Origin of the sequence: Flavobacterium sp., assembly GCF_040379285.1 — a bacterium.
In the GTDB taxonomy this organism is placed as follows: domain Bacteria; phylum Bacteroidota; class Bacteroidia; order Flavobacteriales; family Flavobacteriaceae; genus Flavobacterium.
The window spans coordinates 1-57671 of record NZ_JBEILJ010000010.1; the positions used below are offsets into that span (position 1 = coordinate 1).

Genomic DNA, 57671 nt, shown 5'->3' on the forward strand with positions numbered 1-57671 from the left:
ACAATTGTGTCATTCGGTTGTTTGTTGATTTAATAATTGCTAGTTTTTATTTTAGTAGTAGATAAAAGGGGAAGTATACCAAAACGGGGAAGTTTACCAAATAAAACATTAAAAAAATTGCTTTTTTGAACCTTAGAATTAAATTTTATTTTTTTTCATATTATTACTGATATAAAAAACACTTGTAATTGTACCCAAATCGGTCACATTAATGGTGATTTTACCAAAGGAAGCGGCTGGATATTGGCATAATGATGATGGAAATCCACAATACAACCCACTATTTTCTACAAAACCAGAGATATTAGATCCTAAATTAGATAAAAAATTATCTCTTACTGGTGAAGGGAAGGCTACAACTGGTGTACTGTTTTGTGTTCGTTTTCTTGAATTATTTCGAGTGCAAAATACTTAATTTTTTTGAAAAAAATATTTTAATGGAAAATAGTCTTAAAAAAAATAATTTTACTGGAAAATTGCAATTGATTTTCTAATTAAATGTGATTTTAATAGAAAATACCAATTCCTTTCAAACTGCTATAATGGAAAAAATTTGATAAAAATATGTTTTTAATGGAAAATAAAGGCTATTTTTGATAAATAAAGGTAATTATAATGGAAAATAACATCCCAATTCATCTTCAAGAAGTTATATTTAGATCAAATGATGTAGCATTAAACAAGCAGTTAGCAAAACTAGAGAGCGCAGGACAAATAAAAAAAATTGCGCCTCGTATCTATACTTCAAATTTCAATGAGCCAGAGGAGACTATTATTAGAAGAAATATTTTTACCATTTTAGGGAAATTATATCCGGGCGCAGTACTAAGCCATCGTTCAGCATTAGAGTTCAAACCAACTACTGCAAATCAAATATTTGTGACCTACACTTATACCAAGAAAATTGAATTGCCGGGTATTACAATTCGATTTATGGAAGGAATGCCTGCAATTGAGGGAGATAATCTATTTTCAGGCGAATTATTTGTATCACAACAAGAAAGAGCCTTTTTAGAAAATTTGCAATCATCACGCCAAATAGGAGCGACTTCCAAGACAATTACTTTGCCTGAAATACAAAGTAAACTGGAACAAATTGTACAAGTAAAAGGAGAAGAAGGATTAAATCAATTCAGAGATAAAGCCCGAGAAATTGCAGATAAATTATCAATGCAAACGGAGTTTGGGAAACTAAACAAATTAATAAGCGCATTATTAACAACAAAACCTTCCAAAATACTAACATCACCATTGGCAGTAGCTAGAGCATTAGGTAATCCTTATGATAAACACCGTTTAGAATTATTTGAAAAATTGTTCATCGAGCTACAACAGCAACCTTTTAAAGACTCTAAAGATATTAACAGGGAAATCAATGCCTTTAGAAACTTTGCATTCTTTGAAGCTTATTTTTCAAACTACATTGAAGGAACCATTTTTGAAATTGAAGAAGCTAAAAACATTATTCAAACTGAAACTCCAATGCCTAATCGAGATGAAGATTCACACGATATATTAGGAACATATAGGCTAGTGAGTAATCAAAAAGAAATGAGTACAACTCCATCAAATCCTAATGAATTACTCAACATATTACAATACAGACATCAAATATTGTTAAGTGCTAGAACCACAAAAAAACCAGGTCAATTCAAGGATAAAAATAACAGAGCAGGCGAAACACATTTTGTTGACTATACCTTGGTAAGAGGTACGCTTATTAAAGGATTTGATTACTATCAAGCATTAAAAGAACCATTTGCAAAAGCGGCTTACATCATGTTTATGATAAGCGAAATACACCCTTTTTTAGACGGAAATGGAAGAATTGCTAGGGTAATGATGAATGCTGAATTAGTAAAAAAAAATCAAACACGTATCATTATTCCAACAGTTTACAGAGATGATTATTTGGGAGCATTAAGAAGATTAACTAGAAACGATGACCCGAAAGTCTATATCAGAATGCTTCAAAGAGCACAGGAGTTTAGTGCTAGTTTGGTAGCAAACGATATGCAAGAATTAGAAAACCATCTAACTTTAAGCAATGCTTTTAAGGAGCACGATGAAGCAAAATTGAAAATTATTTCAGCTAACTAAAAAGTGCTGAACAATTTGGTTTAGCCATCGACAATTAACAATCAAATCTCTATTTTATAATGCAGTAAAGAAATTATTTAGAAAAGGCTTTTCAATTTTTTGAGAGCCTTTTTTTATGTTTTTTCACTAGTGTCCACTATAGATTAAAAAAAGTTCTTTGAAATTATTGTAAATCTGTAATTTAAGTCTCATTTTGGAGCGTGACGATTTGAAATGAATCCATTATGTTCGTGAATTAACTTTACGAATATGAATCACGGAAAATATGTCTTTTCTCAATTGGTTGAATTTCTACCCCAGCGTGTTTTTGATAGACTTGTAACAAAGTATGATGGCAATAAAAAAGTCAGGCATTTTACTTGTTGGAATCAACTTTTATGTATGATTTTCGGTCAATTATCTTCTCGTGATAGCTTGCGAGATTTGATAATTGTCATCGAAGCACATCAATCAAAATCGTATCATTTAGGATTTGGGAAAAGTGTGTTGTTAAAATATAATTATTGATAATCAAATAGTTACAAAAATATAATTTCGGTTTTTGACCTTTTTTAACAGTTTTACCCGACACCAAATCGGACACCAGACATAAAAAAAGCCTTTACTAAAATGTAAAGGCTTGATTTTTAAGTAGCGAGAGGGAGATTTGAACTCCCGACCTCAGGGTTATGAAAATATCTTTAATATTTTTTAGAGTCGTAAACCCCTTTAAAATATAGGGGTTTGAAAATCTCTAACTAAAAAATCTATCATTTCCTCACTTAAATTCCTCACTTGGAGAATCTCTTGATATTATTGAGTTTATCAGTTGAATTTAATGGGTATGAATCCAAATTTCATGATATTTATTATTAAAGATATCTTATGAAAAATTCTAAAACTTCTAACCTAGTCTTCACAATTGATGTTGAAGATTTTAAAAACAATGAACAAATTTTGGATGCTTTACTTTCAACTTTAGATTTAAGCAATCAAACTAAGTTAATGAGATTAGATTTAACAGGAAACAATATTGCCAGTTTAGATTTAAGTAATTCACTAAATCTGGAGACTTTAAATATTTCTAATAATAATATTGCAACCTTAAATATTGATAATGTTAAATATGTTCGTCAGTTTTTTTGCGATAACAATTTACTTACTAGTTTAGATGTAAGTGAAATGTTTAATTTAATTAACTTTAGTTGTAAAAATAATAATCTAACTACTTTGGCAACCCAAAATGGAATTATTGAAGAATATATTGATTTTTCAGGAAATCCAGGTTTAACTTCGGTATTTTGTGACGCCAATGAAGTAGTTTATATGCAAAATTTATGCAATCAATACGATAATGACACTGCTGTGGTAAACGGTAATTGCAATAATCAAGCTAACAGAATTTCAATGTATCCTAACCCTGTTGGAGATAGATTGCATCTTTCTGCTAATTTTGACATTTAACGTGTTGAGGTTTTCAACGCGAATGGAATGATGGTTATGAGCAGCGAATCAGGTGCTGATGTTATCGAAATGGACAGTTTAAATTCAGGTTTGTATTTTTTAAAGGTATTTAGCAGCCAAGAAGTTAATACCATGAAATTTGTAAAAATATAAGCACTATTTGAATTAGAAATTACTGAATTTCTTATTTAAAGCTAACTTGTCTCAATATTGTTTTTCCAAAAGGAATTAATGTAATTTCTTCCACTTCATTAGTGTTGCTGTTTTTTGCATTTACTTTTATCTGATTATTTTCAAATGCTGCTTTGTTGTTTTCTATGTATTGGTAGCGTATGTTGTTTTTTGGCTTGTATGAAAAATCATCAAAACCTTCGAAATAGTTTCTTCCTATTAGCTCTTCTGCTTCAATAGCTTTTGCATAAAAAAGTGCTCCATAAGTGAAATAGTTTTCCTGATTTGCATCTTGTTTAATACGAACCTCAGTTTTAAATTCAATTTGAATTTTATCGCTTTTAGAAAATTTTCGCGCTACAGTAATAAAATCACCTTCAATTTTATAATTTTCAGTTGTAACAATTTCAGTTACCCAAGATGGTTTTCTTATTTTGATCGTAAAACTGGCTTGATTGGAATTAGTAATCAAATAATTAAATTTATTTTCATACGGATATTCGGTCACCACTTCAATCGCAATAGGCTTGTTTTTTACTTTAGTTTCTAATTTAGTTGGTCCTAATAGTGCGTTCACTAAAGTAGTTTCGTTTTCTAATAACCACGAATTTTCAATAAAATAGGGTGTAATTCTACCAGCATTTGGATTACAACAAACGGCCACTTCTTGGTGAGCAGGGGAATATTTATATCGAATTTGCTTTCTATCGGGTTCTATTTCTCCATTTTTTGTACCTTCCATTTCATACGAATTATCGGTTTTTAAATAAGCAATACAGGAATGATTTGGATTTCTAGCACCTTGTGCTGCATTATAGAATATAGTTTCAATTGCTTCTGCGGTTTTAGATTTTCCTTGCTTTTGAAATAACATCGAATAGCTGTTTAGTAATTCTTGTAACGAACAATATTCATAACCGGTGTTAGTTGCATCTGCAGTTCTTTGTGCAATCCATTCATCGCCAATCGCACCTCCAGTAAGCGTAGTTGTTTTTTCAATTCTTTGGGTATAAATGTCTAATGCTTTTTGCAATTCAGCATTATCTGTAGCATAAGCTGCAACAGTTAGTGGTCTTAAATGTTCAAAGGTGTGTACTCCGTGGGATTGTAATTTGTAATCCGGATTAAAGATATTTTCTAATTGGGCATCTTTTTCTGACTGATAGGTTTTGCAAAAATCAAGGTATAAAAATCGAGCATATTCAACGTATTTTTTATCTCCCGTAATTTGATACATTTTATCCAATACATCGGTGAAGGTAAGTCCGTGGGAAACTCCTGCATTGAAATTTTCACCCGAATAAAACGGACTTGATTTTCCTATTGGGTAATTAACCATTACATTATTGATTGCTTTTTCAATAACCTCAAATAATTTTTTATCCTGACTGAATTCATAATAGGCAAGTAAGCCTCTGTACATGGTAGTTTTTGCCCACAATTCCCCGTTTTCTGACTTGAAATTGTAGCGCAAGTCTTTGGCGTAAATTCCGATGTAGCCATCTTCATCTTGGCTCTTAATCACTTCAGTAATGTGTTTTTGAACTTTCTTCAGGCCTTCTTTATCATTTAATAATAATACATTTCTAATGTATCCATCCCACCAATTTGATTGGGTTTCACTGTTCCACCACTTGTATTGTTCGCTTCCTTCGGCATCGCCATCTTTTAAATTACCAAGATCTTTGGAAACACTATTTTTGTGTAATCTACCGCTGCTGTATATTGGATCATTAATTAAATCGGGTACGAGTTTGTCAAGTTTTCCCACAAAACCATTGACATCGTATTGCATTTGGGTTTGAATCCAACCTGAAGGTTTTACAGTCCCAAAAGGAAATGATTTGTATTTTTCAACGGGTTTATTTTGAGCACTTAATTGAATTGAAGCCGCTAGTGCAATAAGTAAAATGTATTTTTTCATGTTAAAATTAATTGATGGTCATTTTAAAATTTAGCGTTCCGCCTTTCATTATATCAGTATAATGAAGTAGTGGCTTTTCTAACGGAATGCCATTGAGTTTCGAATTATTTTGAAAAATAGTCTGGTTTGAGAATCCTTCTGCGGTTATGGTAAATTGTTTGTTATTGCTTATGCGAAGCGTAGCTTTTTTAACTTGTGGGGCTCCAATTATAAATTCTCCATTTGTAGGATTCACAGGGTAAAATCCCAAAGTTGATAAAATATACCAAGCCGACATTTGTCCGCAATCATCGTTGCCAATCATGCCGTTAGGAGTATTGTCGTGAAATTCACTCATGATTTTATTAATGTACCTCTGACCTGTTTTTGGGGTGTCCGAAAATGCATATAAATAAGCAATGTGATGGCTTGGTTCATTTCCATGTGCATATTGACCAATCATAGCCTCTTGACCTAAAAATTTATTTGGATTGGTACTTTGTAATGTGAAAAATTGATCCAGTTTTTTTGTGAATTCAGTTGTTCCGCCAAGTAATTCTTTCATTCCGTCAATGTCATATTGAGCTGGTGTCCAAAAATACTGCCACGCATTGGCTTCAGTATAATCACCTGGATTATTCATCGGTGAAGTTGCAGTTATCGGATCAAAAGGAGTTCTCCAATTTCCATTAGTGTCTTTTCCTCGAAAGAGTTGGGTATCCGAATCAAATAAATTTTTATAATAATTGGCTCTTTTCTTATAAACTAGTTCTTCGTTTTTTTGATTCAAATTAAAAGCCATTTGACTCACGCACCAATCGTCAAATCCACTTTCTAAAGTTCTTGAAACTGCCTCATTATCTAATTTGTCAAAAGGATAAAAGCAGTATTTATTATATAATTCCCAATCGGAATTAATATGGCTTTTGGTTGAAGTTTCTAGCATCGTTTTAAAGGCTTCGTTTTTATCAAATCCTGTAAAACCATTTGTGTATGCCGACAGCAACATGGGAATCGCATGGTTGCCAATCATGCAATAATTATCTTGGCCCCAAGCAGTCCAAATAGGAAGAAAGCCTGCTGCTTTATGATGCAGAAGCAAAGTATTTGCAATTCCATTTATTTTTTCGGGCGCAACTATTTGAAGCAATGGAAATGCCCCTCGGTAAATATCCCAAATAGACAAAGTTGAATAATATTCTTTGTTTGGCGCTAAGCCAATTGCATCATTTGCTCCTCTGTATTTGCCATCTACATCGGCAATATTGGAAGGTTGAAGCAACAAATGATACATCGAAGTATAAAATAATTCCTTTTGTTTTTGAGGTGCTTCAATAGTGATTCTATTTAAGTAAGTATCCCAAACTTGTTTGGCATTTTTCTTTACTTTATTAAAATCCCAATGTGGAATTTCCGCTGTTAAATTGGCTTTTGCGCCATCACTATTTACGGTAGATAAAGCTATTTTTATTTGTAATTGTTTGTTTTTTGCTAAATCAAAATCTAAAATATATTTCGGTGCGTTTTGATTCTTTTCTTTAGCAAGTTCTTTGATTGTGCTGTAGGGTGTTTCAAATTCTACTGTAAAGAAGTATTTTTTTGTCACCCAGCCTTTGGTTTTGCAATACCCAGAAATTGTTGTTGCATTTTCTATTTTGATGTCGCTTTCCAATACCAAACTGTCATTTAAAAAATGAAATCCGTGTTGAAAATCGAGTAGTAATTTTGCTTTTTGAGTGGGGTAGGTGTATTTGTGAAAGGCTACTCTTTCGGAGCAAGTCAGCTCAACTTTAATGCCGTCTTTTTTGGTAAGTGTGTAATAGCCAACTGAGGATTTTTCACTGTTTTTATAATAACTATTTTTAAGTTTTGAATTTTCGTCATGGAATGGAAGCAACAAAATGGTACCCATTTCTCCAATACCCGTTCCGCTAAATCGCGTTTGCGAAAAGCCTAGAAGCAGCGTATCCTTATATTGATAACCACTGGTGTGATTCCAGCCTTCAATGTTATTATCGGGTCCAGGTTGTACCATGCCAAAGGGTAGAGAAGGCCCTGGGAATGTGTGACCTGTGCCATCGGTTCCTATAAAGGTGTTTACAAACTTGGAATTGTTTTGAGCATTTATTTGTAATAGGAAAAGCAAAAACAATACACCAAATAGTTTTCTTTTTATTTCCATAAACTATCCATTTGTTCAAGGGTTTTATTTTTGGTTTCAGGTACTTTTTTCCAAACAAAAAGCAATGAAAATAGGCAAATAGCAGAAAACAAATAAAAAGGAAATGCCCCGTTAAAGTTATCTTTTAGCCACTGATTATCTACTAAACTTGGGAAAACTTGTGTAACAGCAAAATTAGCTACCCATTGAATAAAAACACTTATTGCAAGTGCTAAACTTCTAATATTATTTGGGAAAATTTCAGACAATAAAACCCAAACGATGGGTCCCCAAGAAATACTAAAGGAAGCCATAAACAAGAGTAAGAAAGGCAACACCCAATTGCCAAGCGCATCGAAATAAATGAATAATCCAACAGCTGCTAATGCAATAGTCATCCCGAAAGAACCTATATATAACAACGGTTTTCTACCCATTTTATCTACCCATTTTATAGCAAGTAATGTAAAAATTAAATTTACTACGCCTAATGTACTTGTTTCTAAAAGCGATACATCTGTTGAACTTCCTAGGCTTTTGAATATTTCTGGAGCATAATACAAAATTGCATTAATTCCGGTTAACTGTTGTAAAATAGAAAGTCCGACACCTACAAAAAGGGCTTTTTTATAAATTGGATTTCCTAAATGTTTCCATTGATTTTTATCTTCTTGGTTTAATGAATTTTCTATTTCAGATTGTACTTGAACCACATCTTCATCTGAATTTAATTTTTGTAGCACTGCAATCGCTTTATCCTTTTCGCCTTTTTGAAACAGCCATCTTGGACTTTCTGGGATAAGAAAAATAAAGAAAAGAAATAGAACCGAAGGAATAATTTCTGAACCAAACATCCAACGCCAACCTATATTTAGATTCCAAGAGTCATCTCCTTGAAGTGCGATAAAATAATTCACGAAATAGACAACCACTATACCAATAACAATTGCTAATTGATAGTTTCCTACAAGTGCTCCACGTCTTTTGGGCGGTGCTATTTCAGCTATATACATCGGTACAACCATCGAGGCAATTCCAACCCCAATTCCACCTACAATTCGAAATAAAACAAACATTGTAAATGAAATAGGCAGCGCGGTTCCTACAGAATTCAGAATAAATAAAACCGCGGTAATAAACATGGTTGCTTTGCGCCCGAATTTTTCACTTAAATAATCAGAGAAAAAAGCACCCACTAAACAGCCCACTAAAGCACTCGAAATTGCCCAACCTGTTTCAACAGGGGTTAATTGAAAATACTCGGTTAAATTCCCTATGGCTCCAGATATTCCAGCTGTGTCATAGCCAAATAATAATCCGCCAAGTGCGGCGCTTAGCGCAATAAATAAAATGTAGTTTTTGTTGTTTTTTGGCATCATATCTATAAGTTTTGTTGTAAATAATTTTTCATTTCTAAATTGACTTCCCATTGATTGGATAAAGGCTTCAAAGTAAATGGCTCTTGTGGCATGTAGGGGAAAGGACCAAATTCGGGTGTAATTGAAATGTATTCGGCGTTTTGATTGCTTTTAATTTCGATAATTCTCTTCCACCAATTCATGTATCGATTCAAATGATTTTCCCACTCGGGTGCAAATGGGTTGTTCACCTGTGGACTTTGTTCAAATCCAACACGCGCATGAATGTGCTTTATGTTTGGAAGTACTCGTTCTAGCAATTCTTTTTGGTCTTCCAAATTACTTTCGGAGACCACACAAAAATGAGAAAAATCAGCAATTAATTTCATTTTCGGAAAAATATCCAAGTAGTTGTGAAGGGTTTTTAAATGAAACGAAAATCGGCCTCGGTGAATTTCATGCCAAATTGGGATCCCCGATTCTCTAGCAATTTGTTCGGTAAGTTCAATGATTTTGCAGTTTTCGCTAAATTCAAAAAAATCTTTTCCGGTATGCGAATTGATGAAATTAGGTTTCAATTTTGTTAGAAATTCCAATCGCTGTTGGAGTCTAACGCAATATTCCTCCACGGTTTCTGCTTTGTTTGGTAAAACTTGCTGAGCAATAAAAATAAAATCCGGGTTTCTGGTTTCTCTAATTATTTTTAGTTCACTTAGGAATTCTTCAATAAACGAATCCTCATCCGGAAAATTAATTTCCACACCTTCATAACCATTCTGAATAACACTGTCTAAAAATTGTTTAGCAGTTAAGTTTTCGCTTCCCCAATAGGTGCAAAGAAATTTGATTTTCATATATTATTTCGAGTATAAAAGTGGGTTAATCGGGGTGTTTATGATTTCCCCAATCTTTGCTCCTGGGCACCAGGTTTTCCAATCGTGTTCTTGATTGGAGTTTTCAGGATTTTTCAAAATCATATCTTTATCCATATAAATTATGGTCATTACTTTTCGCATTTCATTAGTGGTATTGGCCCATGCTCTATGAAAAACCCAACCCGAATGGAAGCTAATTTCACCCAAATCAAAGGCTTCAATAACATGATTGAAATCAGTTACGCGTAATTTTCTGTCTAATATTTCTTCGCTTTCATCGCTTATTTCTAGTTCGCGACCTTCAACAATAACATGGCTTCCCGCACTAAATTCTAGTGGGCCCATGTTGAGAGGCGTTTCTTGAAGTGGAATCCAAGCAGTAACTGTTTTGTCGGTTTCTAATGGCCAATAATATTGGTCTGCATGCCATGGAGTGATTCCGCCGCCACCTTCTTTAAATAAGGCTTGATCGTGATACAATCGAACGCCATTTACTTCCATTAATTCCGATGCAATTCTTGCTAATCGTTTGCTGTAAATTAACTCTTTAATTAAAGTGTTTTCTACCCATAAATTGAATAATTGCAAAAATGCTTTTCCATATGTTGTTCGATCTTCAAGCGCCGTTTGCTCCTGATTCATTACATTCACTTGATCGGAAATGACTTGATTAAAAAACGCAACCGTTTCTTGATTAAGCACTTCTTTTAATTTGATAAAACGATTCTTTTGATAGAAATCAATTTGATCTTGGTTGAGTGAATAGGGAGTGTCAAGGTACTCTTTTATTGAATTGGGAATAGTTTGCATCGTATCAAGCTTTTATTCAGTTAATTAATTTATCCAAAACTAGCAATTAGTTATTCGTTCATTTAACATTTAATTGTCAATTTATGATACTATATTGAATTATATTTGTAATAATTTTATAAAATAAGTTAATAATAAACCATGAAGGCCGTATTAGAAGATATTAAATCACAAAAAGGGACATCGAGTTTTTATGCGTACCGTTTTCAAGTTCCTTTTTTTGAATTCAAATGGCATTACCATCCCGAATATGAATTGACTTACATTGTAAAAGGAAATGGCTATCGAATTGTTGGTAATACGTATGAAAATTATAAAGACGGCGATTTGGTTTTGTTAGGTCCTAATTTGCCACATACCTGGACAGGAAAAGCCATCGATAAAGAACCATTTGAAGCGGTAGTCATTCAATTTTCAAAAGAATTTATTGGTGCTTTTTTAGGATTTGAAGAAGCAGAGCAAATTAAAACACTGTTTGAGAATTCGATTAGAGGGATCTCATTTGATGCCAATTCGAAATTGATTGATTCAATTATGACGCTGACAGAATTGGACGGAATGAATAAAATTTTGAGATTAATTTCGGTTTTGCATGAGTTGTCTCAAACCAAATACAAGTTAATTGCTCCCAATACCTTTCATACGATTGTATCAAAGAAAAGCGAAATGCGAATCAATGAAGTTTGTTTGTTTATTCAAAAGAATTTCAATACCGCAATTAGTTTAAAGCAAGTGGCCAACCAAATTTATTTGACCGAAAGTAATTTTTTAAGTTTTTCAAAAAAGCAACTGGAAAAACCTATTCCGATTATCTGAATGAAATTAGAATTAATGAAGCGGCTCGATTGTTATTGCAAACGGATAAAACGATCAGCCAAATTTCTTTTGAATGTGGATTTGAAACGCTGAGTTATTTTAATAGGGTGTTTTTAAAAAAGAAAAACAAAACCCAATCCGTATTTAGAAATGAAAAATCAATTTAAATAAAAAAGCCCAGTCGTAAAACTGGGCTTTTTGTTGTAGCGAGAGGGAGATTTGAACTCCCGACCTCAGGGTTATGAATCCTGCGCTCTAACCGACTGAGCTACCTCGCCAAGACGTGCATTAACCCGTTTATCAATGCGGGTGCAAATATATAATTAATATGAATGTCTGCAAATTATTCCTTTCAAAAAAAAATATTTTTTTTAAAGTGAAATTTCTTAAATAAATTATATATTTCGAAAAAAATAGATTATGGCACAAAAAGTACGCTACGAGATTGAGTTCCCTATAAATTCCTCACCTCAGTTACTTTATCAGTATATTTCAACCCCTTCTGGATTACAGGAATGGTTTGCCGATACCGTTAATTCTCGGGGTGAATTTTTTACGTTTCACTGGGAAGATACCGAAGAACACGCCCGTTTGGCCTCCAAAAAAACGGGAGAGAAGGTTCGCTTCAAATGGGTAGATGAACAAAAAAAAGATACGGAGTATTTTTTTGAATTACGTATCCTAGAAGATGAAATCACCAAAGATGTTTCCTTGATGGTTGTCGACTTTGCCGAAGAGGATGAGATCGATGAGTCCAAACAATTGTGGGAAAATCAAGTTTCCGATTTGAAGCATGTGATTGGTTCGGTGTAATTGTCTTTTACTTCCTATATTTGTCCCTCCAAAAAAGAGGGATTTTTTATGTTTAATTTCAACGGAACTTTAGTCGATCATACAACCGTTTTTTCTTCCACCAATCGCGCACTTTTGTACGGTGATGCATTGTTTGAAACGATTCGTGTGGTTGATGGCAGCATTTCCTTTTGGGAAGATCATTACTTTCGTTTGATGGCTTCTATGCGTATTTTACGAATGCGTATTCCTAGCACTTTTACGATGGAATATCTTGAATCACAATTGAAAAGTGTGGTAGCGTCGGAAGGGGCTTTTCGGGTACGCCTTACGGTATATCGCAATGAAGGAGGCTATTACACTCCAGCAACCAATTCCGTTTCGTTTTGGATTGAAGCGACGCCTTTAGCGATCCCTCATTTTATTCATGAGGAAACTCCATGTGCCGCCGATTTGTTTAAAGATTTTTACGTCCCCAACCACCTACTTTCCACCCTAAAAACGACCAATCGTTTGCTTAATATTGTAGGAGCAGTTTACGCAAAAGAGAATGACTTAGATACGTGTATAGTACTCAACGAACAAAAGCGGGTGGCTGAGGTACTTAACGGTAACTTGTTTATGATCCAAGGGAAAAAACTAATTACTCCGCCACTTAGTGAAGGCTGCTTAAATGGTGTTCTGCGAAAACAAATGCTCAAAATGGTAACGGCCCAACCCGAATGGGAAGTTGAAGAAGCCCCAATATCTCCTTTTGAATTGCAAAATGCCAACGAATTATTCTATACCAACGCCATTCAAGGCATCCGTTCCATAACCCATTTCCGTAAAAAAGAGTTTGCCACCAGGCAAGCACAAGTTTGGACTGTACAACTAAATCAATTAGTTTAGAATAGGATTTTCAGGCGCATTAGACCATAAAACGTAGTCGCCTCCGAGTTCCAAAATTTTTTCTTTCCAAAAATCATTGGATGATTTACTAAAAATAGTTTGCTTGTAACTATTGGCACAAACTATCCATGACTGCGATTCGAGTTCTTGCTCCAATTGTTGCGCACTCCAACCGGTATACCCTAAGAAAAAGCGAATGTTGTCTTTTTGGATGGTACCATCATTAAGCAATGTCTTGGTACGTTCAAAATCACCACCCCAATATATCCCCTCAGAAATTTCAATGCTATTGGGTAACAAATCGGGAATATTGTGAATAAAATAAAGATTGTCCTGCTCTACAGGTCCGCCATTATATATCGTGAAAGAAGCCGAAATATCAGGGATTAAATCGTGTAAGGCGTAGGTAAGAGGCTTGTTAAGAATAAAACCTACCGATCCTTCAGGATTATGATCTGCCAACAAAATAACCGATCGATTGAAGGAAAGATCCCCAATTATGGAAGGTTCTGCAATTAATAACTGTCCTTTTTGTAGGTTGTCGGTTGACATTACTAAGCAATTTTAACTAAAGGTACAAAAAATATTTAAACTCAATGTTTATGCAAAAAAAAATCACGGTCGAAACCGTGATTTTCCATGATATCGGGTAACAGAAATTAGTTTACAGAACCTTCTAATTCAGCACCTGCTTTAAACTTCACTACATTTTTAGCAGCAATTTTGATTGTTTTACCGGTTTGTGGGTTTCTTCCTTCACGAGCTGCTCTTTTAGATACAGACCAAGAACCGAAACCTACCAATGAAACTCTTCCACCTTTTTTCAAAGTAGCCCCTACATTTCCTAAAAATGACTCTAAAGCTAATTTAGCAGCTGCTTTGGAAATTCCAGCATCAGCAGCAATTGCATCGATTAATTCTGACTTGTTCATAATAATAGTTATTAATTGTTGGTTAAACTTAATTGTTATTCAAAACAAATTTAATAGAAAATCTACAGCAAGCAACTGATTGTACGTATTTTCGGCTAATTTGTTGATAACTCAATTTATTTGTTGATAAACAGCCCCCAAAAGTGTCCGAATATAGTATTTATAGGGTCTCCCAATTACTCCACACGGCATTGTGAACTAAATTGCATGCCGTTCAATACCTCTTGGGCGGTCATTTTTTTCTTGCCTGGAAATTGCAGGACTTTTATTTTCAAGTATCCATCGGGTACTACAATGTTAATTTCCTTTTTAGTCGTTTTCCATTGCCCAACCCTTTCCGTATGTGGTGTTTCTACAAAAATCGCTTCATAAATTTTAATGGCCCAACACGTTTCCCCATCAATAACATAACACCAAGCGGTAGGGAAGGGCGATAACCCTCGGATTTGGTTGTACACCTCTTTTCCATTTTTATGAAAATTCAATTGGCAGTTTTCTTTGTTCAACTTGTAAGCGGTCTTTAGTTCACTCGTTTCAATCTGGGGAACTGTGGCCACTTCGCCTTGAGCAATGCGCTCCAATGTTTCAAGCACCGCCTCTTTTCCCAATTCCATCAAGCGGTCGTGTAAACTTCCTGTGTTCTCCTCGGGGCCAATCGCCGTTTTTTTTGACAAAATCATGGCCCCCGTATCTATTTTATCATCAATAAAAAAGGTAGTTACTCCAGTTTCGGTTTCACCATTAATAATGGCCCAATGGATCGGCGCCGCTCCCCGGTATTGAGGTAACAACGACGCATGTAAATTAAAGGTGCCCCACTTCGGCAAACGCCAAACAACTTCAGGCAACATGCGAAACGCCACCACAACTTGCACATTAGCATTCCAAGCTTCCAAAGCCATAATAAAATCGGGGTCTTTTAAGTTGGTGGGTTGCAACAAAGGCAGCCCTTGTGCCATGGCATATTCTTTGACCGCCGAAAATTTAAGCTGTTGTCCACGACCTGCAGGTTTGTCGGCGGCAGTAACCACCCCCACAACGTGCAATCCGTGTTGTACGATAGCTTCCAAGATCCCGACCGCAAATTCGGGCGTTCCCATAAATACAACTCGTAATGATTCCATTAGTAGTGCAATGAATAAGTGTTGTCGGGAAGTAAACGAATGCGCTCGGCTTCCAACAACGATTGAAGTGCAAAGATAAGCGCCTCTTCGGGTTGTGAAAGTATTTCTTGTAATTCTCTTGAACTATACGGACGTTGTTGCAACAATCGCAATAAGGCCTCAGGAAGATCGCCCAATTCCATGGTCTTTTTTCGGGGCGCAATGCAGGTCGAACAGTGTCCACAATCGGCCGCATCTTTTTCACCAAAGTAGGCCAATAATATACGTTGGTTGCATTGGCTCGTGTTTTCTGCATAGGCCAACACCGATTTTAATTGGGATGCCTTTAATTCGTTTTGCGCAATTAAATATTTACTCACGCGATTTACCGTGTGCGCATCCTCTCGAATGGTCGTAAAGGTAAGTTGGGCATCGTTGGTTTTCGAATGCACAGTCGCCAATCCTTGCGACTGAAGCTGCTGCAATACCGCCAATACGTTGGTTTCTGTAACCCCCGATTTTCGAGCCACCACCGATAAGTTGACAGCCGTCATTTGGTCATAAATGCCAGGATGGGTACGTAAAAGTGTAACTAAAACCGGCTCCTGCTCGGGATGCAAACTGATGAAGCGTATCACCTCTTTGGAAGGAACGATAAATTGTAGGGTTAGCTTCTCTGAAAATTCCTGGGAAAGACTCAAAATACCCTGCCGATCCAAAAATTGTAATGCTTGATACGTGCGCGCCACGGGTAAACTGTATTTGACACAAAAACGGTGCAAATTAAAACCAAACGTTTCGTCCAAGCCTTCTCCGTAGGCAATTTGCAAGTCAGCACACAACTTTTGGTAGACTTGCGATAAAAACGGTTTGTCGGGTAAGACGCCCAAAAATTGTTGCGCTGCCTGCAATCGATCGGAGGCACTGGCCAACAAAATGGCATAGGCTTTTGATCCATTGCGCCCCGCACGCCCCGCTTCTTGGTAATAATTCTCCAAATTGGGCGGTAAATGAAAATGGAAAACAGTACAAACATTTGCTTTATCAATGCCCATCCCAAAGGCATTCGTTGCCACCATGACCTGTTTTTTTTCCTCCATCCACCAACCCATTTGCCGTTCTTTTTCGGCTGGCGATAATCCCCCGTGGTAAAACGTCGACGTTATGCCCATAGCTTCCAAATGTTGCGATGTATGCAAACACGATTTTCGGTTGGAAACATACACCAATGAAGGTCCTGGATATTTTAGCAATATGTTTTTGGCAAACTGTAATTTGTCCTCAGGCGCATAGACCATGTAGGCCAGATTCTCTCGGGCAAAGGACTTTGAAAAGACATTCGGTTGCTCCAAAGCCAATTGCGCTATGATATCGGCTTGTACCCGCTCCGTTGCGGTTGCCGTTAGCGCCAAAAATGGAACTTTGGGAAAATGAATCCGCAATTCCGCAATCTTTAAATACGCTGGACGAAAATCATGACCCCATTGCGATACACAATGCGCCTCATCAATGGCAATCAGGTGAATAGGTAAGGTTTTTAGCCGCGAAAGGACTATTTCATTTTGCAGGCGCTCGGGCGATAGATACACTAGTTTGTATCCTCCAAATTGTGCATTGTCCAGCACATCAATAAGTTCTTCTGTAGGAATGCCCCCCGTTAACGCCATCGCTTTGATGTTGCGCATTTGTAACTGCTGTACCTGGTCTTTCATCAACGCAACCAAAGGCGAAATCACCAAGACAATCCCCTCACGGACCAAAGCGGGCAGTTGGTAACACAACGATTTCCCACCGCCCGTAGGCAATAACGCAAACGTGTCTCGACCCGCCAAAACCGACTCAATAATCGCCTCTTGCGGCTCGCGAAACGCATCGTAATTCCAATATTGTTTTAGAATATCATGTAGGTTACTCATGGGTCATTTTGCAAACGAGCAACACAAAGATACAGGAATATTACAACTCATTCAGGATAAATGCCACCCGATCGGCTACAGGACCCAAGGGAACCTCAATCGGACTGTATCCAAAATGGCGATAGGTTTCTTGTAAATGACGGTAAATCAACTGCGCTTGTTCAAAATTCTCGTAACGCGCTTCATCACTCACATAAATGGCTTCCCATGGGGGTAAAATAAAAACTTTATCATACCGGTGTCCCGCACAAGCTTCCTCAAAAAAAACAGGATAGCTGTCGCCAATGTAGTGCATGTACGCCAAAATATCAGGAATCCCACGGTCTAAAAAAATAGGGGTTTGGATTTCCTCCTGAGCCGAAAAGTATTGCTTTTTTCTCCCTTCAAGCAACAATTCACTAAACAACAAGGGTTGCTCCAAAAACAGTTGCTCAATCCCTTGTTTACGCGCCTCTAAAGTAATTTGACGCGATATTTCAGGGTAACAACAATGCTCATCCGCTACCATATGCTCAATAATGGTTGTTTTTCCAGTGCCCGGACCACCCGTGATGACGATAAGTTGAGGTTTCATTTTTTTAAACAAAATAAACCGCAAATGTATCGAATTGTCATCGCATTTGTATACGAAAAACATCAATTTTTCGTTGTACATAGGCTTGTTTTGGGCGTGTCCCGAAAGAAAGTTTTGTGCGATTTTAGGGTGTGCCTACCGTCGGGACCGGGCTGTCGGGAGTCGCTTCCCTCGTCCCTCGGGCGAGCTTCAACAATCCCTCCATCCCTCACGCGGCGAGAACAAAGGCGAAAAAAAGATTTTTTTGGCCATAAATCAAGAGGTATAATTCCCTTGAAAAGCATTGAAAAACTAACCTCAAATAGCGTATATTTGCCCTTATTTAATGATGATGGATAAAAAAACGGAAGCTTTTTACATTCGCCTCAAAGAGGAATTGCAAACCACTTCTTCTTGGCCGGGTGTTTATTTATACAAATTTATTGTCCCTACCGATACGCAAAAAATTCAGGCGGTAGAGAACGCCTTCGACAACCTCGGAGCCGTCATTAAAACCCAACAGTCTAAAAACGGTAATTTTACCAGTATTTCGGTCAATGTCGTCATGGAATCCCCCGACGCAGTTATTGCGAAATATCTAGAAGTATCAACCGTTGAAGGCATTATATCCCTTTAGTATGGTACCAAAATACATCAAAGAAAATGCACACGATACCGTGCAACACCTCGAATACAACGCCGAACGATCGCCTTTATTCATCCCCGAATACGGCCGTCATTTGCAAAAATTAATCGATCACGTAGTCGCTATTCAAGACCGTGACGAACGAAACCGCGCCGCACGTTATGTGATTAACGTAATGGGGACCTTGAATCCGCATTTACGCGATGTGCCCGATTTTCAACACAAATTGTGGGATCAAATTTTTATCATGTCCGATTTTCAATTGGATGTCGATTCACCCTATCCCATCCCCACACGCGAAGTCATTAACCTCAAGCCCGACCCGCTGCCGTATCCGCAGAAGAATCCTAAGTACCGCTTTTATGGCAATAACATCACCTCCATGATTGATGTAGCCAATTCGTGGGAAGAGGGCGAACTCAAAAGTGCTTTAATCATGGTCATCGCCAACCACATGAAAAAATCGTATTTGAGTTGGAACAAAGATACCGTCACCGATCAAGTGATTTTTGAGCATTTGTATGAACTCTCCGGCGGACGCATCAATTTGTCGCAAAGTGCCGAAGAGTTGTCGACCACCACCGATTTGATTCGCACCAACAAAAAAATGTCCAATAAGGCCCAACAGCCGATGCAAAAACACAAAGGTGGATTCAAAAAGAATTTGAACAACGGAAAAAAATTCATCAAAAAAAACAATAATAAAAACTAATAGAAAACGGCCAACAGGCTTTTTACTTCACCATGGGAACATTCAAAATTGAAGGCGGTATCCGCTTGAAAGGAGACGTTACGCCACAAGGCGCAAAAAACGAAGCACTACAAATTTTATGTGCCGTTTTACTCACCCCCGAAAAAGTAACTATCAATAACATCCCCGATATTATTGACGTCAATAAATTAATCACCCTTCTGGGAAATTTAGGGGTAAAAATCCAAAAAAACGGCCCCGGTTCGATTACCTTTCAAGCCGATGAGGTCAATGTGGGCTACCTCGAAACTGAAGCTTTCAAAAAAGAAGGCGGGTCGTTGCGCGGTTCCATTATGATTGTCGGACCTTTATTGGCGCGTTTTGGCAAAGGATATATTCCCAAACCAGGTGGCGATAAAATCGGACGGCGCCGTTTAGATACACACTTTGAAGGCTTTATCAACTTGGGCGCCAAGTTCCGTTACGAGCGTGAGGACCATTTCTATGGGGTTGAAACGCAAGAGCGTTTGAAAGGAACCTATATGTTACTCGACGAAGCCTCTGTTACAGGAACCGCTAATATCGTGATGGCAGCAGTACTCGCCGAGGGAATCACTACCATCTACAACGCTGCCTGTGAACCGTATTTACAACAATTGTGTAAAATGTTGAATTCCATGGGCGCCAAAATAACGGGTGTTGGTTCCAATCTATTAACAATTGAAGGCGTAGAAAGTTTAGGCGGATGCGAACACCGTATTCTTCCCGATATGATTGAAATTGGAAGTTGGATCGGCCTTGCTGCGATGACCCGCAGTGAAATCACTATCAAAAACGTAAGCTGGGATAATTTAGGCGTCATTCCCAACGTGTTCCGCAAATTGGGGATTACCTTAGAACGACGTGGCGATGATATTTATATTCCTACCCATGAAAATGGCTATGAAATCAAAACCGATATCGACGGTTCTATCCTTACCATTGCCGATGCGCCTTGGCCTGGATTTACTCCCGACTTGCTAAGTATTGTTTTGGTTGTGGCGACCCAAGCCAATGGCGATGTGCTTATTCACCAAAAAATGTTTGAAAGCCGTTTGTTCTTTGTCGATAAATTAATTGACATGGGAGCCAAAATTATGTTATGCGATCCACACCGCGCTGTGGTTATGGGGCATAACTTCAAGTCGCAATTGAAAGCAACCACAATGTCATCGCCCGATATTCGTGCGGGGATTTCCTTGTTGATTGCGGCTTTATCGGCCAAAGGAACGTCAACAATTCAAAATATTGAGCAAATTGATCGCGGGTACGAACGTATTGACGAACGTTTACGCGCTTTAGGAGCCAATATTGTACGTGTATAAATTCATAAATTCCAATCTTTATAATTCCAAATTCCACTATTTGAATCTCCAAATTCCAAAACGACTAGTTACCGTTTGGAATTTGGATTTTGGAATTTGGAATTTTTGTATAAATGGAAATCTATACAATCATAATTCTTTGTATTGCAGCTTTCTTCGCAGGATTTGTCGATGCGGTGGTGGGCGGCGGCGGGTTGATTCAAACCCCCGTAGGATTAATTTTGTTGCCCAATGAATCTGTAGCCACCGTGGTTGGAACACTCAAAGTCCCTGCATTTAGTGGAACCTTCATGGCCGCACGCCAATACATGCAACAAGTTACTTTACGTTTGAAGTTGCTTATTCCCATGGCTATCGTAGCTTTTTCGGCCTCTTGCATCGGGTCATGGTTGTTGACGCGAGTTCATAATGCCTTTATGAAACCCGTGTTGCTATTTGTGCTTATCGGGATTGCTGGATATACGTGGGTGAAAAAAGATTTTGGGCAGCGCAGCACACCGTCCCTTTCACCGTTTAAACTAAAAATCATCGGACTTGTATTGGCGTTGGTAGTGGGTTTTTATGACGGATTTATCGGCCCAGGTACGGGAAGTTTTTTGGTGCTGGGTTGCATCGTTTTACTCGGTTTCGATTTTTTACACGCTTCCGCCCATGCCAAAGTGGTTAACTTGGCGACCAATTTGGGGTCGATTATCCTTTTTATCGCCAAAGGGAAAATTATCTGGAGTATCGCAATTCCTATGGCTTTTGCCAATGCGCTAGGCGGATGGATCGGTGCCAAAACCGCCGTGGCTCGCGGAAATCAATTCATACGTCGCGTGTTTATGCTTGTGGTAGTGGCTACCTTATTTCGTTTTGCGTGTGATGTTTTTTAGTTATTCTACGATATTCAATAATTTCAATCCGAAAATAACCGCGTCACTCACAAAGCCACTTTGGTACGAACGAACATAATCGATGCGTAGGATTTTAAATTTTTTGAATCCCAAATTATCCAAACCAATCGTAAACTCATGATAAGGAGCGCGATTTGGGACCGATAAATTATGATAGCCCAATACCAATTGCGTATTTAGCTTTTGGAGTAATGGAATTTTATTCATTAAATAGCCTTGGTCGTTGTGCTCCATGTGCAATTCAATAAAAGCATCGTTGGTACTAGCACTATAATAAGGTAAATTATTAAAAACATTGGTATAGCGTCCACCGCCGGCCACGTGCGTTTGATTCCCATTGAAATGCTTGAAATCGGGAAACGCTATGTTTTCGGCATTGAAAAATTTACCCGATTTAAGGTTGTAAACCAATTCGCCTTTGTTTCCCAGACTTAACTCTTGGTAAATTCGTGCCGATATAAAGTCAAATTCGTATTGTTTTTCACTCGCTGCAAATCCTTTTTCATAGGTTACAAAAAGGGTAGGATAGTCGTCGTTCCCTATATTGAATTTTCCATCGGGTCGGGTCCAATATTTTTGCCCAAAATTGAAACGCCCTGTAAACGATGCTTTCATCAATTGATGACGGGTAAACGCCGGCGTTAATTCATCAAAGGGTAATAAAGGATTGTTGGACGTGTACACGTCGTCTGATTTAACAGAAGCTTGAAAAGTGGTATTGAACAGCGGCTTTCGATCGGCGTATTCCACATTGGCATTCAATCGGAAACCGTTCACAATTTCACCACTATAGCCCACCGCCAGCGTATTTTTTTCATAAAGTTTCATGAAATTGTTTTTGAAAAACAAGGAGCTGATTGAGTTGATATTATCAGTTATCGGATTGGCAGGGTTGAATTGATTGACGGTTGAGCCACCGCTTATAAATAAAAAGGAGTTTTGTATGTTGTCTAGCTTTTGGGTGTACGAAGCCGAAAAACGCAAACGATCTTCCGAAAATCCATAATCCAAACGGGTGCCTATGCGATAAAAGGTTCGTTTCTCTTCATTTCGTTGTGTAAAGTTGAAACCAATTTGGGTTTTCCATCCTTGAACCGTATTGAAGGCGGTATTGAAGGCCGGACCTTCGTACGAAAACGAGCGATCTTTGAATGAATTCGAATAGGTGTACCCCATCAACACATCCATCCATTTGAATTTATTTCGTTTACGATCAATGGAATCCAAATAGGGTTGCGACTTGCGTTTGGTTTGCAGCATTTCTTTTTTGACATAGTCGGTGCTTTCCTCCGACGTCAAAGGAACCGGGCGAATGGTATTCCAAAATGTATCGTCTTTTTTGTTGGCATTCTCTTCAAACTTGAGTACTTCGGCGGTAAAGGTGCGTCGTTCTAATTGTTTGGGGAAATCAAAATTAGAATACACATAGGTAAAGCGGCCGTTGAAATTAAACCCTAGCATCCCCGCATCAAAATCCAAGGTTTGCGTGTTTTTGGTCCACACCTTGGTTTTGTTGTTGTAGCTAAAACTTTGTTTAAAATGCAGTGTATTTAGAGCTGGATTTTGAGATTGACTTCCTTTAATACTGAGGTCAATCGCATAGATGGCATAGTCTTGGTCTTCGATATAAATGTACCCTTCAAACGCAGGTTCACTCATCCGTTTTGGGGTCACTTTAATCTTATTAATCAGGTGATTGTTTTCATCGGCAAACGATCCTTCAAAAGTATAGCGGTAGTAATTGAAGGCGTTGTCGGCAATAGGGGAGATGGCTTTGGCATTGATTTCAATATAGTTTTCATAAAAATCAAAGTTGGCTTGCGCCGCATTATTAAAGCTGAATCCATTATCTTGACCACTTACTTTCGAAGCGACAATGACTTCCTTCAATTTATCAGGCTTTTGAAAAGTGAGTTTAGACACCGTTTCCGAAAGGTATAAAATACCACTACGTGTGGAGTCGATGACTTCATCCAAGAAATCAATTTTTTGTCCCATAAATTTTTTGGGGAGATTTTTCACTCGAAAAATACCTCTGGAATAAAAATCGCAGGTGAATTGTCCCGTCTTGGCGCCGTTGGCTTTGCGGTTGGCGATGGCTTGTTTGATAATGGCGATGGCGGGATTTACTTTTGTATCGATAACTACTTCGTTCAATTGAATGTCTTCCGTTTGCAAAACAACATCTAAGGTTTCTCTTTTTCCTGTATATTCAACAACACGCTTTTCGGTTTTATATCCTAAAAATTGAAACAGGATGACATAAGTCCCATTTTGCTTGGGATAAATTTCATAGTGACCGTTGTCGTTGGAAGTAGTACCTATATAGGTGTCTTGTACATAGATATTGGCAAAAGCAATGGGTTGCCCTTTTTGGTCGGAAACTCTTCCTTTGATTTGGCTAAAGGTTAATGTACTCCAAAGTACAGCGAGTGTAAAAATGATGTTTTTCATAGGGTTAATGCAATAAACTTTGAACGGCTAAGGTGTAACTTTTTAACCCAAAACCCACGATAACTCCTGCGGCATGTGGCGCAATAAAGGATTGATGCCGGAAGCTTTCGCGCGCATAGGTATTGGATATATGTACTTCAATGACCGGAGTTGTTACACCTTTAACGGCATCTCCTAGACCGATGGACGTGTGCGTATAGGCACCCGCGTTAAGAATAATGGCGTCAAACGTAAAGCCGCATTCATGGATGCAATTAATGAGTTCTCCCTCGATATTGCTTTGGAAATAGTGAAATGCAACCGATGGGAATTGTACTTTAAGGGAAGCTAAAAAAGACTCAAAATCTTGATTTCCATATACTTCAGGCTCTCTCTTGCCCAATAAGTTCAGGTTGGGTCCGTTGATAATCATTACTTGCAAAGGCTTGTTCATAGTTGTAAAAGGGTAAATTAACATCAATTTTACCAACTAAATGTACGGTAAATCTGCATTTTGAGAGGTGTTTTTCGATTTTTTCTAATTTTTTGAATTCCGTAAAAATGACTAAAAAACGTTTAACAAATTGTTTTTGAATGCTTTAAACGGATGTTAATGTTAACAACTATGTTGATAACTCCATTTTTAAGTTAAAAACTTTCCGCTAAGAATCGTTTTAAATTTGTCTCAATAATTTTAAACAAAATAGAACATGAAAAAAATTATTCTTTCTCTAGCTGCAGTACTTGCATTTTCTGCTGCTAATGCTCAAGACAAAAAAGAATCTAAAGGGTTTGGTTTTTCTGAAGGAAACATCTTTGTAGGTGGTTTAGTTTCTTACTCAAGTGAGAAAAATGACAACGGAACTACATCTGTTACAACTTCAGGTTACGAAATTTCTCCTGAAGTAGGTTATTTTTTAACTGACAACTTTGCATTGACTGCAGGTTTGTCTTTAGGTAATACTGATAACGGAACAACTAAGACTAATACTTTTGGTTTAAACGTTGGTGGTCGTTACTATTTCTTAAACATGGGTGAGCGTTTCAAAACCTACACTAACTTTGGTTTTGGAATTGGTTCAGACGACAATGGTGGTTCACCTGCTGATAAAACTAACACTTTCGAAATTGGTGGTGGTTTAGGTATTAACTACTTTGTTACTCCTAACTTAGCTATTGATTTTAGATTAGCTAATGTAATCAGCTATTCTACTGAAAAAACTGGTGATGCAAAAACAAATACATTAGAATTAGAAGCTAACGTATTTAAAAACTTTTTTGATACACCTTCATTTGGTTTAATCTACAAATTCTAATTTGTAAAAGTTAACTGATATTAAATAAAGCCATCCTTCGGGGTGGCTTTTTTGTTTTGTATCTTTAACCCATGCAATGGAAAGCCTACCTTAAATCTTATAACGATTACCTGCGTTTGGAGCGTGGGATGTCGCCCAATACGTTGGCAAGTTATCGTTTTGATTTGGAACGGCTGTGTGCTTTTTTGGCAGAACACCACCCTGAAGTTTCTCCTTTAACCATAACTTCCCAACATATTCAGGCCTTTGTCTATGCCGTTTCCAAAGAATTGAATGCGCGTTCACAGGCCCGATTGATCAGTGGACTTAAGTCGTTTTTTAATTATCTACTCGTCGAAAACCTCCGCGGTGACAGTCCAATGGAATTGATTGAAACGCCGCGTTTGGGTCGTAAACTTCCCGATACATTGAGTACGGTTGAAATTGATCGTTTGATAGCGGCTATCGATTTGTCCAAACCCGAAGGCGAACGCAACCAGACCATGCTGGAAGTACTCTACGGCTGCGGATTACGCGTATCCGAACTAGTATCGCTAAAAATTTCGGACATCTTTGCCGAAGAAGGTTTTTTAAAAGTAACGGGAAAAGGGAATAAACAACGTTTTGTGCCGTTGGCAACCTTCACCTTACAATGCATCGAACGGTATCGACGAGAGGTTCGTGTTCATGTTCCCATTCAGAAAGGATTTGAAGATACCTTGTTTTTAAATCGTCGAGGGAAAGCCCTTACCCGTGCTATGATTTTTACCATTATTAAAGACTTAGCACAGGCCATACATTTACAAAAAAAGATTAGCCCACACACCTTTCGGCACTCCTTTGCCACACATTTGCTGGAAAATGGCGCCGATTTACGGGCTATACAAATGATGTTGGGACATGAATCAATTACCACCACCGAAGTATATGTGCACTTGGATCGTAGACATTTAACCCAAATTATGCATCAATTTCATCCGCGCAAAAAAATAAAGTAAAATAAATCTTACAAAACAAGTTGCTTTTCGATAGTTATATGCATTTTGTCGATAAAAATGTACTTTATATCGTATGTTTTGTTAGATTTGGTTTCCTTCTTTTACCCCTCAAGTAGAAAAATGAAACCAAACGCCCCAAAACCTACAACTATGACCACAAACTTAGCCGCCAACCCACGGTTTAGTGCTATACAGTACAATTACCACAAGCGGATATTAAATCTGATACCCGATTTAATATTTCAAATATCCGTAACTGTTCAGCAAGAGTTTTTCTTTACGTATCTCAACAAAAGCATCATTACTTTTTTTGAAGTCAATCGATTTGAAATTGCCTCCAATCCTTTTGAGGTGATAAAAAGTCGAATTCATCCAGAAGATTGGACTCTTTTTTTACAATCAATTTTAGCGGCCAAAGACACAAGTGAAAATTGGAATCATGAATTTCGCGTAGTATTTCGATCCCGCGGTGTTTTATGGTTTAAAGCCAAAGCAACCATTGATATTGATGAAAACGGCGATGCTATATTTATAGGAAGTTTAACTGACATTACCGATATAAAGCAACGCGAGTTTCGTATTGTCGAATCGGAAGCGCGCTATCAATTTGCATTGGAAGCCTCTAATTACGGGGTTTGGGATTATAATGTGGCTACCGATCGGATTTACTTTTCCAAAGAATCGCTGGCCATTTTGGATTTTGATGTTAGCGATGATTTGGTAACCAATTCCAAGTGGGATGAGCGCATTCACCCCGACGATTATCCGCTATACAAGCAAGAAATTGGAAACCATAGTAATGGGCAAACGTCTTATTTTGAGAATACCAAGCGTGTACTCACTAAACATGGCGTTTACCGCTGGATTCGAAGTAAAGGAAAGATAATCGAACGCGATGCACAAGGTAATCCGTTGCGAATTATAGGCGTGCATACTGATGTTACTTCGGAAAAGGAGGAAGAACAAGCTTTGCAAACCCATATGGAGATTATCTCCAAACAAAACAATCGATTGCTCAATTTTGCACATATCGTTTCACACAACCTTCGCTCGCACACGGGTAATTTTAAGATGTTAATCAATATTATGGATGAAACAGATGATGTTCTCCAAAAAGAAGAGTGTTTCGGGTTTTTAAAAACCACTTCAAAAGCCTTGTCCGAAACCATCGATCATTTAAAAGAACTGGTGGACATTCAGAGTACGATTATTCATAAAAAAGAGAATTTGAATTTAAATGCTTTTTTAAATCATACCCTCGAACTTTTAAGTAAAGAAATTAAAGACCATAATGTAAATATCGTAAATTTGGTAGATGCTTACGAAACGGTACAATTTAACCCAGCCTATTTGGAAAGTATCTTTTTAAATTTTACCACCAATGCCATTAAGTATGCACATCCCAACAGACCACCCGAAATTCGGTATTCGCTCCAAAAGGAGCATGGTAAATTGGTGTTGCTCATCCAAGATAATGGTGTGGGTATCAATTTGGAAAAATACGGCGAGAAATTGTTTGGAATGTATAAAACGTTTCATCAGCATCCCAATGCCCGTGGTATCGGTTTGTTTATCACCAAAAACCAAATCGAATCTATGGGCGGTAGTATCGAAGTAGAGAGTCAAGTTAATGTAGGAACCACTTTCAAAATCAACTTTTCGAATGAAATTCAATAACATTTTTGTCGTTGATGACGATTTAGTTTATCACTTTGTTATTAAAAAATTATTTAATAAATGTAATATCGAAGCTGAGGCTCAGTTCTTTTTTAACGGATTGGAAGCGATTGACGGGTTGAAAAATGTATTGAAAACCGAAAAAGAACCCGATTTAATTCTCTTAGACATCAATATGCCTGTTTACGACGGATGGCAGTTTTTGGATGAGTTTCGAAAACTAAAAAAAAATATGTCGAAAGATATCACGGTATATTTAGTCAGTTCTTCCAACGACTCCACCGATATCGACCGTTCAAAGCAATACAAAGAGGAAGTGAAGGATTATTATTTCAAACCCATAACGACCAAAGAATTTGAAGAGATGCTAACCAGCGCCAGTTAGTTTACATAAAAAAAGGGAACACCAATGAAGGGTTCCCTTTCTTTTTAATCATAGTTTTTCTTATTTGGCAATATTCACGGCACGAGTTTCACGAATTACCGTAATCTTTACTTGGCCAGGATAGGTCATTTCTGTTTGAATTTTCTGTGAGATTTCAAACGAAAGTTTAGCGGCCATATCGTCGGTAACTTTTTCACTTTCCACAATCACACGCAATTCACGGCCCGCTTGAATGGCATAAGCATTTTTCACCCCGTGGAATCCAAAAGCAATAGCTTCTAGATCTTTCAAACGCTGGATATAAGAATCCAATACTTGTCGACGGGCGCCTGGACGAGCTCCAGAAATCGCATCACAAACTTGGATAATCGGTGAAATCAAATACTTCATTTCGATTTCATCGTGGTGTGCTCCAATAGCATTGCAAACTTCTTCTTTCTCCCCATACTTTTCAGCCCATTGCATACCCAACAATGCGTGTGGTAAATCACTTTCGGCGTCGGGTACCTTACCAATATCGTGGAGTAAACCAGCACGCTTGGCTAGTTTTACATTCAATCCTAATTCAGCGGCCATAATCCCACACAACTTCGCTACTTCGCGAGAGTGTTGTAACAAGTTTTGACCGTAAGAAGAACGGTATTTCATGCGCCCTACAATTTTAATCAACTCCGGATGCAATCCATGAATTCCTAAATCAATCACCGTACGTTTTCCTACCTCGATGATTTCATCTTCAATTTGTTTGGTTGTTTTCGCCACGACTTCTTCAATACGGGCAGGGTGAATTCGACCGTCGGTTACCAGTTTATGCAAGGATAAACGAGCAATTTCACGACGCACAGGGTCAAAACACGATAGGATAATTGCCTCAGGGGTATCGTCTACAATGATTTCCACACCTGTTGCCGATTCCAACGCACGAATGTTCCGCCCTTCACGACCAATGATGCGTCCTTTAACGTCATCGGATTCGATGTTGAAGACCGATACGCAGTTTTCAACCGCTTCTTCTGTACCCACACGTTGAATAGTGCTGATGATTACCTTTTTTGCTTCTTGTTGTGCGGTTAATTTGGCCTCTTCAATAGTTTCCTGAATGTGGGCCATCGCTTTGGTTTTGGCTTCCGCTTTCAAACTTTCCACCAATTGTTCTTTGGCATCTTCAGCCGACAATCCCGAAATAACTTCCAATTGCTCCACTTGACTTTTGTGCATCTTTTCGACTTCTTGATGCTTTTTGTCTAAGATTTCAATCTTGGTTTCGTATTCTTTGGCCTTTGCTTCAAAATCATCATTGAGTTTTTTGGTTTTGGCCAATTCACTGGAAACTTGCGATTCTTTATCGCGGATGCGTTTTTCAACTTCAGCCATTCTTTTGTCTTTGGCTAAAATCTCTTTTTCGTGCTCGGCTTTCAATTCTAAAAACTTCTCTTTTGCCTGCAGTAATTTGTCTTTTTTAAGGTTTTCAGCTTCTAAACTGGCATCTTTTAAAGTCGACGCAGCTTCTTTTTTGGCATTCTTAATCAAAGCGGAGACATTGCTGCGCTCTAGCATTTTCGCGACACCAAAGCCGCTGGCTAATCCGACCACTAGGCCGATTATTACTTCTACTATACTCATGGTTTTGTAATGTTATATATAAAAAAAGCCCACATTAGTTGCTTGTATAAACTCGTAAAGACAAGTTTTGAGCTAGCTCGCTGTTCTGGCTTCCCGTCGAGCGGGCATGCTATAGTAGCGACGATTTGCTCATTTGAATTTATTAGTGTTGAGTTTACCAAAAATGAACTAATGTAGGCAGTATTTTAATCCAAAAGAACGTTGTTTCTAGCGGTTGAGATAGGTTTCCAAAGCATTATTCAAACGGGCTAATCGGTCAATTGACTCTGTATCGACTACCGTATCGACTGATTTCTGCTGTTCCAACTGTGAGGCAAACTGCAAGGCACACATGGCCAAAACATCTTGTTTGTCCCGAACGGCATAGTTTTCTTCAAACTGTTTAATCATCGCATCGATTTTTTTGGCAGCACTGCGCAATCCTTCCTCTTGACTCATGTCAACAGTAAGCGGATAGACACGGTCGGCTATCGATAACTTGATTTTCAGTTTATCGGTCATATTTAATCAGCCAATTGGGCAATGCAATGGTCGATTTCTCGAATGAGCGCATTGATTTTTAGCTTGGTATCTCGTTTATATTCTTCACTGCCTAATAACGAATTGGTCATTTTGAGCGCTTCAAAATCTTTGATCAGCTGGGCATGTGTGGCTTGTTGTTGGGCTAAACTTTGCGTTGAATCCTGCAACTGCTGCTGTAATGCTCGGTTTTTTTTTTCTAAATCGTCTACCTTGGCACACAATTGCAACACTTTTTTTTCCAGTGCATCAATGATTTCTTTGATTTCACTCATGGGTGACGCCTTTCGTTACTTAATCCCACAAATTTATAACTATCGGGGTATTTAACCAACAAAAACGATAAAAAATACAATTTATTTTGAAGCGATTTGCTAAACTTTTGCCATTCAGTATTTTGTAAATTCTTAACAGCAAATATTTTCATCTCCCAATCCCTTTTGCTATTTTAGCCCAAAGACCTTTATCTATGCGCAGTTTGTTATTTTTTTGGTGTTCAATTACTTACTTAATCGCTCAACCGTATCCACAAGATTATTTCCAATCTCCGCTCACGATACCCTTACAGCTTTCAGGTAATTTTGGGGAATTGCGTCCCAATCATTTTCATGCGGGTTTTGATTTCAAAACACAACAACGTGAAGGGCTACCAGTATATGCTGCTGCCGAGGGCTATATCTCACGCATTAAAATTGCTACCAATGGCTATGGGAAAGCATTATACATCACGCATCCTAACGGTTATACTTCCGTGTACGGACATTTGCAGAAAGCAGTTGGTGTTTTTGAAGCTAAAATCCAAGCACTGCAATACGAAGCGAAGTCTTTTGCCGTAGAAGCCTACTTTAAGCCGGGGGAACTGCCTGTCAAAAAAGGGGAACTCATCGCGTTGTCGGGCAACACAGGCGGTTCTGAAGGACCACATTTGCATTTTGAAATTCGCGATTCCAAAACGGAGCAAATTATTAATCCCTTGTTTTTTGGATTGGTCATCAAAGATACCAAAGCACCTACTGTAGCCAATGTGATGGTTTATCCCGTAGGCCCCGATGCAGTGGTCAATGAATCCAAACGCCCCGTTTTGTTGAACCTTTCTTTGCAAGCCGATGGGACGTATATTGCCCAAAAAGTCCAAGCTTCAGGGACCCTAGGTTTTGCCATCAATGCCTATGATCGCGATGATGTGTCGTTTAATAACAATGGCACCTACCAAACCCGTTTGTACTACAACGGTCAGCCTAATTTTGAAGTCCTTTTTGATCAAATGGTCTTTGATGAAGCCCGCTATATCAATGCCTATATCGATTATGAACGCTACAAAAAAACCAAACAGCGTTTTCAAAAATTGTTTTACAACTACCCCTATGCTTGGTCCAATTTACGCAATATAAAGGCCGGAGGACTCCTTACGGTGACCCCTAATTTGACCACTACAGCCCGTATAGAAGTCGCCGACTTTAACGGAAATCAAACCGTTATTACCCTGCCCATTTCCTATTCTAATGCTCCCGCAAAAATAGCCGATCCAACACCCAAAACACCTTTTTTCATAAAGTGTCAAACCGATGCTTTGTTTGAAAAAGATAATGTTTCGGTGTATTTTCCTGCGAAGACCTTTTACGATGATTTTTATTTTCAATTCGACGTAAAAAACAACCAGGTTCAGTTGCATGAGGATATCGTTCCATTGCACCAAAGTTTTACACTGACATGGAAAAATGAATCAATTCCCACCGCCTTAAGAGCCAAAACCTACATCGCAACCGTTCAGGGGACTCGCTTCGGGTATAATCCCACTAATGTTGAAGGGGCTAATTTCTCGATTCGTACCAAAACATTAGGCAAATTTCAATTGGTACAGGATGTATTACCGCCCAAAATAACTTGGTTTAAACCGCCAAAAAACAAAGATTGGTCGGGACTAAATGCTTTGCAACTCACGATTTCCGATGAACAATCGGGGGTGGCCAAAGTCAACGGGTTCCTCAATGGCGAATGGGTTTTATTTGAATACGATCCGAAGTTAAAACGGATTACTCATGTTTTTGAAGAGCGCTTTTTGAAAGCGGGAGACAATAATTTGAAAGTCGAAGTCGTTGACCATGTTGGAAATTCAACTATATTTGAATCCACGTTTAACCGAAATCCAAAAAAATAACTCATTTTGTCGTTACCCAACTATTTAATTGGTCTTTTGTTACTTGCAGTGACCACAGTTTCCATGGCACAAACCGGAAAGATAACGGGTGTGGTTTTGGATGAAAACAACAAACCCATTGAAGGTGCCAACATATCCTATGATATGATTTCAGTGACTTCGGATGCCAACGGATTTTATGTAATTGAAATTCCAGCCGACCGAAAGATTACCGTCCGGTTCAAACACGTTGCTTTTAAGTCCATTACCGCCAATTTTCAGGTAAAGCCTCAAGAGATTCTCGAGTTTAACCCCGTCATGGATAGTGAGCAAGAACAACTCGAAGGGGTTGTCATCACTGGAATACGTCCCCGAGCGCGCGGGATCATTAGTGTGGATCCGCAAGTGGTAAGGCGTATTCCCGGATTGAATGCTGGAGTCGAAAATGTACTGAAAATTCTTGGAGCGAGTTCCAACAGCGACATGAGTTCGCAATACAGCGTTCGCGGGGGAAATTACGATGAAAATTTGGTGTATGTTAATGAAATTGAAGTCTATCGTCCGTTTTTAATTCGCTCGGGTCAGCAAGAAGGATTGAGTTTTGTGAATAGTGATTTGACCCAAAAAATTGATTTTTTTGCAGGGGGATTTGAAGCGAAATACGGGGATAAAATGTCCTCGGTACTTGACATAACTTACCGTAATCCAGAAAAGTTTGGCGCTTCTATGGAAGCGAGTTTTTTGGGTGGTGCTTTATCGGTAGAAGGAATTTCAAAAGATAAAAAATGGAGTGCAATTGGTGGATTACGGTACCGTGACAACTCTTTGCTCGTGAACAGCCAGGAAACGCAAACCAATTTCCGTCCGCGTTTCATGGATGCTCAAGTGAATATCAATTTTATGCCTGGAGGCAAATGGAACCACAGCTTCCTTGGAAATGCTTCGTACAATCGCTACAATTATCAGCCTTTAACCCGCCAAACGAATTTTGGTACCTTGGACGAACCCATAGCCTTGCAGATTTTTTATGAAGGGCAAGAAGATGACCGTTACCAAACCTTATTTGGCGCCTTCAAGTCGGTTTATCAAGTGAATGAAAATACAACGTATAAAATTATAGCTTCGGCCTTTCATACCCAAGAACAGGAATATTTTGATATTGATGCCTCGTATTTTTTGGGTGAAGTGGATGCCAACATTGGATCGGAAACTTTTGGAAATGTCACTTTTAACCGCGCCATTGGGTCGCAGTTAAATCATGCGCGCAATAACCTCGATGCTTTGATCATGAACTTTGAAATCAAGGGGTCGCACAATGAAAATCGCAAGCATCGCTTTGATTGGGGGGCTAAGTTTACCCATGAAAATTTTAGAGATCGTTTGGTTGAATGGGAAGTTATTGACTCGGCCGGTTTCTCGATTAATCCGCCGGTGGTTGATATTCCCAATGATCAGCCGTACAATCCTTATGTGGGTCCCTTGGTTCCTTTTCAAAACGTGCGTGCCACCAATTTTGTCGATATCAACCGTCTTTCGGCGTTTGCGCAATGGAACACAAGAACACGCGTTCGACGGGGCATGTTGTATGCTACGGCAGGCGTTCGCGCGCACAATTGGACTGTTTCAGGTCGTGGTTTAGAAACCGTAATGCAAACCGTATTCAGTCCCCGTGTGCAACTCGCGTACAAGTTAGATAACAAAGACATGTTGTTTCGATTTTCGACAGGATTTTATTACCAGCCCCCGTTTTACAGGGAATTACGCGATATGAGTGGGGTGGTACAACCGCGGGTGAAAGCCCAACAATCCCTGCATTTTGTGTTGGCCAATGATTACGGGTTTTCCATGTGGAATCGTCCTTTCAAATTGGTTTCTGAATTGTATTACAAGGCCATGGATGATGTCAATACCTATACGTTGGAAAATGTGCGTATTCGCTACCGAGCCAATAACGATGCAGTTGCTTATGCCTACGGATTGGATGTTCGTTTGAACGGTGAGTTTGTCAAAGGAACCGAATCGTGGTTTACCTTTGGATATATGAAAACTGAGGAGAATCAAAATAATCGAGGCTACATTGCGCGTCCCACCGATCAACGGTTGAAGTTTGGAATTTTGTTCCAAGACTATATGCCCAATATTCCGAATGTAAAAATATACATGAATATTGTTTACAACACAGGTTTACCCGGAGGTTCCCCATCGTATGCCGATGCCTATGTATATCAAACGCGTTTACGTGATTATCGTCGTGCGGATGTAGGATTCTTTTACGTGTTTACCGAGCGCAACGCGCAACGTCCCGCCAGCCATTGGTTGCGAAAGTTCCAAGATTTGTCGTTAGGATTTGAGGTATTTAATATGTTTAACAACCAGAATGCCATTACCAATACTTGGGTGCGCGATGCTTACACCAAAAATCAATATGGAATTCCTAATTTTATGACGACTCGTGTATTTAATCTCCGATTGACGGCCCGACTCTAAATTGAAGTGCTTATGAAACGATTGACTTTTGCCTTATCGCTATTGCTTTTGGTGGGTTGTAAAGAAACCCCAACGCAGCCAAAAGTAATTTATTCCAAAAGTTCGACTCCCAAAAAGGAAGCGAAAAAAGACGGTACCTTACTAACGTTGTGTGATTTGCCGGTTCAATTTCCAGGTACCTCGGTGTTGTTATTTCCGGTGGGGGAGATAGCTTTGAACGAAGGGAGTAAAGGCGGTGCAGACTTTAGCAGTAGTCGCTACGACAGCGGGGTGAGTTATCAAGTATCGAATACCGTCGAGTTTGAAATTGCAGGCAACCTCTCCAATATTAAGTTTCAAGTGAGTCCCAAAGATTCCTTACGCCCCTTAACCGACAAACCGATTCGTATTGAGCGCATTGCCTATTTGCAGGGTTTGGCCGAAAAAGGGAAAGCGAAACTCTTGGTCTATGAAGTACAAGACAACGACACCAATCAGGATGGAATTGTCAATGCCAACGACATTCGCAGTTTGTATGTGAGTACCTTGGAGGGGCAACATTTTACCAAACTCACCACGGAGTATCAAGAGTTGATTGATTGGAATTGTTTGGAAGGGTTAGGACGCTTGTATTTTCGGGCAATTGAGGATTTGAATAAAAATGGAGCCTTTGATAAAAAAGATAAAGTGCATTACTACTTTATCGATTTACTTTCACCGACATGGACTCCTCAAGAATACAATCCGCTGCCGTAGCGGATTTTTTTTTGAAAAAAGGTGTTGGTTTTCAGCCCCGGGCGCAACGGCATCCTTTGGGGTTTAGCCCAAAGATACAGTGGAGCACGGGTGTGGGTGAGTGCTTGAAAACAGGAGTTCTTGCTGCCTAAAAATAGAACGGAATTAGTCAAAACTCTGTAACGTTACCAATTTGGCGTACGTACCTTCCAGCGCCATGAGTTCGGCGTGATTACCTTGCTCGATGATTTCGCCTTTGTGCAGCACCACGATGGTATCGGCGTTTTGAATGGTTGATAAACGGTGGGCGATGACAATAGAGGTGCGGTTTTGCATCATATTTTCGAGGGCAATCTGCACTGCTTTTTCACTTTCGGTATCGAGGGCTGAAGTGGCCTCATCGAGAATCATGATGGGTGAGTTTTTGAGTACAGCGCGGGCTATAGAAATCCGTTGTTTTTGTCCTCCGGAGAGTTTTCCTCCCGCATCTCCGATGTTTGTTTGGAGTCCTAGGGGTAATTCCATCACAAAATCATAGGCATTGGCGACCTGCAAGGCGTGGATTAATTCGGCTTCAGTAGCTTCGGGTTTCCCGATGCGCAGGTTGTTTTCGATGGTGTCATTGAATAAAATCGAATCTTGGGTAACCAAGCCTATCAAACGGCGGAGGGCATGGATGTCCATGGTTTTGATGTCAACGCCATCGATGGCAATTTTACCTTCGTCGACATCATAAAAGCGGGTGAGTAGATTGGCCAACGTACTTTTTCCACTGCCCGATTGTCCCACCAAGGCAACAGTTTTTCCTTTGGGAATGGTCAGTGAAAAGTTTTTCAGTACACGTTCGTCTTGGTAACCAAAGTTGACATGCGATAGCGTGATGTTGTCGGTGAAGTCGGATTTTTGTACTGCATTGGGTTCAGACTTCACGGTATTTTCTTCTTCGAGTACTTCAAAAACCCGTTCGGCGGCAGCAGTACCGTTTTTTACAGCATATGAGGCTTTGGAAATCGCTTTGGCAGGGGTTAGAATGTTGTACGCCAATCCCATAAACGAAAGGAATACGGGACCGGATAAGGATTTGTCAATCAAAACCAGCGTTCCGCCATAGACGAGCAAAACGGCTATCGTTATGATGCCGAGTAATTCACTCAAAGGGGAGGCGAGGTTGTTTTTCTTCCCGATTTTGTTGGAGAGCACTAAAAGCCGGTGCACGGATTGTTCGAAGCGGCTTTTGAAGTTCGCTTCGGCCGTATAGCTTTTGACCACTTTGAGTCCGGTGAGCGTTTCTTCCAACAGTGAAATAAGGTATCCTGCTTCGTTTTGGGCGCGCAGGGATTGTGATTTGAGACTTTTTCCAATCAACGAAATGATAAATCCAGCGATGGGAATAAAGATAAAGACAAATAAGGTGAGTTCCCAACTCATGGTAAACATCATGATGATGGAGAAAATGATGGTGAGCGGCTCTTTGATGATTAGTTCCAGCACCATAAAAAAGGAATTCTGCATTTCCCCTACATCGCCTAGCATCCGCGTCATTACGTCGCCTTTTCGTTTTTCGGAAAAAAATGAGATGGGGAGGGAAATGATTTTTTGATACATTTCGTTGCGTATGGTGGCCATAACATTGGTGCGTAAATGCATCATGTGGTAGGAGGCCATATACCCCGCTATGTTTTTTAGTAAAAACGTAACAATGACAATCGAAACCACCAGGAAAAGGGCATTTTGAGGTGTTCCTGAGTCGGTGAATTGCGTGACTTTATAGTACAAAAGATTCTCCAGGTAGTCCTTTGCCTCTGAAAAATTGGTATAGACAGGCGCTTCGTAGACCTTTTTCGTTTGGTCAAAAAGGACTTTCATCATGGGGATAAGTGTAATAAAGGACAATGTTCCAAATAAGGCATAAAGAATATTGTAAATAACATTTCCCACCACATGATGTTTGAAGGGGTAGATGTACGGTTTTAGTTTGTGGATGATTTCTTTCATGCGTCTAAGCCCATATCGGCGATACAATTTTTAATCTTTTCGTCCAAAATGGCTTCAACAGACCCTATTTCTTCCCGTGAGGCGAGGGGCGCATTAACGCTGAAATAAAATTTGATTTTGGGTTCGGTACCACTAGGTCGGGAACAGATTTTACTACCATCTTCCAAATAGTAAATCAATACATTGGATTTGGGAATGGTCAGGTCAAATTCGCTTCCGTTCAGCACATCACGTCCTTTGGAGGTTTGATAGTCTTCGATACACACGATCCGTTGGCCATTGATTTCAGCTACCGGATTTTGGCGCATATCAATCATCATTTGGTTGATTTCTTGCAGGCCTGAAATTCCTTTTTTGGTGAGCGAAATAAGATGTTCTTTATAGTAACCGTGATCGAGGTAGAGGTTGAGCAACTCTTGGTAGAGGGAACTACCAGCGGCTTTGGCCTGAGCGGCAATTTCGCAGACCAAAAGGGTAGCACCTACGGCGTCTTTGTCGCGTACCGCATCACCGACCATGTATCCAAAACTTTCTTCACCGCCACCGATAAATTGGAGTTCGGGGAAATCCTTGATGAATTTGGCGATCCATTTGAAACCGGTCAACCCCACTTTGCATTCCACGTTATAAGTCGAGGCCAATTCGAGCATCATGGGCGTGGATACGATGGTGGAACCGATGAATTGTTTGCCGTTGATTTTTCCGGCACGTTTCCACTGTTCCAAGAGGTAGGCGGTCATGATGACCATGGTTTGGTTGCCGTTTAACAATACCATTTCATTTTGCGTATTGCGCACGGCCACGCCTAGTCGGTCGGAGTCGGGATCGGTTCCAATCACGATATCGGCGCCAATTTCGTTGGCCAAATTCAATGCCATGGTGAGCGCTTCAGGCTCTTCGGGATTGGGTGACTTTACGGTTGGGAAATCGCCATTGGGTTCGGCTTGTTCTTGAACAATATTTAAATCGCTGTAACCCGCTGCGGTGAGTACGGACGGAATGGCTTTGATAGACGTTCCGTGAAGCGAAGTATAAACGATTTTTAGCCCTTCTCGGGCTTCTTTTGGAGTGTTGAAACTTGCGTTGGCTAGGGTAGAGGCTACGAATGCATCATCGATAGCGCTGTCGATGTATTCGATTAGTTCGGCATTGGCGGCAAATTGAATTGCATCGTAACGCACATTTTCAATCACTTCAATAATGGCTTCATCTTGTGGCGGTACTAATTGTCCGCCGTCTTGCCAATACACTTTGTATCCGTTGTATTCAGGTGGATTGTGCGAGGCTGTCAAAACGATACCGGCATGGCATTGTAAATTTTTGAGGGCAAAGGAGAGTTCGGGTGTGGGTCGCATCTCGGAAAACAAGTATACGTGAATCCCGTTGGCCGAAAAGACATCTGCAACGATTTTGGCTAAAGTATCACTGTTGTGGCGGCAATCGTAGGCGATAACCACTTTGAGTGCTTCACCTGGGAATGCTTGTTTTAAATAATCCGAGAGTCCTTGGGTGTTTTTTCCGAGGGTGTAGCGGTTGATGCGGTTGGTTCCCACGCCCATGATGCCGCGCATTCCGCCCGTTCCAAATTCTAGATTTTTATAGAAACTTTCTTCCAATTCTTTCGGATTGGTAGTCATCATTTCTCGAATGGCCGCTTGGGTGGCCTCGTCAAAGGTTGGGGTCAACCATTCGTTTACTTTATTTACTAAGGAGGGTTCCATAGGCATTTTAAACGTATTGTAAGCTAGTGTTAGGTGTTGAACTAATTACCGCTCTTCGGCAATTTTGTACCGCTCTTCGTTGTTTTTGGTGCGTAAGATAATTTCGCCAAGAAAACCTGCTAAAAAGAGTTGAGTACCAATAATCATCGAAGTAAGCGCAATGTAAAATAAAGGGTTGTCGGTGACCAAAATCGTATGGAAACCGGTGTAGAGTTTGATGAGTTTTACCGCAATAATGAACGCCGTAGAGAGGAATCCGAGGACAAACATCAACGCTCCGAAGGCTCCAAATAAGTGCATGGGTCGTTTGCCATAACGGGAAAGGAACCAAATGGTAATTAAGTCCAAAAACCCATTGATGAATCGGCTCATTCCAAATTTGGATTCACCGTATTTACGCGCTTGGTGAATGACCACTTTTTCACCAATACGATTGAATCCAGCGTTTTTGGCAAGTACAGGGATATAGCGGTGCATTTCGCCTGAGACTTCTACGTTTTTCACCACGAGATTTCGGTAGGCTTTTAGGCCACAATTGAAATCGTTAAGGTAAACGCCAGAGGTTTTTCGCGCGGCCCAATTAAAAAGTTTGGAGGGTAAATTCTTGGTGACCACATTGTCGTACCGTTTCTTTTTCCAGCCGGAAACCAAGTCATAATTTTCCTCGGTAATCATTTTGTATAAGCCGGGAATTTCATCTGGACTATCCTGTAAATCGGCATCCATAGTAATCACCACATCGCCTTGCGCACGGGCAAAACCGGCATGTAAGGCTTGTGATTTGCCATAGTTGCGAAAAAAGCGAATGCCTTTTACACAGGGATTTTCTTGGCACAACGATTCAATAACCGCCCAAGAACGGTCAGTGCTCCCGTCGTCAATAAACAACACTTCATAGGTATATTGGTGTTGGTCCATTACCTTTTTGATCCATTGGTGGAGTTCGGGTAACGATTCTTGTTCGTTGAGTAAAGGGATAACGATGGAGATGTTCATCTAAAATGTTTGCTCTTTGGATTTAAAAATGGCCGCAAAGATAAGACCTGTAATTGAAATTCCGAGTAAGGCGAAGGCCATACCTTTGATTTGAGTTGCGATTCCAAATTGGTCGCTTTCTTTCAGTTGTCGAATGGCCTCTTCCATTTGTTGCTTGGTAGAGCCCATTTTTTGCATTATTTCGACTTGAAATTTTACCGTATGCTCTTTTACAATTTCTTTCGCTTCAACATCGACCACGTTGAACAAAAAGATCATGAATACAGTCGCTAGCGTTACCCGCAAACCCGCGGCAATAAAATAGGTGGTAAACGCGTCTTTAAAAGTCATTTGTCCGCCCATTTCTTTTTTGGTTTTGTGGAGCATTACACCGTAGACAATTAAGAAAATCAAAATCTGTCCAAAGCCAATTCCCATATTGACAAACAACTTCAAATCGACGACGTACATGATCGTACTGATTAACATCGAGACAAATGCTAGCACAATACCGTAGTTTACGGCGTTTTTCTTTACAATAGGATTCATATTCCCAAATTTTTTAAGTGAAACAAAGATATAAATTTAACTGAGACATTATGTGTCGCTTGTTTTTCAAAAAAGTTGCAAAATAGATTTGAAAATTGAAAATTAGTTGTATTTTTGCACACTCAAAATTAAAAGGATTACTAAACGTTGCAGCGCGCTGATACCTTTTTGAGAATAAAAGCATCAAGGCTAACTGCTTCATAACTAATAAAAAGATTTACAAGATGAAACAAGGTATTCACCCAGAAAATTACAGATTGGTAGCTTTCAAAGATATGTCAAACGAGGATGTATTTATTACGAAATCTACTGTAGAAACTAAAGAAACTATCGTGGTAGACGGAGTGGAATATCCGGTGTTTAAAATGGAGATTTCTCGTACTTCTCACCCATTTTATACAGGTAAATCGAAATTGATTGATACGGCAGGACGTATTGATAAGTTCAAAACTAAATACGCTAAGCACGGTAAGTAATTCGTATTTATTGTGTGTTCAAATAGAAAAAGCCATCCTTCGGGGTGGTTTTTTTATTGCCTATTTCTTCGTAGTTTTGACCCATTAGCTGAAAAAATCACTCATGAACTATATTCTCTTCGACGGCCCAGTCCGCAATGCCCTTTTACCTTTTACGTTTACTCGACCCGTTTGTGATATTCGCATTGGGATATTGACCATTCGTGAAAAATGGGAAAAATATTTGGGTTCGACCACGACAACACTCACCGAAGAGTACTTGTCGGAAAAGTTTCCTATGGTCGAAATGGAGGCCAATGTCATGCTCAATGGGGCGTATTTACCCAATGCGGTATTGGTAGAAATGGTGCGCAACCTCGAGCCTAATCAAGCGATTATGCGTGGCGAAGACGTGATTGCCTTTTACACCAACGACTCCCAAGAAGAGGTGGATTTTGATACGTATGAAATCCTTGAATTTGAGGATGAGTGTTTAAAAATCGAGCATACCTGGGATATTTTTGCCAAAAATGATGCCGCCCTTCGAGAGGATTTTGAACTGCTTACGGCCGATCGTCATTCGCAACCCATACCCAAGTCGGTCAATGTAATCGCCCCCGAACATATTTTTATTGAAGAAGGAGCGCAATTGGAATTTGTCACGTTGAATGCGTCTACGGGGCCTATTTATATCGGTAAAAATGCCGAAATCATGGAAGGTTCAGTAATTCGTGGTCCGTTTGCCTTGTGCGAAGAAGCGCAAGTAAAGTTAGCAACCAAGATTTATGGAGCAACCACTGTAGGGCCTCATTGTCGTGTGGGAGGTGAGGTAAATAATTCGGTTTTATTTGCCTATTCCAACAAAGGTCACGACGGATTTTTAGGAAATTCGGTGTTGGGCGAATGGTGCAACATTGGCGCTGATAGTAATAATTCTAATTTAAAAAACAACTACGAGGAAGTTCGCTTATGGAGCTACGAAACGGAAGGTTTTGCGCGTACCGGACTCCAATTCTGCGGTTTAATGATGGGCGATCATAGCAAGTGCGGGATCAATACGATGTTCAATACCGGAACGGTTGTGGGGGTTTCTTCAAATATATTCGGGTCGGGATTCCCGCGCAATTTTGTTCCCAGTTTCAGTTGGGGTGGTGCTTCGGGAATGACAACCTATCTCACCCATAAAGCGATTCAAACGGCCAAAATCGTTATGGCAAGACGTCATGTGGAATTTGATGAAGTCGAGGCGCGTATTTTGGAGCATGTGTTTGAGGAGACGAAGAAATTTCGTTAATGTGTCAATGTGGTCAATGTGGCGATGTGTCAACCTGCCTGCCGTTAGGTAGGTGTGGCGATGTGTCAATGAGCCGCTGAGCCGCTGAGATTCTGAGCTACTGAGTTGGAGAATGTATTCAAAAAGGGATGGGTACATTTTTCAATTCGTATAGTGACACATTAGAAAAATCTTTACCTTTGCGGCCGCAATCGCTTGACAACGATTTCAAGGGTTGTATACACTATGGAACAGCAAAAAAAAGTAGCCTTTTACACCCTAGGCTGTAAGCTCAATTTCTCTGAAACCTCTACTATTGCGAGAAATTTTCAAGACGAAGGATTCGAACGTGTCGATTTTGAAGACGTAGCCGATATATATGTCATCAATACCTGTTCGGTAACCGACAATGCCGACAAACAATTCAAACAAGTGGTAAAAAAAGCCTTAAAGCTTAACGAAAAAGCGTTTGTGGCCGCTGTAGGTTGTTATGCGCAATTGAAACCTGTAGAATTAGCCGCTGTTGATGGCGTCGACTTGGTCTTGGGCGCTACCGAAAAATTTAAAATCACCGATTACATTCACGATTTGTCCAAAAACGACTTGGGCGAGGTGCATTCCTGCGAAATTGAGGAAGCCGATTTCTATGTGGGCAGTTATTCCATTGGCGATCGAACGCGAGCCTTTTTGAAAGTCCAAGACGGCTGTGATTATAAATGTACGTATTGTACCATTCCCTTGGCACGCGGTATTTCCCGTAGCGATACTATGGAAAATGTGTTGCAAAATGCCGCAGAAATTTCCCAACAAGGGATTAAAGAAATCGTTTTGACTGGTGTTAACATTGGGGATTACGGTAAAGGCGAATTTGGCAACAAAAAACACGAGCATACTTTCTTGGAATTGGTGCAAGCCTTAGATGAAGTGGAGGGAATTGAACGTTTGCGTATTTCGTCGATCGAACCCAATTTGCTGAAAAACGAAACCATAGAATTTGTAGCGCAGAGTCGCACGTTTGTCCCTCATTTTCATATTCCCTTACAATCGGGCAGCAATGCTATTTTGAAAAAGATGAAGCGCCGTTATTTGCGCGAACTCTATACGGAACGCGTCGCTAAAATCCGTGAAGTCATGCCCCATGCGTGTATTGGCGTCGATGTGATCGTGGGTTTTCCAGGTGAAACGGATGAACATTTCTTGGAAACCTATCATTTCTTGAACGAACTGGATATTTCGTATTTGCATGTGTTTACCTATTCCGAACGCGATAATACCGAAGCCGCTTTGATGGACGGTGTGGTGCCGCATAACGTGCGCGCCAAGCGCAGCAAGATGTTGCGTGGCTTGTCGGTCAAAAAACGCCGTGCCTTTTATGAAAGTCAGCTGGGTACCACCTGCACGGTTTTGTTTGAAGGCGAAAACAAAGAAGGCTACATTTATGGGTTTACCGAAAATTATGTCAAAGTCAAAACCCCATGGAATCCTGAATTGGTGAATACGTTACACGAAGTGCAGTTGACGCATATTGATGAGTATGGTGGTGTGCGGATTGCGTTTGTGAATGTTCAGGTGTAAATTCTAATATTATCTTAGAAAATTTTATTAAATGTGGCTGTGGTTCATTACGATTCCGATTTAATGAACCATGTTGCTGTTTTACTAAAGATTCAAAGCGGTATCAAAATACACTTCAATTTGATACTTTACTATCCAATTTTTAAAATGGGTAAATCAATCCAATAATTTTCTAATTTTTCTTTATTAATGTTAGGTTTACTCCCTGTGCTGGTTGTTGAACGATGCATTTTTCAACAACTCCCTCTGGATTAGTGAAAAATTCATACGTAACTGTTGGACTGAATCCATCTATTGTAAATTTAGTTGTTGTATTGGGTAGCAGCTCAAACTTCATAGTTGAACTCAAAATAACCCAAAGCGACTTGTCTTTTCAAACGATTTTTGTCTCATTACCTTTTTCAGATACATATATACCCTTATATTTATTTTGAATTTCATCAGAAAGTCTTAGGTTGGGTTCGATTTTTTGGTCGTACATTATTTTTTGGGTATTCACAAATGGGATTTTTGTTTTACCAGTGGCATTTCCGTTGTTTTGAAGCATAATGACCGTTTTGTTATTGTCTAAATGCTGCTCAATCAATGTTATGTAACCTGCCCAATTGCCTGTGTGGTCTATGTAATTTCCATAATCTTTATGTGTATTTAGGAACCAACCAAAACCATAATTTGTATTTTCCCCAGAATTTAATTGGTAATTCGTGAAGAGGGACTTTGTTTGTGCTGCTGAAAGTAGTTGATTACGTTTTAATCCTTTGAGCCATTTGAATAAATCAGATGTTGTGGAATATATTCTCCCTTGGCCATAAACGCCATCAAAAGATTTGGCATACGCTATGTTTCCTAAATAGTTTCCTGAAGCATCTTCTTCATAGCCAATAGCTAGATTTTTAACGTTCAGGTTATCTTTATGTATACAATAAACATTTGTTTGGGTCATAGCTAAAGGAATAAAAATTCTTTCTCCTAAAAAAACGGGGTACGATGTGTGAGAAACGCGTTCGATAATTGAAGCGAGCAAAACATATCCGGTGTTACTGTAATTCCATTTTTCGTTGGGCTTGAAGAGTAATTCGGGCTTTTCTTTTGCGAATAACTCGATAATGTAATCGTTAGTCGCTAGTTTAGATTGATCTCCTTTCTCACTGTAAAGATTCATATAATCAGGCAACCCCGAGGTATGATGAATAAGATGATTGATAGTAATCCCATTGTAATATTGAAGTTCAGGAAGAAATTTAGTTAGGTCATCATCAAGCGAGAGCTTATGATCATTTGCGAGTAAATAAATTGCAGTTGCTGTAAACTGTTTGGTAATTGAGGCTAGGTTAAAAACGGAATTGGTGTCAAGAGGTATTTCCTTTTCTCTATTTGCTATTCCATAACTTTTGTGTAGAATGATGGTGTCGTTTTCGGCGATAAGGACATTTCCATTAAATTCCCCATATTGGTGCATTTCACTGTAAAGAGAATCTAATCTTTTGGCATTTTCAGATTGTTTTGGGCTTAATGGAAGGATGTTAAGGGTTGACTTGCATGAACATAAAGAACATAAAAGAATAACAAGAAATAGGGAGGAGAAGCGTTTTTTCATTTGATTTTTTTTTGAGAAATTGTCTTTTGGCTAGTACATTTTATTTTAATGGCTACAATTTCAATATTTTTATATTCTACTTGGAAATGGGTCATAGTTAATTGGTTTGGTTTTTATCGAGATAAATAGAAATACTTTGCGTTCTAATACTTCAATCGAAAATGCAATCGGGTGATGCGGTAGACACCGTAGCCGTAGATTTCGACAAATTCGTATTTATGACGGCCGGGGTTTTTAAAATCGATGATTTTTTCGGCAGCGATTTCGTAGTACACACCTGAGCCTTCTAGCATAAAACGGTTTCCCACATTGCGATAGGCCGAACGCACGAGTTGGAACTCGGATAAGTTCCAAGTGGTATTTTCAGCCTCGACTTCTTCGGTGCTTGTCATGAGGCCTTCCGTGATTTCGGTGGCACAGCCGTAGTATTTTTCGATGTGTTCAAAAAATTCGAGAATGTTGTCGCGTAGTTCTTCGGTGTTCATGGTTTAAAGATAAAAAAAAGCCGCTTCAAGGGAAACGGCCTATAGGGGTTTGATTAAATTCGAATGCCGGGAGGAAGTAAATCGCGGTAGGTGGGATGTTTCCGCATAAATGCCGCTACCTTAGGGAAAACGGGGACGACTTTTAATTTGCGTTCGTAAGCGATTTCCATAATATTTTTCAATAATTCGGTCACAAAAGCTTCATTTTCTGTACCGTTAATGCGGGTCAGGAAGATTTTTTTCTCCTGAAAGGAATATTCCACAGAAATTAATTCCCCATTGAACGTCGTTTCAAATTGACGGGCAAAGGTGTTATCCTTAATTTCCATTTGTTCCAAAATTAACTCTGAGTTCATCTTGTTTACGTAGTATTCATTAATTTTAGGCAAATTTCGGAATAATTTGGAAAACTCCCATCGTTCTGTACGTTAAATCTTTTAGTATGAAGCCCATCCCAGTTTATTTTATGCCCGGACTTGCGGCGAGCACTTCTATTTTTGCGCGCATTTCCTTACCGAAGGAATCGTTTGAAATTCATTTGTTGGAGTGGTTTTTGCCCGAACCCGAGGAAACATTAGCGTCGTATGCCCAGCGGATGGCGGCTCAGGTTCACGATCCCACAGCGATTTTGGTAGGGGTATCATTTGGTGGGATTTTGGTACAAGAAATGCAGGCTTATTTGCAACCCCGAAAGGTTGTTATTATTTCCAGTGTCAAATCGAAACACGAATTCCCCCGTCGTTTTAAAGTAGCGCGAACCACCAAAGCCTATAAGTTATTGCCTACGGGTTGGCTTCAAGATGTGGAAAAATTGGTCAAGTATGCTTTTGGGGATTCGTTGAAACGCAAATTGCATTTGTATGAACAGTTTTTACACATGCGCGACAAGCGTTACTTGGACTGGGCGATTGAGCAGGTCATTTGTTGGGACCGTGCTATTCCCGATCCGTCGGTCATTCATATACATGGAACGCAAGACGAGGTTTTTCCTCCGAAACATATTACCCACTACATTCCTGTAAAAGACGGTACTCATGCCATGATTTTGAGTAAATACCGTTGGCTTAATTCTCATTTACCCTCCATTTTGGCTGAAGAATAGGGGGTTTGGACTGATTTTTGTAGTTTTGTAACGATTCTTTGTAGCATGGATACGAAACCGTGCGATGTTGCGTTGAACTAAAAAGCTTTGTCCTATGAAACCGATACGTTGGATGGCTACAGGAGCGTTGGCCGTGGTACTTACCAGTCTTTTTATTTTTGCACTTTCGGATGATGCGCGTAAAGAGTTACTTCGCGAAGGGACGTCGCAGTATTTTCCGCCGAAGGTTGATTTTGCAGGCGAACCCACGCCCTTGCATTTGGCCGATGTGAAAGAACGATTTGATCGCGAGTTGCTGGTGAATGCCAATTTACATTCGTCGACCTTACTGATTATGAAGCGAGCCAATCGTGCCTTTCCGGTGATGGAACCTATATTGAAGCAGTATGGCGTGCCTGATGATTTCAAATATTTGGCGGTCATTGAAAGTGCCTTGACCAATGCGGTCTCGTCGGCGGGAGCACGTGGGGTTTGGCAGTTTATGCCCGATACGGCCAAAGAAAAAGGCATGGAGGTCACCGAAACGGTAGACGAACGCTATCATTTGCAAAAATCGACAGAAGCGGCTTGCAAATATTTGTTGGCGGCCAAAGCAAAATTTGGTTCTTGGACGTTGGCTGCGGCTAGTTACAACGGGGGGATGAGTGGCATTACGCGCAAATTGGAAGAACAAGGTGTGACGGACTATTACGATCTTTTGTTGACCGATGAAACCCATCGTTATGTGTTTCGAATTTTGGCCTTAAAGGCGATTATGCAAAATCCGAAGCTGTATGGTTTTGATTTGAGTCAGCATGAATTGTATGAAAATTTACCCACCAAAATCGTTGAAGTCGACAGTTCGATTACCGATTTGGCGAAGTTTGCCAAAATGCAGGGGGTCAATTATAAAATCTTGAAAATCCACAATCCGTGGTTGCGCGACAAGAAGTTGGTCAATTCAGGGAAAAAGAAATACCAGATTGAAATTCCTACTGAAGGGTATTAGGAGTTATGAGTTATGAGTTATGAATTATGCTCTTTGGTGCCTTTTTTTATTGTTTTGAATTTTAAATTGTAAACCTGCCTGCCCTCCTTGTTATATGCTTTTAAAAAAGGTTGAATATTTAACGACTCAACTACATGGTCAACTATTCGAACCGGATGTTTCTCAGAAATTAAATCGTCAAAAGAATAGGGTAAAAGTATGGTTTGACGCTGATTGTAAGGTTTGATATTCATATGTAATCATCTAAATATCAATTATAAGTATACGAAAAATCATCTTTTAAAACAAGAAAAAAACATAAAAATACCGCCTCGGTTGTGAGACGGCTTCTTTTTTTATGCTTCGGCGATTCCGCGCCACAGTCTTATTTTTTTTCCGATAAAGACCATTGCAATACTCAATAGTAAAATATTTGTCCAATTGATTTCAAATACATGATTTTCCATCCATTGATTAAATTGGTAGGCGGTTGAGTTTTGGAAATTAACCTTGTAGACCGCATTGTATTGCATACGTAAATAGGATCCAATCAGTTCATAAAGTAGGGGAATCAATCCCGGAAGTAACCATAAAAAGAGATTTAATACAACGCCCGAATAGCCTTTTGTTCGGTTTTGTCCTACGGTATTGAAAAACAAGACACTTACAATCACAAACACGATACAATAGCCAATCCCATAGGTAAAGGAGGAACTAATGATTACGCTGCAAATTCCCAAAATGATGTTGATTATGATTACAGCAATCAAACTAATCAACCACGAACGGCCTGAGGTGACCCGAAACGATAAAATGAGTAGCGAAAGGCCCAGCGCAAAATATACTGGGATAATTAGGGTTTCCAAATTAATATCGGGATCTTCATGGGCATCAGCCATGCGATCGTAGTTAAAATTCAAATTCTTCTCCGGCACATAATATTTGTAAAATTCTTGTTCAGTTCCCGTTTTGTCACGAGCAATATACCGATCAATCGTATCGCGCACCACCGTTTGATTATTATACATATCGGGATAATATTCGTCATTAGTCATTTGTGGACCTATGGTGTGACTTTTTTCAAACAAAGGATAATCGTTGATTAAAGTGAGCCATTTTTCAGCATCAATATTAGCCTCCAATTGGTGTTCTTTCACAATCTTTAAATAATTGGTAAAAAGTTGTTTCAACGAGTCTTTTTGTTGGGTGACCAACCAAAATTTCAATTTCTCAATGGCAAGCGAATCACTTTTTTCATCAAAAATCGTATAACTGTTAACGTTTTTATTCAGTAGTGAAGTGTTTTTGTATTTTTTACCGCGATACATGAAATAATTTCGCGCCTCACTATTCGTTTCTACACTATCAACTGACACAGTATCTACTGCTGCCTCTTCTACTTCCACTGTATCATCACTCTCATGGTAGGCATATGAACCGTCTAGAAAGAAGGAACCTGCACGTAACGTAAGGCAACGTTTTTCTAATTCTTCTCTCGAAAAATAACTGCGGTAGCGCGTTTCCTTCCCGAGATTATACCAATAAATAGGCGAGGAGATTCCAAAGCATAGCAGAAAAATCAATCCCCATTCTTTAAATACATGGTATTTTGTGGTGGGGTAAAATGATTTCAGTATATTATTTTTAAAATAATTTACCAGCCATAAAATCAGTACGAGTAACGAAATCACCAAAGACAGCAAGAGAAGCGTTGCATCAAAATCAAAAAAATTGCGATGAGTCTCTTCAAATGTAATTCCATTCAGGGCAAATCCTAAGATGAAAAAACACAAATTTAACGCCAAAAGTAGGGCTCCCAAGGGAACAATCTTGGTATTCCAAAGTAGGGGATAACGAAGTAAAAGGCGTTGTTGAATCGATTTAAACATAATGATAAAGGAATTTAAGAAACAAAAAAGCGACGGGTAGATTGTGAAATATCTCTAAAGTAAGGCATCGGAATTTCGTGACGGGTAACCCATTCCAAAAATTGTAAGCGCGTTACCGATTCGGGAAATGTAGCGATAAATGTACCGCCATTGAATTGTAAACTTTCTAAACCTAGGGGTTGAAGTACATTACCTAATTCCCCTTGTGTGAAGGAACTTTCAAATTCAATTACCAAGAAATTTTCGGATGTATCTGCTGTCGATGACGACTCTTGTCGTAGGTTTTTTTGGATACCTTGTTTTAAAAAAACGACTTGGTCGGAGGTTTTTTCCACTTCATACAATTGTTGCGAACTCAGTACAATGCCAATCGGTCGAAATGGTGATTTTGCAATGGCTCTGAAATCCTCCAAAATCGTTTGTTGGGCCAAGATGTCTAAGTTGGCCAAAGGTTCGTCAATCAACAATAACTTGGGTTTTCGCAACAACATTCGGGCCAGTTCAAATCGCATTTTATATCCTGACGATAGACTGTTCCAGGAGTGTAAACGGTATTTTCGTAATCCCAATCGCGTGATTATCAATTGCGTCAACGGTTCAATCATTTCGGGATCGTACCCGTAAGAAGAAGCCGTCAAAATCAGATTCTGGTACATCGAGCCGTACCAAGTATCCGTACGTTGGGGAATGTAAACCAGTTGTGTCCGTAGGTCGTAGCGATCGGTATACTTAAAATGATAGGTGATCGTCCCCCCCGAGGGATGCAATTCACCGCAAAGGCTACGCAAAAGTGTAGTTTTACCGTTACCATTTTCGCCGACCAAACCTACAATTTGTCCCGTATACAATTCCAAATGGATTGGACCCAACCCAAATCGACCGGTGCCGTAACTTTTTACCACGTCTTTTAACGATACTAGTAACTCACGGGGTGCTTGCGGTTTTTCTTTCAAAAAAGTATACAGTTGATCAATCAATTGACGTAAACGTGTCGCTTGACCCGCATTGTCTTTACCGTTGAAGTCCAACCAATCCAAAAATTGATTCATCTCTTGGTAGAACGACAAGGTTTCTGTGTCCAAAGTAAAATCAATTAATCGCTTGATTACAAGAGGGTAATCTTCAAATTTCAAATAATCTTCGATTTCTTGAAATTGTTTTTCAAATTCATTCATACAATAGGCTTAAAATTACGTTTTAACAAAGAGTATACCAAAGCGTCCCAAAAACGCCCATTAAAGTATTCGTTTTCTTTATAATGGGCTTCTTTGACGAAACCTAGTTTTTCTATTAACCTTATGGAAGCTTCGTTATTAGGGTCAATAACCGCTTCTACAGAGTGTAAATGCAGCTGCTCAAATCCGTAGGCGAGAATAGCTTGAATAGCTTCAGCAGCAATCCCTTTTCCTTGTGCTTTAGGGAGCAACATATACCCTATCTCACTGCGAAAATGTTCAGGTTTCAAGCGATAATGTCCAATGATTCCCAACATTTCATCGGCATCTTTTTCAGTAATCACCCAATTAATTCCTGTTCCATCGTCAATTTTTTGTTGTATCATTTCAACCATCGACAAGGCACTTTCTTTCTCGGTGATTATCGGCCGTGGAATGTAGCGCATACTTTCGGGATTACCTCGTAGTGCTACAATCGCCTCCCAATCGGAGGGACGTAAAGGTCGTAGTCGTAGACGCGGGGTTTCGAGATAGGGAAAAGGGTCAAATAGCGACGCCATGGTTTTGCTTTGTGTGAAATTAGTTAAAATCCAAGGAAAATGGTACTTTTTTTTATTTATTTGTTGTACTTAATTTTACAAGCATGAAACGCGTATTGAAACCCTTTTTATTGGGACTTTTGGGATTGTTTTCGACAGTGACCCTAGCCCAGCAGCAACGTCCAGAATCTATTTACGACTACAATGAAGCATTCGGAAATCATTTTTACATCAAAAATGGAACCGATACCCGGTCGGCGAGTGGACAACCCGGACCCAAGTACTGGCAAAATCGTGCCGATTATCAAATTGCTGTTACTCTTAATGCAGATTCCAAAGAAGTTTCGGGAACAGAGTTTTTGACCTACACGAATAACAGTCCGGATAAATTGGAATTTTTGTGGATGAATTTGGATCAAAATTTATTTAAAAAAGATTCGCGCGGCAATGCGGTTATTCCGATGAAAGGAAGCCGTAATGGTGCAAAAGGTCAGGATTTTGATGGTGGTTTTCAAATCAAATCGTTAAAAATCGTCACGCAAGTCAATGGCAAAACGTCGGAAAAAGAGTTGCCCTTCATCATCACCGATACCCGAATGCAAATCAAATTACCACAAGGTTTGGCAGGGAACGGATCGAAGATTAGAATCAAAATGGATTTTTCCTTTGTTTCCCCCGATTATGGGTCAGACCGTATGGGTGTGCTCGAAACCAAGAACGGACGCATTTTTACGATGGCTCAGTGGTATCCCCGCATGTGTGTGTATGACGACGTTCGCGGTTGGAATACCCATCCGTACCAAGGCGCAGGAGAGTTTTACCTAGAATATGGAGATTTTGAAGTCTCCATTACAGCACCTTCCAATCATATCGTGGTGGCTTCAGGGGAATTGTTAAATCCTAGCGAAGTATATACCCCCGAGCAAGTAAAGCGATGGAATACGGCCAAAAACAGTGATGCTACAGTAATTATTCGTGGCGCTAGTGAAATTAACGTACCTGAATCGCGACCTACCGCCAAAAAACAGCTTACATGGAAATTTAAAATCAGTAATTCCCGTGATTTCTCCTGGGCAACCTCACCGGCTTTTATTATTGATGCTGCTCGAATTAATTTGCCTAGTGGTAAAAAATCTCTAGCAATCTCGGCCTATCCTATTGAAAGCGATGGGCAAGGGGCTTGGGCGCGTTCAACGGAATATACCAAAGCCTCTATTGAAAATTATTCCAAACGTTGGTACGAATATCCGTATGCTACCGCCATTAATGTCGCTGGAAATGAAGGTGGGATGGAATATCCTGGGATTGTTTTTTGTAGTTGGGAATCAAAAGGTGCCGATCTTTGGGGAGTAACCGATCACGAGTTTGGACATATTTGGTTTCCTATGATTGTCGGTTCCAATGAGCGCCTTTTCGCCTGGATGGATGAAGGATTGAATACATTCATCAACTCCATCAGTTCACAAGATTTTAATAATGGCGAATACCGCCAACCCAAAGAGGATATGCATGCCGCTGCGGGTGTATTAATGAATCCAAGTATGGAGCCCATCATGGCTGCTCCCGATAATATGCAAGAGGAAAACTTAGGAATTCTAGCGTATTATAAACCGGGTGCTGGTTTGACGATATTGCGAAATATTCTGGGTGAAGCGCGATTTGATTTTGCCTTGCGAACGTATATCGAACGTTGGGCTTACAAGCATCCGCAACCAGAAGATTTTTTCCGTACAATGGAAAATGTGAGCGGTGAAGATTTAAGTTGGTTGTGGCGGGGTTGGTTTTACAACAATTGGCGTGCCGATCAAGCGATCAAGAAAGTGCGTTATGAGAAAAACGACCCCAAGCGCGGGACCATCGTGACCATCGCCAATTTAGAGCGTATGCCGATACCTGTTGTGGTTGAGTATAAAACGGAGTCGGGAGCCACAGGACGTCTTTCGTTACCGGTTGAGATTTGGAAGCGCAATGTATATTGGACCTTCCGTATTCCTTCAACAGAACCTTTGGCTTCAATTACTTTGGATCCTGACCATGATTATCCCGATATTAATTCAGAAAACAATACTTGGACATTACAAAAGGATGGCATAGCAAAAACTAAAGATTTTTCTGCCTATACTGGGAACTATTCAAGCGCACTAATTCCGGTGAAAATTGAGTTGACCGAGGACGATGGCAATTTGATGTTGAATGCATCGGGGCAACCTTCGATTTCGCTCGAAGATAAAGGCAATCATTTGTTTGCGTTTGATCCCGCCGAATTAAAGATTCAATTCACCGATGATAAACAAGGATTTGTGCTCACAGTAGGTAAACAAAGTTTTGGATTCACTCGAGATGAATAAAAAAAAGAAGCTGTTTCTAGTTGTTAGACGGCTTCTTCCTTCTTTTTTATCGGTGCGGCGTAAATATTTATGAGTTATGAATTATGTTAGGTGTTTAGATCGAGATCGCGTATATAGTCCACGTATTCCATAAAAAATTCTTCAAAAGCGTGCATTTGGGTTGCGAAGAAGTGATGAATACGGTCCCAATCGTCTTTTCGGTTCATATTAACGGCCTCAAGTTCGACCCAAATGCGACTGATTGTTTTTCCGTTTTCTAACGTCAAATGTCTTTCAAAAAGTGCATTGGGAAGATGTTCTTCTAGTAAAAGGGTTCGTAAAGATTCTATTTTTTCATAGTATATTTTTCGTTTTTCAGCATCGCGAGGTTCGATATCCAATTGCACGCGTGCCATACGATTATCAACATAGAATTTGAAACTAACATCTTTAATTTGAGTGTCATACAACATCCATTTTCGTGGATAACTAGTGCCAAATGTAGCCCAAAATTCACGTTTTAAAAGTTGTTTTTCATCCTTACTATACATGCCGTTTTTTTTGGTAAATTTAAACATTATTACGTGTTATGACGTTTGCCACTTTTCAAGCTTTAATTCCTCTTCTTCAACAGCATCCCTTGCCTGCGCTTTCTGCTCATGAGAAAGTAGTGCCAGAGGAACGTCGTCGGGCACTTTATACTGGGAATATTCCTGACAATGCTCGTCAAGCAGCTGTTTTAATTTATTTATATCCCATTGAAGAGGTCATGCATACCGTATTTATCCGTCGAAATGAATATCCTGGGGTACACTCGGGTCAGATTGCTTTTCCTGGGGGTAAAGTCGAGTCGGAAGATGCTTCTTTGTGGCACACTGCTTTGCGGGAAGCCCAGGAGGAGGTAGGGATTATACCTGAACACGTTTCCTTGATTAAACCGATAACTTCGGTATACATTCCACCCAGTAATTTTCAAGTCTTCCCTTTTCTTGCTTACGGACATAAACGGCCCAATTTTGTGTTGCAAGTAGAGGAAGTGTCTGAAATTTTAGAATTTTCATTAACGCATTTATTAGAAGATGCAAATTTAACATCAATGCGTTTGGCTACCTCATATTCAAAATCTACTGAAGTGCCTGCATTTCAAATTGAAAATCAAATTATTTGGGGAGCAACAGCCATGATAGTAAGTGAATTGAAAGACAGTTTTAAGTCCTTGTTATCCGTATAATTCTTTGTATCTTTAGCTCCCATTTTGGCGCTATGAAGTTGATTAAACGCAATCCGTTTGGACATATCTTATTTTTAAAAAAATGGCTTATCCGTATTGCAGGTGTGATTACGCATCGTCGGTATCGCGGATTCAATGAGCTACAAATTGAAGGTTCTGAAATCTTACGTCAGTTGCCGGAACAAAATGTATTGTTTATTTCCAATCATCAAACCTATTTTGCCGATGTTGTAGCAATGTTTCACGTCTTTAATGCTAGTTTGAGCGGACGTCAAAATAATATTCGCAATTTAGGTTATTTGTGGAATCCCAAACTGAATGTGTATTATGTAGCTGCGGGTGAGACCATGCGCTCGGGATTATTGCCAAAAATATTGGCTTATGCGGGGGCAATAACGGTAGAGCGCACTTGGCGTTCGGGCGGGAAAGATATTGATGAAAAGAAAGAGGTCAATCCCAACGATACAGAAAACATCTTGAAAGCATTAGCTGATGGATGGGTTATCACTTTCCCACAAGGGACCACGAAGTCGTTTAAACCTGTCCGTAAAGGGACAGCCCATATCATAAAACAGCATAAACCTTTAGTGGTGCCTATAGTGATCGATGGATTCCGACGTTCTTTTGATAAAAAAGGATTGCGGATTAAAAAGAAAAATATTTTACAATCCTTCACTATAAAACCTCCCCTCGAAATTGATTACGATCGAGAGTCTATTGAGGAGTTAGTAGAAAAAATTGAATATGCTATTGAGCAGCATCCTTCTTTTTTAAAAGTCATTCCCGCCGAAGTTTTAGAGGAACAAGAGCGTTTAAATGAATTGCGCCGCTGGTAGATTTTTACAATACGGGTTCAACTGAATAGCCTAAATCTCTAAGCAATTGTAATACACCTTCTTTTCCAGGTAAATGCGCGGCACCTACACCTATAAAAGTTGGCTTTTCTGCCATAATTTTCGGAAGTCGCGATTGCCAATTTCGGTTGCGTTTGTTGAGAAGTTCTTCTTCGAATTGGGAATAAAATTGGGTTTCTGAACTTTTAAATAATTCCATTAACGCATCGAGGTCTTCTTTGGTGTAACAGGCCAACATTTTTTCGGTTTCAGAGCCGTTGAATTCGATTCCTTTTTCGGCCAATTTTACCAATTCATGGGCTTGCTCTTTATAAGGAATGGCATCAAATACGGCCATTTGTTCCATCACTTTTTCGAGTCCGATGATCGCTTCGTTCTCACTTTTAGCTACTTTCATCAATTCTTGTTCCACCGATTGCATGGGGCAGGTTAACATTTTTGGGTACAACATGGCAGTGACCATAAAAGGTTTCATGGTATTCACCATTTTAGCGGAATACCCCAAGTGTTTCTTTAAAAAAGCATCAACCGTTGCAAAGTCTTTGGCAGAAAGCAAGGAATCCAAACGCTGACCATTTTTCATGTTTATCCCTGCCATCATGACCATTTGTAGGCTTGGGTCGTCCATGTCTAATTCTAAACAAACTTGTTGTGTTTTCTCCAAGGCCTCCAATACCTTAGGTTTTAACGTTGCATCACAAGTAATATGAATGGTACCAAACACATACGAGGGTTGGGTTAATCCATTCCCAGAAACTTTCCAAAGTAATGTTTTGGGGGTTTGTGCATAATTCCACACCGAGCACAATACACCGAGAAGTAGCGCTAATTTTTTCATTATAAATCAATTTTTTTCAATTCGTTGTAGTTTCGGAACAAACGTTTCATTAACGTACCATATATAAGGTAGTAAAACAATGCTGCAATACCAAAGAATGCCAATGAGAAAACGACTAAAATTATGATCGTGATCACCATGGCTTTGGGATTGTGGCTAATTTTTTGCATTTGCGGATTGGCGACAAAAGCCAAAACAAACCCTGCGATAGCACTCAATCCAATCATGATTAGGTTATACCATACATAGTATTTTACCGTACGTCGTGTTTTTAGGATGTCTTGCATCAATTTTTTGGTCGAACGCAAGGTCGAAATGTTTTTATAATTGACGTAGAATCCATAGATAAACGCCACTACTACCGCATAGTTGAAATAGGTGGTTATTTTGAAGTAGGGAATCATATATTCGGTATGATTTTTAACCATCACTTCG

Annotated in this window: 55 protein-coding genes, 1 tRNA gene and 1 pseudogene (1 of these 57 running past the window's edge); 28 read left to right on the top strand and 29 right to left on the bottom strand. The window is 39.4% G+C overall.

Going from position 1 to position 57671, the window contains the following annotated elements:
- The first annotated feature begins 211 nt into the window (after positions 1-211).
- The 5 genes and pseudogenes from ABWO12_RS03570 to ABWO12_RS03590 form a co-directional block, all read left to right on the top strand.
- On the top strand, positions 212-415 hold the full coding sequence (locus ABWO12_RS03570) for a hypothetical protein (protein ID WP_353087286.1): 204 nt from the start codon (positions 212-214) through the stop codon (positions 413-415).
- 200 nt (positions 416-615) lie between these two features.
- The gene (locus tag ABWO12_RS03575) at positions 616-2100 is read left to right on the top strand and encodes a Fic family protein (protein WP_353087288.1); all 1485 of its coding nucleotides are present in this window, start codon (positions 616-618) and stop codon (positions 2098-2100) included.
- A gap of 249 nt (positions 2101-2349) precedes the next feature.
- Entirely contained in the window at positions 2350-2607 is a 258-nt protein-coding gene (locus tag ABWO12_RS03580; RefSeq protein WP_353087290.1) for a DUF4372 domain-containing protein, read from the top strand.
- Between the two features lie 357 nt (positions 2608-2964).
- Positions 2965-3543 carry a leucine-rich repeat domain-containing protein gene (locus tag ABWO12_RS03585; RefSeq protein WP_353087292.1) on the top strand — a complete coding sequence of 193 codons (579 nt, stop codon included), beginning with the start codon at positions 2965-2967 and terminating at the stop codon, positions 3541-3543.
- Between the two features lie 15 nt (positions 3544-3558).
- A pseudogene (locus tag ABWO12_RS03590) lies at positions 3559-3696 on the top strand (T9SS type A sorting domain-containing protein); the annotation flags it as partial.
- 31 nt (positions 3697-3727) lie between these two features.
- Here ABWO12_RS03590 and ABWO12_RS03595 read toward each other — a convergent pair.
- Genes ABWO12_RS03595 through ABWO12_RS03615 form a run of 5 tightly spaced genes read right to left on the bottom strand, consistent with a single transcriptional unit; the run spans position 3728 to position 10821 of the window.
- A complete protein-coding gene (locus tag ABWO12_RS03595) occupies positions 3728-5638 on the bottom strand; it encodes a beta-L-arabinofuranosidase domain-containing protein (RefSeq protein ID WP_353087294.1) in 1911 nt (636 codons plus the stop codon).
- A gap of 7 nt (positions 5639-5645) precedes the next feature.
- Positions 5646-7799 carry a GH92 family glycosyl hydrolase gene (locus tag ABWO12_RS03600; protein WP_353087296.1) on the bottom strand — a complete coding sequence of 718 codons (2154 nt, stop codon included), beginning with the start codon at positions 7797-7799 and terminating at the stop codon, positions 5646-5648.
- Positions 7790-9157 carry a sugar porter family MFS transporter gene (locus tag ABWO12_RS03605; protein ID WP_353087298.1) on the bottom strand — a complete coding sequence of 456 codons (1368 nt, stop codon included), beginning with the start codon at positions 9155-9157 and terminating at the stop codon, positions 7790-7792. Before ABWO12_RS03605 ends, ABWO12_RS03600 begins: the two co-directional genes overlap by 10 nt.
- A 2-nt stretch (positions 9158-9159) precedes the next feature.
- Positions 9160-9990 carry an IolE/MocC family protein gene (locus ABWO12_RS03610; RefSeq protein ID WP_353087300.1) on the bottom strand — a complete coding sequence of 277 codons (831 nt, stop codon included), beginning with the start codon at positions 9988-9990 and terminating at the stop codon, positions 9160-9162.
- Between the two features lie 3 nt (positions 9991-9993).
- Positions 9994-10821: a phytanoyl-CoA dioxygenase family protein gene (locus ABWO12_RS03615; protein WP_353087302.1), complete on the bottom strand. Its 828-nt coding sequence runs from the start codon at positions 10819-10821 to the stop codon at positions 9994-9996.
- Positions 10822-10962: 141 nt separating this feature from the next.
- Between ABWO12_RS03615 and ABWO12_RS03620 the strand changes: the two genes are divergently transcribed.
- On the top strand, positions 10963-11637 hold the full coding sequence (locus ABWO12_RS03620) for a cupin domain-containing protein (RefSeq protein ID WP_353087304.1): 675 nt from the start codon (positions 10963-10965) through the stop codon (positions 11635-11637).
- Between the two features lie 11 nt (positions 11638-11648).
- Positions 11649-11804, top strand: coding sequence for a helix-turn-helix domain-containing protein (locus tag ABWO12_RS03625; protein WP_353087381.1), 156 nt, complete (start codon positions 11649-11651; stop codon positions 11802-11804).
- A 37-nt stretch (positions 11805-11841) separates the two neighbouring features.
- Here the strand turns inward: ABWO12_RS03625 and ABWO12_RS03630 are convergent.
- Positions 11842-11915 (bottom strand) — tRNA-Met (locus tag ABWO12_RS03630).
- Between the two features lie 142 nt (positions 11916-12057).
- On the opposite strand from ABWO12_RS03630, the gene ABWO12_RS03635 reads away from it, so the two are divergent.
- The gene (locus ABWO12_RS03635; RefSeq protein WP_353087306.1) at positions 12058-12450 is read left to right on the top strand and encodes an START-like domain-containing protein; all 393 of its coding nucleotides are present in this window, start codon (positions 12058-12060) and stop codon (positions 12448-12450) included.
- A gap of 48 nt (positions 12451-12498) precedes the next feature.
- On the top strand, positions 12499-13320 hold the full coding sequence (locus tag ABWO12_RS03640; protein ID WP_353087308.1) for an aminotransferase class IV: 822 nt from the start codon (positions 12499-12501) through the stop codon (positions 13318-13320).
- On the opposite strand, the gene ABWO12_RS03645 is transcribed toward ABWO12_RS03640, so the two are convergent.
- The 5 genes from ABWO12_RS03645 to ABWO12_RS03665 all read right to left on the bottom strand — a co-directional run bounded on the left by ABWO12_RS03645 (position 13312) and on the right by ABWO12_RS03665 (position 17845).
- On the bottom strand, positions 13312-13872 hold the full coding sequence (locus ABWO12_RS03645) for a YqgE/AlgH family protein (protein WP_353087310.1): 561 nt from the start codon (positions 13870-13872) through the stop codon (positions 13312-13314). The genes ABWO12_RS03640 and ABWO12_RS03645 overlap by 9 nt on opposite strands.
- Positions 13873-13979: 107 nt before the next feature.
- Positions 13980-14252 carry an HU family DNA-binding protein gene (locus ABWO12_RS03650; protein WP_073363284.1) on the bottom strand — a complete coding sequence of 91 codons (273 nt, stop codon included), beginning with the start codon at positions 14250-14252 and terminating at the stop codon, positions 13980-13982.
- A 176-nt stretch (positions 14253-14428) separates the two neighbouring features.
- Positions 14429-15376 carry a methionyl-tRNA formyltransferase gene (gene fmt / locus ABWO12_RS03655; protein WP_353087312.1) on the bottom strand — a complete coding sequence of 316 codons (948 nt, stop codon included), beginning with the start codon at positions 15374-15376 and terminating at the stop codon, positions 14429-14431.
- Entirely contained in the window at positions 15376-17271 is a 1896-nt protein-coding gene (locus ABWO12_RS03660) for a RecQ family ATP-dependent DNA helicase (protein ID WP_353087314.1), read from the bottom strand. Before ABWO12_RS03660 ends, fmt begins: the two co-directional genes overlap by 1 nt.
- 40 nt (positions 17272-17311) lie before the next feature.
- The gene (locus ABWO12_RS03665) at positions 17312-17845 is read right to left on the bottom strand and encodes an AAA family ATPase (RefSeq protein WP_353087316.1); all 534 of its coding nucleotides are present in this window, start codon (positions 17843-17845) and stop codon (positions 17312-17314) included.
- 331 nt (positions 17846-18176) lie between these two features.
- On the opposite strand from ABWO12_RS03665, the gene ABWO12_RS03670 reads away from it, so the two are divergent.
- From ABWO12_RS03670 to ABWO12_RS03685, 4 genes are all read left to right on the top strand, one after another.
- Positions 18177-18461 (top strand): DUF493 family protein, encoded by a 285-nt coding sequence (locus ABWO12_RS03670; protein ID WP_502902906.1) that lies wholly within the window; start codon positions 18177-18179, stop codon positions 18459-18461.
- Between the two features lies 1 nt (position 18462).
- The gene (locus ABWO12_RS03675) at positions 18463-19182 is read left to right on the top strand and encodes a DUF4290 domain-containing protein (protein ID WP_353087319.1); all 720 of its coding nucleotides are present in this window, start codon (positions 18463-18465) and stop codon (positions 19180-19182) included.
- 32 nt (positions 19183-19214) lie between these two features.
- Complete coding sequence (murA, locus tag ABWO12_RS03680; protein ID WP_353087321.1) at positions 19215-20525, top strand: UDP-N-acetylglucosamine 1-carboxyvinyltransferase; 1311 nt, start codon at positions 19215-19217, stop codon at positions 20523-20525.
- A 113-nt stretch (positions 20526-20638) separates the two neighbouring features.
- On the top strand, positions 20639-21400 hold the full coding sequence (locus ABWO12_RS03685) for a sulfite exporter TauE/SafE family protein (protein ID WP_353087323.1): 762 nt from the start codon (positions 20639-20641) through the stop codon (positions 21398-21400).
- Here ABWO12_RS03685 and ABWO12_RS03690 read toward each other — a convergent pair whose 3' ends face one another.
- A complete protein-coding gene (locus ABWO12_RS03690) occupies positions 21401-23875 on the bottom strand; it encodes a DUF5686 and carboxypeptidase regulatory-like domain-containing protein (protein WP_353087325.1) in 2475 nt (824 codons plus the stop codon).
- Positions 23876-23879: 4 nt separating this feature from the next.
- The gene (gene aroQ / locus ABWO12_RS03695; protein ID WP_353087383.1) at positions 23880-24296 is read right to left on the bottom strand and encodes a type II 3-dehydroquinate dehydratase; all 417 of its coding nucleotides are present in this window, start codon (positions 24294-24296) and stop codon (positions 23880-23882) included.
- 268 nt (positions 24297-24564) lie between these two features.
- Between aroQ and ABWO12_RS03700 the strand changes: the two genes are divergently transcribed.
- The 4 genes from ABWO12_RS03700 (at position 24565) to ABWO12_RS03715 (ending at position 28209) form a co-directional block, all read left to right on the top strand.
- Positions 24565-25170 carry an outer membrane beta-barrel protein gene (locus ABWO12_RS03700; RefSeq protein ID WP_353087327.1) on the top strand — a complete coding sequence of 202 codons (606 nt, stop codon included), beginning with the start codon at positions 24565-24567 and terminating at the stop codon, positions 25168-25170.
- Between the two features lie 71 nt (positions 25171-25241).
- Complete coding sequence (gene xerD / locus ABWO12_RS03705; protein ID WP_353087328.1) at positions 25242-26147, top strand: site-specific tyrosine recombinase XerD; 906 nt, start codon at positions 25242-25244, stop codon at positions 26145-26147.
- A 150-nt stretch (positions 26148-26297) separates the two neighbouring features.
- Positions 26298-27824 carry a sensor histidine kinase gene (locus ABWO12_RS03710; protein WP_353087330.1) on the top strand — a complete coding sequence of 509 codons (1527 nt, stop codon included), beginning with the start codon at positions 26298-26300 and terminating at the stop codon, positions 27822-27824.
- On the top strand, positions 27811-28209 hold the full coding sequence (locus ABWO12_RS03715; RefSeq protein WP_353087332.1) for a response regulator: 399 nt from the start codon (positions 27811-27813) through the stop codon (positions 28207-28209). Before ABWO12_RS03710 ends, ABWO12_RS03715 begins: the two co-directional genes overlap by 14 nt.
- Positions 28210-28269: 60 nt before the next feature.
- Here the strand turns inward: ABWO12_RS03715 and rny are convergent, their stop codons facing one another.
- The 3 genes from rny to ABWO12_RS03730 all read right to left on the bottom strand — a co-directional run bounded on the left by rny (position 28270) and on the right by ABWO12_RS03730 (position 30626).
- A complete protein-coding gene (rny, locus tag ABWO12_RS03720; RefSeq protein WP_353087334.1) occupies positions 28270-29832 on the bottom strand; it encodes a ribonuclease Y in 1563 nt (520 codons plus the stop codon).
- 207 nt (positions 29833-30039) lie between these two features.
- Positions 30040-30333 (bottom strand): cell division protein ZapA, encoded by a 294-nt coding sequence (locus tag ABWO12_RS03725; RefSeq protein WP_353087336.1) that lies wholly within the window; start codon positions 30331-30333, stop codon positions 30040-30042.
- Between the two features lie 2 nt (positions 30334-30335).
- Positions 30336-30626, bottom strand: a complete 291-nt coding sequence (locus tag ABWO12_RS03730) for a coiled-coil domain-containing protein (protein WP_353087338.1) — start codon at positions 30624-30626, stop codon at positions 30336-30338.
- Between the two features lie 194 nt (positions 30627-30820).
- Here ABWO12_RS03730 and ABWO12_RS03735 point away from each other — a divergent pair, with 194 nt between their 5' ends.
- Genes ABWO12_RS03735 through ABWO12_RS03745 form a run of 3 tightly spaced genes read left to right on the top strand, consistent with a single transcriptional unit; the run spans position 30821 to position 35710 of the window.
- A complete protein-coding gene (locus tag ABWO12_RS03735) occupies positions 30821-32509 on the top strand; it encodes a M23 family metallopeptidase (protein ID WP_353087339.1) in 1689 nt (562 codons plus the stop codon).
- Positions 32510-32515: 6 nt separating this feature from the next.
- Positions 32516-34975 (top strand): TonB-dependent receptor, encoded by a 2460-nt coding sequence (locus ABWO12_RS03740; RefSeq protein ID WP_502902905.1) that lies wholly within the window; start codon positions 32516-32518, stop codon positions 34973-34975.
- A 12-nt stretch (positions 34976-34987) separates the two neighbouring features.
- Positions 34988-35710: a hypothetical protein gene (locus tag ABWO12_RS03745; RefSeq protein WP_353087341.1), complete on the top strand. Its 723-nt coding sequence runs from the start codon at positions 34988-34990 to the stop codon at positions 35708-35710.
- A 144-nt stretch (positions 35711-35854) separates the two neighbouring features.
- On the opposite strand, the gene ABWO12_RS03750 is transcribed toward ABWO12_RS03745, so the two are convergent.
- The 4 genes from ABWO12_RS03750 to ABWO12_RS03765 are packed head-to-tail and all read right to left on the bottom strand — an operon-like array spanning position 35855 to position 40929.
- Positions 35855-37684: an ABC transporter ATP-binding protein gene (locus ABWO12_RS03750; protein WP_353087343.1), complete on the bottom strand. Its 1830-nt coding sequence runs from the start codon at positions 37682-37684 to the stop codon at positions 35855-35857.
- The gene (locus ABWO12_RS03755) at positions 37681-39411 is read right to left on the bottom strand and encodes a phospho-sugar mutase (RefSeq protein ID WP_353087344.1); all 1731 of its coding nucleotides are present in this window, start codon (positions 39409-39411) and stop codon (positions 37681-37683) included. Before ABWO12_RS03755 ends, ABWO12_RS03750 begins: the two co-directional genes overlap by 4 nt.
- Before the next feature lie 39 nt (positions 39412-39450).
- The gene (locus tag ABWO12_RS03760; protein WP_353087346.1) at positions 39451-40401 is read right to left on the bottom strand and encodes a glycosyltransferase family 2 protein; all 951 of its coding nucleotides are present in this window, start codon (positions 40399-40401) and stop codon (positions 39451-39453) included.
- On the bottom strand, positions 40402-40929 hold the full coding sequence (locus ABWO12_RS03765; RefSeq protein ID WP_353087348.1) for a DUF4199 domain-containing protein: 528 nt from the start codon (positions 40927-40929) through the stop codon (positions 40402-40404). It abuts the gene before it with no gap.
- Positions 40930-41153: 224 nt separating this feature from the next.
- Between ABWO12_RS03765 and ABWO12_RS03770 the strand changes: the two genes are divergently transcribed.
- From ABWO12_RS03770 to mtaB, 3 genes are all read left to right on the top strand, one after another.
- Positions 41154-41405, top strand: coding sequence for a type B 50S ribosomal protein L31 (locus ABWO12_RS03770; protein ID WP_073363251.1), 252 nt, complete (start codon positions 41154-41156; stop codon positions 41403-41405).
- A 103-nt stretch (positions 41406-41508) separates the two neighbouring features.
- Positions 41509-42678, top strand: coding sequence for a GlmU family protein (locus tag ABWO12_RS03775; RefSeq protein ID WP_353087350.1), 1170 nt, complete (start codon positions 41509-41511; stop codon positions 42676-42678).
- 225 nt (positions 42679-42903) lie between these two features.
- Entirely contained in the window at positions 42904-44232 is a 1329-nt protein-coding gene (gene mtaB, locus ABWO12_RS03780; RefSeq protein ID WP_353087352.1) for a tRNA (N(6)-L-threonylcarbamoyladenosine(37)-C(2))-methylthiotransferase MtaB, read from the top strand.
- Positions 44233-44605: 373 nt separating this feature from the next.
- Here the strand turns inward: mtaB and ABWO12_RS03785 are convergent, their stop codons facing one another.
- The 3 genes from ABWO12_RS03785 to ABWO12_RS03795 form a co-directional block, all read right to left on the bottom strand.
- Positions 44606-45829, bottom strand: a complete 1224-nt coding sequence (locus ABWO12_RS03785) for a serine hydrolase domain-containing protein (protein WP_353087354.1) — start codon at positions 45827-45829, stop codon at positions 44606-44608.
- A gap of 143 nt (positions 45830-45972) precedes the next feature.
- Complete coding sequence (locus ABWO12_RS03790) at positions 45973-46314, bottom strand: hypothetical protein (protein ID WP_353087356.1); 342 nt, start codon at positions 46312-46314, stop codon at positions 45973-45975.
- 53 nt (positions 46315-46367) lie between these two features.
- Positions 46368-46643 (bottom strand): GNAT family N-acetyltransferase, encoded by a 276-nt coding sequence (locus ABWO12_RS03795; protein ID WP_353087387.1) that lies wholly within the window; start codon positions 46641-46643, stop codon positions 46368-46370.
- A 113-nt stretch (positions 46644-46756) separates the two neighbouring features.
- Between ABWO12_RS03795 and ABWO12_RS03800 the strand changes: the two genes are divergently transcribed.
- Together ABWO12_RS03800 and ABWO12_RS03805 are read left to right on the top strand one after the other, a co-directional pair.
- Positions 46757-47416, top strand: coding sequence for an alpha/beta hydrolase family protein (locus ABWO12_RS03800; protein ID WP_353087358.1), 660 nt, complete (start codon positions 46757-46759; stop codon positions 47414-47416).
- Positions 47417-47510: 94 nt separating this feature from the next.
- Positions 47511-48404 carry a lytic transglycosylase domain-containing protein gene (locus ABWO12_RS03805; protein ID WP_353087360.1) on the top strand — a complete coding sequence of 298 codons (894 nt, stop codon included), beginning with the start codon at positions 47511-47513 and terminating at the stop codon, positions 48402-48404.
- A 335-nt stretch (positions 48405-48739) separates the two neighbouring features.
- On the opposite strand, the gene ABWO12_RS03810 is transcribed toward ABWO12_RS03805, so the two are convergent.
- The 3 genes from ABWO12_RS03810 to ABWO12_RS03820 are packed head-to-tail and all read right to left on the bottom strand — an operon-like array spanning position 48740 to position 52007.
- Complete coding sequence (locus tag ABWO12_RS03810; protein WP_353087362.1) at positions 48740-50272, bottom strand: hypothetical protein; 1533 nt, start codon at positions 50270-50272, stop codon at positions 48740-48742.
- A gap of 14 nt (positions 50273-50286) precedes the next feature.
- Positions 50287-51447, bottom strand: coding sequence for an ABC transporter ATP-binding protein (locus ABWO12_RS03815; protein ID WP_353087363.1), 1161 nt, complete (start codon positions 51445-51447; stop codon positions 50287-50289).
- Entirely contained in the window at positions 51444-52007 is a 564-nt protein-coding gene (locus ABWO12_RS03820) for a GNAT family N-acetyltransferase (RefSeq protein WP_353087365.1), read from the bottom strand. Before ABWO12_RS03820 ends, ABWO12_RS03815 begins: the two co-directional genes overlap by 4 nt.
- An 83-nt stretch (positions 52008-52090) precedes the next feature.
- Here ABWO12_RS03820 and ABWO12_RS03825 point away from each other — a divergent pair, with 83 nt between their 5' ends.
- Positions 52091-54334, top strand: a complete 2244-nt coding sequence (locus ABWO12_RS03825) for a M1 family metallopeptidase (RefSeq protein WP_353087367.1) — start codon at positions 52091-52093, stop codon at positions 54332-54334.
- Between the two features lie 86 nt (positions 54335-54420).
- On the opposite strand, the gene ABWO12_RS03830 is transcribed toward ABWO12_RS03825, so the two are convergent.
- Positions 54421-54864, bottom strand: coding sequence for a DUF4268 domain-containing protein (locus ABWO12_RS03830; protein ID WP_353087369.1), 444 nt, complete (start codon positions 54862-54864; stop codon positions 54421-54423).
- Between the two features lie 38 nt (positions 54865-54902).
- Here ABWO12_RS03830 and ABWO12_RS03835 point away from each other — a divergent pair, with 38 nt between their 5' ends.
- Positions 54903-55544 (top strand): NUDIX hydrolase, encoded by a 642-nt coding sequence (locus ABWO12_RS03835; RefSeq protein WP_353087371.1) that lies wholly within the window; start codon positions 54903-54905, stop codon positions 55542-55544.
- A gap of 32 nt (positions 55545-55576) precedes the next feature.
- Positions 55577-56380, top strand: coding sequence for a lysophospholipid acyltransferase family protein (locus ABWO12_RS03840; protein WP_353087373.1), 804 nt, complete (start codon positions 55577-55579; stop codon positions 56378-56380).
- Between the two features lie 4 nt (positions 56381-56384).
- On the opposite strand, the gene ABWO12_RS03845 is transcribed toward ABWO12_RS03840, so the two are convergent.
- On the bottom strand, positions 56385-57236 hold the full coding sequence (locus tag ABWO12_RS03845) for a TraB/GumN family protein (RefSeq protein ID WP_353087375.1): 852 nt from the start codon (positions 57234-57236) through the stop codon (positions 56385-56387).
- Positions 57236-57671: the 3' portion of a DUF8845 family protein gene (locus ABWO12_RS03850; RefSeq protein WP_353087377.1), read on the bottom strand. 188 nt of this gene lie beyond the right edge of the window; only the last 436 of its 624 coding nucleotides appear in the window; its start codon lies off the right edge, out of view; the stop codon is at positions 57236-57238. The genes ABWO12_RS03845 and ABWO12_RS03850 overlap by 1 nt, the downstream gene beginning before the upstream one ends.

Coding starts and splice junctions, on each gene's coding strand:
- ABWO12_RS03615 (WP_353087302.1), bottom strand. CDS start 10,821: ATGCAAACTATTCCCAATTCAATAAAAGAGTACCTTGACACTCCCTAT.
- ABWO12_RS03775 (WP_353087350.1), top strand. CDS start 41,509: ATGAACTATATTCTCTTCGACGGCCCAGTCCGCAATGCCCTTTTACCT.
- ABWO12_RS03580 (WP_353087290.1), top strand. CDS start 2,350: ATGAATCACGGAAAATATGTCTTTTCTCAATTGGTTGAATTTCTACCC.
- ABWO12_RS03620 (WP_353087304.1), top strand. CDS start 10,963: ATGAAGGCCGTATTAGAAGATATTAAATCACAAAAAGGGACATCGAGT.
- ABWO12_RS03840 (WP_353087373.1), top strand. CDS start 55,577: ATGAAGTTGATTAAACGCAATCCGTTTGGACATATCTTATTTTTAAAA.
- ABWO12_RS03685 (WP_353087323.1), top strand. CDS start 20,639: ATGGAAATCTATACAATCATAATTCTTTGTATTGCAGCTTTCTTCGCA.
- ABWO12_RS03585 (WP_353087292.1), top strand. CDS start 2,965: ATGAAAAATTCTAAAACTTCTAACCTAGTCTTCACAATTGATGTTGAA.
- ABWO12_RS03600 (WP_353087296.1), bottom strand. CDS start 7,799: ATGGAAATAAAAAGAAAACTATTTGGTGTATTGTTTTTGCTTTTCCTA.
- ABWO12_RS03810 (WP_353087362.1), bottom strand. CDS start 50,272: ATGTTTAAATCGATTCAACAACGCCTTTTACTTCGTTATCCCCTACTT.
- fmt (WP_353087312.1), bottom strand. CDS start 15,376: ATGGAATCATTACGAGTTGTATTTATGGGAACGCCCGAATTTGCGGTC.
- ABWO12_RS03570 (WP_353087286.1), top strand. CDS start 212: ATGGTGATTTTACCAAAGGAAGCGGCTGGATATTGGCATAATGATGAT.
- ABWO12_RS03605 (WP_353087298.1), bottom strand. CDS start 9,157: ATGATGCCAAAAAACAACAAAAACTACATTTTATTTATTGCGCTAAGC.
- ABWO12_RS03635 (WP_353087306.1), top strand. CDS start 12,058: ATGGCACAAAAAGTACGCTACGAGATTGAGTTCCCTATAAATTCCTCA.
- ABWO12_RS03760 (WP_353087346.1), bottom strand. CDS start 40,401: ATGAACATCTCCATCGTTATCCCTTTACTCAACGAACAAGAATCGTTA.
- mtaB (WP_353087352.1), top strand. CDS start 42,904: ATGGAACAGCAAAAAAAAGTAGCCTTTTACACCCTAGGCTGTAAGCTC.
- ABWO12_RS03835 (WP_353087371.1), top strand. CDS start 54,903: ATGACGTTTGCCACTTTTCAAGCTTTAATTCCTCTTCTTCAACAGCAT.
- ABWO12_RS03660 (WP_353087314.1), bottom strand. CDS start 17,271: ATGAGTAACCTACATGATATTCTAAAACAATATTGGAATTACGATGCG.
- ABWO12_RS03845 (WP_353087375.1), bottom strand. CDS start 57,236: ATGAAAAAATTAGCGCTACTTCTCGGTGTATTGTGCTCGGTGTGGAAT.
- ABWO12_RS03690 (WP_353087325.1), bottom strand. CDS start 23,875: ATGAAAAACATCATTTTTACACTCGCTGTACTTTGGAGTACATTAACC.
- ABWO12_RS03670 (WP_502902906.1), top strand. CDS start 18,177: ATGGATAAAAAAACGGAAGCTTTTTACATTCGCCTCAAAGAGGAATTG.
- ABWO12_RS03830 (WP_353087369.1), bottom strand. CDS start 54,864: ATGTATAGTAAGGATGAAAAACAACTTTTAAAACGTGAATTTTGGGCT.
- ABWO12_RS03725 (WP_353087336.1), bottom strand. CDS start 30,333: ATGACCGATAAACTGAAAATCAAGTTATCGATAGCCGACCGTGTCTAT.
- ABWO12_RS03745 (WP_353087341.1), top strand. CDS start 34,988: ATGAAACGATTGACTTTTGCCTTATCGCTATTGCTTTTGGTGGGTTGT.
- ABWO12_RS03790 (WP_353087356.1), bottom strand. CDS start 46,314: ATGAACACCGAAGAACTACGCGACAACATTCTCGAATTTTTTGAACAC.
- ABWO12_RS03645 (WP_353087310.1), bottom strand. CDS start 13,872: ATGTCAACCGACAACCTACAAAAAGGACAGTTATTAATTGCAGAACCT.
- ABWO12_RS03575 (WP_353087288.1), top strand. CDS start 616: ATGGAAAATAACATCCCAATTCATCTTCAAGAAGTTATATTTAGATCA.
- ABWO12_RS03610 (WP_353087300.1), bottom strand. CDS start 9,990: ATGAAAATCAAATTTCTTTGCACCTATTGGGGAAGCGAAAACTTAACT.
- ABWO12_RS03825 (WP_353087367.1), top strand. CDS start 52,091: ATGAAACGCGTATTGAAACCCTTTTTATTGGGACTTTTGGGATTGTTT.
- ABWO12_RS03770 (WP_073363251.1), top strand. CDS start 41,154: ATGAAACAAGGTATTCACCCAGAAAATTACAGATTGGTAGCTTTCAAA.
- ABWO12_RS03820 (WP_353087365.1), bottom strand. CDS start 52,007: ATGGCGTCGCTATTTGACCCTTTTCCCTATCTCGAAACCCCGCGTCTA.
- ABWO12_RS03595 (WP_353087294.1), bottom strand. CDS start 5,638: ATGAAAAAATACATTTTACTTATTGCACTAGCGGCTTCAATTCAATTA.
- ABWO12_RS03805 (WP_353087360.1), top strand. CDS start 47,511: ATGAAACCGATACGTTGGATGGCTACAGGAGCGTTGGCCGTGGTACTT.
- ABWO12_RS03700 (WP_353087327.1), top strand. CDS start 24,565: ATGAAAAAAATTATTCTTTCTCTAGCTGCAGTACTTGCATTTTCTGCT.
- ABWO12_RS03650 (WP_073363284.1), bottom strand. CDS start 14,252: ATGAACAAGTCAGAATTAATCGATGCAATTGCTGCTGATGCTGGAATT.
- ABWO12_RS03765 (WP_353087348.1), bottom strand. CDS start 40,929: ATGAATCCTATTGTAAAGAAAAACGCCGTAAACTACGGTATTGTGCTA.
- ABWO12_RS03715 (WP_353087332.1), top strand. CDS start 27,811: ATGAAATTCAATAACATTTTTGTCGTTGATGACGATTTAGTTTATCAC.
- ABWO12_RS03785 (WP_353087354.1), bottom strand. CDS start 45,829: ATGAAAAAACGCTTCTCCTCCCTATTTCTTGTTATTCTTTTATGTTCT.
- ABWO12_RS03675 (WP_353087319.1), top strand. CDS start 18,463: ATGGTACCAAAATACATCAAAGAAAATGCACACGATACCGTGCAACAC.
- rny (WP_353087334.1), bottom strand. CDS start 29,832: ATGAGTATAGTAGAAGTAATAATCGGCCTAGTGGTCGGATTAGCCAGC.
- ABWO12_RS03640 (WP_353087308.1), top strand. CDS start 12,499: ATGTTTAATTTCAACGGAACTTTAGTCGATCATACAACCGTTTTTTCT.
- murA (WP_353087321.1), top strand. CDS start 19,215: ATGGGAACATTCAAAATTGAAGGCGGTATCCGCTTGAAAGGAGACGTT.
- ABWO12_RS03750 (WP_353087343.1), bottom strand. CDS start 37,684: ATGAAAGAAATCATCCACAAACTAAAACCGTACATCTACCCCTTCAAA.
- ABWO12_RS03795 (WP_353087387.1), bottom strand. CDS start 46,643: ATGGAAATTAAGGATAACACCTTTGCCCGTCAATTTGAAACGACGTTC.
- ABWO12_RS03735 (WP_353087339.1), top strand. CDS start 30,821: ATGCGCAGTTTGTTATTTTTTTGGTGTTCAATTACTTACTTAATCGCT.
- ABWO12_RS03815 (WP_353087363.1), bottom strand. CDS start 51,447: ATGAATGAATTTGAAAAACAATTTCAAGAAATCGAAGATTATTTGAAA.
- ABWO12_RS03755 (WP_353087344.1), bottom strand. CDS start 39,411: ATGCCTATGGAACCCTCCTTAGTAAATAAAGTAAACGAATGGTTGACC.
- xerD (WP_353087328.1), top strand. CDS start 25,242: ATGCAATGGAAAGCCTACCTTAAATCTTATAACGATTACCTGCGTTTG.
- ABWO12_RS03800 (WP_353087358.1), top strand. CDS start 46,757: ATGAAGCCCATCCCAGTTTATTTTATGCCCGGACTTGCGGCGAGCACT.
- ABWO12_RS03730 (WP_353087338.1), bottom strand. CDS start 30,626: ATGAGTGAAATCAAAGAAATCATTGATGCACTGGAAAAAAAAGTGTTG.
- ABWO12_RS03710 (WP_353087330.1), top strand. CDS start 26,298: ATGACCACAAACTTAGCCGCCAACCCACGGTTTAGTGCTATACAGTAC.
- ABWO12_RS03665 (WP_353087316.1), bottom strand. CDS start 17,845: ATGAAACCTCAACTTATCGTCATCACGGGTGGTCCGGGCACTGGAAAA.